We start from the raw sequence: 52,260 nt of genomic DNA, 5'->3' as shown, positions 1-52,260 counted from the left end.
GGCCTACGACCCCGAACCCGAGCGCATGCCGCTCATCGCCCGCGTCCTGCTCGGCGATCTGGCCGTGGCGGTCATCGCGCTGGTCGTGCTGTTCGTCATAGAGGTCCAGCGCTTCGGCGACGCCAGCCTCGGCCTGCGCCGCCGGGCCTGGCAGGAGGACCTGGTCGTGCTGTTCGTCGTGACGGCCGTCTTCGCTGTGATCACGTACCTGCTGATCCGGGCCCGGCACACCCGCGTGTTCCTCGTGCAGGCGGTCGTGACGGCACTCGTGCTGGCCGCCGCCGTCACCTCGGCCACCACCGGCGATCCGAAGCCCTCGCCCGCCGATGCCCCGATCACCAGCACTCCGGGACATCCCGGATAGCTGATCGGCCTGGATAGCTCACTGGCGGCGGAGTGACTACTCCGCCGCCTTCGCGTTCGGCACGACCCGCGCCAGCAGATCCCGCAACGTCTCCCGCTCCGCGCCGCTGAGCCCGGCCAACGGCTCCGCCGCGAACGTCAGCCCGCCCCACACCGCGTCGAACGAGGCCCGGCCGACTTCGGTGGCTGTGATTCTCTTCACCCGCCGGTCCTCCGGATCCGGTTCGCGCGTCACCAGCCCGCGCGCCTCCATCCGGTCCACCAGACCGGTGATGTTCGACGGCTCGCACTTCAGGTGCTCGGCCAGGAACCGCATCGGCTTCGGCCCGGACATGAGGTTGGCCAGCACGAACGCCTGCATGCGGGTCAGATCGTGGCGGGCCGCGGCCTCGTCGTAGTTGTCGTAGAAGGCCTGGGACGCCGCCCAGAACAGCTCCAGCACCTGGGCGGTCACGGGGTCGCGGCGGTTATCCAGAACGGCGTGGTGTTCGGAGCTGGTCACGGAGCAACCGTATGCGGGCGCCGTCCCGCGCTCAACATCCGGCCCGGCCGTGGTTAAATACTTCATGACGTTAACTGTAGACCAGTGAAACTATGGAGCGCACCATGTCCCACCAGGCGCGGCGATCGCGGGGAGTACTGCCCGCGCTCGTGTTGTCCGTACTGGCTTTCTCCCTCGTCCAGACCTCCGTGGTCCCGATCCTGCCGACGCTGCAGAAGAACCTGAATGTGGCCGGCAGCGGCATCACCTGGCTGATGACCGCCAACCTGCTCTCCGCCGCGGTGCTCACCCCGCTGCTGGCGCGCATCGGCGACCTGCGCGGCCGCAAGCCGATGCTGGTGGTGGCGATCGGTGGCGTGCTCGTCGGCGGCGTGCTGGGCGGGATCGGCGGGTCCTTCGGGATGCTGCTGATAGCCCGCATCGTCGCCGGCACGGGCGGTGCGATCCTGCCGCTGGCGGTGGCCGTGGTGCGCGACGAACTGCCGCGCCGGAAGGTCACCGGCGGCGTGGCGATGGTCTCCGCGGCGCTCGGCGTCGGCTCGGGCCTGGGCCTGGTCGCCACCGGCGTGGTGATGGAGCACTTCAGCTACGAGTCGGTGTTCTGGATGGGCGCGGTCCTGGCGGCCGTCGCCTTCGCCCTGGTGCTGTGGCTGGTCCCGCACGACCCGATCAAGGCCGAGGGCAAGGCCGACCCGCTGGGCGCGCTGCTGCTGGCCGGCTGGCTCTCGGCGCTGCTGATCGCGGTCAGCCAGGGCAACGACTGGGGCTGGGGCTCCACCCGCACACTCGGCCTGTTCGTGGTCGCCGCGGTGGTCCTGGTGCTGTGGGTGGTGGTCGAGCGCCGGGTGGCATCGCCGCTGGTGGACATCGCGATGCTGGCCAAGCCGGCCGTCGCGGTCACCAACACCGCCGGCGTCCTGGTCGGTTTCGCGATGTACGGGTCGTTCCTGCTGATGAGCGACTTCACGCAGACCCCGAAGGCGGTCGGCTACGGTTTCGGCGCCTCGGTCCTGGCCTCCGGCTGGATGCTCTTCCCGTCCGCGGTCGGCTCCTTCGCCGCCGCCCCGGTCGGCGCCGCGCTGATCAAGCGCGGCGGCCCGCGCCTGCCCCTGGTGCTCGGCGGCGCGTTCACGGCCGTGGGCCTGGGTCTGCTGATCTTCGCGCACAGCTCGTCGTGGCACGTCGTGGTCGCCTCCGGCGTGATGGGCGTCGGCGTGGGCATGGCCTACGCGGCGATGCCGGCGTACATCAACGCCTCGGTGCCGGTGCAGCAGTCGGGGATCGCCAACGGCATGAACGCGGTGCTAAGGACGGTCGGCGGCGCCGTCGGCACGGCGGTGATCGGCGCGGTGCTGACCGGCAACATGAAGCAGGTCGCGCCGGGCGTGAAGCTGCCGGCGATCGACGCCTACACCCACGCGTTCCTGATCGCCTCGGTGCTGGCGCTGGTGGCCGCGGTGGTGCCGTTCCTGGTGAAGGCGCCTCGGATGTCGGCGATGACGACGCCGGACACGAACGATGCGGCGGAGGGTATGGAGCCGAAGGCTATGGCGGGGGCGAACGCCTGACGGTCAGAGTGATTGCCTGAATGACATCAAAGGGCTGAGGAGCCGCGGTCGGTATGAATCCGATTGCGGCTCCTCAGTCTTCCCTGCTTACTCGCACCGCTTCCGCTTCCGCTTCCGCTTCCGCCGCTACTCCCACTGGAAAGACCACAGGGTCCCGCCGCTCTGGAACAGGACACCGGGGCAGTAACCGGTCTGCTCCAGCGCCACGGCCTTGATTCCTTCGGGCGTGGCCGGCGGTCGTGGCACGTGCAGCTCGATCCGATCGCCGGTGAGCGTCATCAGTTCCGCACCGAACCGGCGGCGCCAGTCGGCCAGGACCGCGGTGTGTTCGATCCCTGATGTTCCTAGCGCGCCGTCCCAGTCGAGCAGACCGGGGACCTCCACGCCGCCGTACTCGGCCGGGACCAGGCCGATGGTCGTGGCCCGGACCGCGGACGAGACCTGGTCGGCGCGAGGCGATGGGAATGGGGCCTTGTCAGCGGAACCGCGGGCATCCGTGGTCGCGAGGGTCTCAGCAGTCGCGAAGAACTCGGCAATCGCGAAAATCTCAGCGGCGCCGCGATGCCGTTCCTTCTCCTGCACCGGGCGTGGCAGCTTGTCCAGGATCGTCGGCGTCCGTGGATCGACGAGGAACGGCCACAGCCCGGTCGAGGCGTGCGCCGCGCGCAGCGTCCGCCACGCGTCCGGCGCCGTCCCCGCCTCCACGCTCACCGCCAGCACCTCGGTGCCGTCCGCGAGAGTGCCTTTCACCACCGCCGTGTCCATCAGGTCCATGATGGGCACGATAGAGCGTCTGTCCCACGGGCCGTACCGGTGGGGTCGGTGGGGTCGTCACCCCACCTCACCTGACCTCAGCTCACCACGGCACGACGCCGTCGGCGTCGAACAGCCCGCCGCGGGGCCCGTCGTCGGGCAGCGTCGCCAACTGGATGGCGGCCTTCGCGCCTTCCTCGGGGGTGCTGGTGCCCTGGAATCCGTTCAGGTCGGTGGCCACGTAGCCGGGGCAGGCCAGGTTGATCAGGACGTTGGTGTCGGCCAGTTCCTTGGCGTACTGGATGGTGACGGCGTTCAGATACGTCTTCGTCGGCGTGTATCCGCCGCTGATCCCGCCCCGGTTGAGGTCGGGGTTGGTCTGGAAGGTGAGGGAGGCGACGTGGCTGGACTGGTTGACGATGCGCGGGTGCGCCGAACGGCGCAGCAACGGCAGCAGCGCGTTGGTGACCCGGATGACGCCGATCACGTTGATGTCCACCAGCCGCAGCACGACCTCCGGGTCCAGCGCGGTCGGGTTGTCCGGCCAGCCTTCCGCGCTGCCGGCGTTGTTGACCAACACGTCGAGGCGTCCGGCCCGCTGCTCGATCAGCCGTGCCGCGGCCCGCACGCTGGCCTCGTCGGTCACGTCCAGGGGCACCCCGAACGCGTCCACGCCGGCGGCGCGCAGCTTCGCCACGGCCTCTTCCCGCCGCTGCTCGTCCCTGGCCCCGACGCCGACGCTCCAGCCCAGCGCGCCCAGGCCGGCCGCGATCTCGTACCCGATGCCCTTGTTCGCGCCTGTGACCAGCGCGATCGTCTTCTCACCTGTGCTCTGCTCGCTCATGATGGCAAGTCTGGTCGCCGGTGGTGGCGCAGACCAACAGCAACCGGGCACCGCAGCGATGTCGGAACGGCATCGTTCGACGTCGATGGGCGTTACCGTGGAGTCATGGAGACCCGCGAGTTGCAGTACTTCGTCGCCGTCGCTGAGGAGCTGCACTTCTCGAAGGCCGCCGAGCGCCTGCAGATCGCACAGCCCGCGCTTTCCCGGACGATAGCCCAGCTCGAACGGCGGCTCGGGGTCACGTTGCTGGAACGGACCAGCCGCAAGGTCACGCTCACCAACGCCGGGGCCGTGCTCTTGGCCGAGGCGCGCTCGATCCTGGCCGCGGTGGCCACGGCGGAGCGCCGCACTCGGGAGACGGGGCGAGAGCGTTCGCGGATCATCCTCGCGGTCAAGACCGGGACGGCCGGCGACTTGCTGGCGAAGGTGCTCGACGCTTATCGGGCCGAGCCGGGCGCCGCCGACGTCGAGCTGCTGCTCTGCGAGGCGCATCAGCACCAGAGGTTGCTGTTGAGCGGCAAGGCCGACGTCGCGCTGCTGCACCTGCCCTTCGACCCCGCTGAAGGACTCGAGACCGAGGCGCTGTTCACTGAGCAGCAGGTGGCCATCTTGCCGAGGTCGCACCCGCTGGCCGGGCGCGCGCGGATCCGGGCGGTCGAGCTGACCGCGCTGCCGGATCCGCCGATGGCGCGGTGGTGCAGGCCGGACGGGAGCTACCCGGAAGGACCGGGGCCTGAGGTGCACAGCCTGACGCAGGTCTACCAGTTGGTGGCGCTGGGGCGGGCGATGGTGATCGTGCCCGAGTCCGCCGCCGTGGATCTGCGGCGGGACTTGGTGGCGGTGCCGGTGTCGGACGCGGCGCCGGTGACGACGGTCATCGCTTGGCCGGACGGGAGCCGGGGGCGGGCGGTGGCGGATCTGGTGCGGGTGGCTACGCGGTTGTGAGGGTGTTGTTCCGGCTGCGGGTGCGGGTGCGGGTGTGGGTGTCGTAGTCGGCGGCATCGGTGCGGGCCGGGGTGATGCTCGTGGCCTTGGGAGACGGCCCTAGAGTTCTCAAGCCGCAGTCCCTACTCTGCGCGCCATGACCGGACGCTGGAACACCTCCGTGGCCGAGCTCCTCATCGCTCGCGCCGGCGACCAGGCCACGGCGCTGATGTGGGTTGTCGATGATGGCCATGGTGGCGATGGCACCGTGCAGCGGATCTCCTGGGACGAGCACGTCCAGCGCAGCGCGGCACGGGCCGCATGGCTGGCCGAGCGGTTGCCGGCGGCGGGGGAGGGGCCGCGGCATGTCGGGGTGCTGATGGAGAACGTGCCGGAGTTCTCGTTCCTGCTCGGGGCGGCGGCGCTGGGCCGGTTCACGCTGGTCGGGCTGAATCCGACGCGCGGCGCCGCAGAAGTGGTGCGGGATGCGCGGCACACCGACTGCGCGCTGATCGTCACCGAGACGCGCTTCCTGGACATGGTCGGTGATTGCGGCGTTCCGGTGGTGGACATCGACGCGGCCGAAAACTGGATCGGCGCGCCGCGTAAGGGTTTCAGCGCTTGTCTTGAACTCCAGGATGAGGGCTGGGATAGAAGCCGGGATGAAGACTCGGACGACGGCCGGGACGAAGACCGGGAGGACGGCCGGGACGAAGACCGAGCGGAGGACCGGGAGGACATCTCCGAGCTCCCGTTCATGCTCATCCTGACCTCCGGCACGACCTCCGCCCCGAAGGCCGTGGTCTGCACCCAGGGCAAGCTCGCGAGTCAAGGCTCCACGCTCGCCCGGCAGCGTGGCCTCACCGACGCCGATGTGCTCTACTGCGCGATGCCGCTGTTCCACAGCAATGCTGTCATCGCCAGTTGGATCCCGGCTGTGGCGACCGGCGCCACGCTCGCGCTGCGCCGCCGGTTCTCGGCGTCGGGTTTCCTGCCGGACGTCCGCCGGTTCGGCGCCACGTACGCGAACTACGTCGGCAAGCCGCTGGCCTACATCCTGGCCACCCCTGAGCAGCCCGATGACGCCGCCAATCCCCTGAGGCAGGTCTTCGGCAACGAGGCGGCGCCGGCGGACGTCGAGCGGTTCGGGAAGCGCTTCGGGTGTCTGGTGACCGAGGCCTTCGGTTCGACAGAGGGCGGGATCTCCTTCTACCGCCTGCCGTCCACGCCCGCCGGCGCGCTCGGCGTGCCGGTCGGGGACGTGCGGATCGTCGATCCGGACAGCGGGGCGCAGTGTCCGGTCGGCGAGGTCGGGGAGATGGTGAACTTCGCCGGCGCCGGGGCGTTCGAGGGTTACTACAAGCACCACGAGGCTGATGCGGCCAAGCTGCGGGACGGGCGGTTCTGGTCCGGTGATCTGGGATACCGGGACGCCGACGGCAACTTCTTCTTCGCCGGCCGGTCCGCGGACTGGATCCGGGTCGGCGGGGAGAACTTCGCCTCCGGGCCGATCGCGCGGGCCGTCGAGGAGTGGCAGGGGGCGGTCGCGGCGGCGGCGTACGGGGTGCCGGATGTCGCGGCGGGGGACCAGGTGATGGTCGCCGTGGAACTGACCGACGAATTCGTCGAGAAATTCGACCCTATTGCGTTCGGTGCTTATTTGGGGTCCCGTTCGGACTTCGTAAAATTGTGGTGGCCCCGATATGTGCGCCTTGTCGCCTCGATGCCGAGGACGGCCACGAACAAGGTGGTGGTCCGCGGGTTGGTCGAACAGGCCTGGTACACGGCGGATCCGGTGTTCGTCCGAACCCCTTCGGGCTATCGTCCGATGACCGGGGACGACCGTGCCGAGCTGGCCCGGGAGTTCGCCCGTCATGGCCGGAGGCCGCCCCGCGGATGGTAGATCATTGTTACTCTGCTTCCTTTCGGGCCCGGGGAATAGCGGAGGAGCAGGTGATTCGCGCTCATGAGCGCTGAAGGCAGCACCAAGGCGGTTATGGCGGCGCTCGCCGCCAACATGGGGATCGCCGTCTCGAAGTTCGTGGCCTATACCTTCACCGGCTCGGCGTCGATGCTCGCCGAGGGCGTGCACTCGGTCGCCGACTCCGGCAACCAGGTGCTGCTGCTGATCGGCGGTAAGCAGGCGCGCAAGAAGGCCGACACCGAGCACCCGTTCGGCTACGGCCGCGAGCGGTTCGTGTACGCGTTCATCGTCTCCGTGGTGCTGTTCAGCGTCGGCGGCTTGTTCGCGCTGTACGAGGGCTGGCACAAGGTCATGCACCCGGAGAAGGTCGACAGCTGGTACTGGGCCGTCGGGGTGCTGCTGTTCGCGATCGTGATGGAGGGCATGTCCTTCCGCACGGCCGTGCGCGAGTCCAACCACCTGCGCGAGGGCAGCAGCTGGTTCGGCTTCATCCGCCGCGCCACCACGCCGGAGCTGCCGGTGGTGCTTCTGGAGGACTCCGGCGCGCTGCTGGGCCTGTGCTTCGCGCTGTTCGGCGTCGGCATGGCGGTGGCCACCGGCAACGGCCGCTGGGACGGCGTCGGCACCCTGGCGATCGGCGTGCTGCTGGTCTGCATCGCGGTCCTGCTGGCCGTGGAGATGAAGAGCCTGCTGGTCGGCGAGGGCGCGGGCAAGCACGACGTGGCCGCCATCCGCGCCGCCGCGGTCGACGGGGACACCGTCACCGACGTCATCCACCTGCGCACGATGTACCTGGGGCCGGAGGAGCTGCTGGTCGCGATGAAGATCGCGGTGCAGCACGACGACAGCGCGTCGGAGGTGGCCGAGGCCATCGACGCCGCCGAGGCGCGGATCCGCGAGGCGGTGCCGGAGGCGCGGATGATTTATCTGGAGCCTGATGTGCGGCGGCCCGGGCCGCTGCCGGCGCCTACGACTGGGTGAGCTGGGACTAGGTGAGCTGGGACTGGGTGAGCTGGGACTAGGAGACGGCTCCTGAGTTATAGCTCGGGGCATGGCCGGCCGTGGTGGCCGGTCTCGCGTCACCGGCGAGGCGGGCGCGGCGGTCGCTGCTTGAACCGGCGTCCGCCCGCCCGCAAGAGGGGCTCTAAACCGCCGCCCCTAAACCGCTGCGACCGAAAGCCACCGTCCCCTAAACCGCCGACAAAGCCGCAACGCCCCGGTCGTACCCCACCAACAACCGTCCGTCCCGCAGCGCCGCCAGGGCCTGCACCTGCGCCGGGAACGTCAGCTCCGGACCGGTCTGGCGGCCGCCGGCCAGGTCCCACACCCGCACCGTCTGGTCCCAGCTGCCCGACATCGCGACCGGTCGGCCGGCCAGCACTGTCGTGGTCACCGTCTCCACTCCCGCGCCGTGGCCGGTGAGGGGTTCGCCGAGGGGTCGGCCGGCGGTGAGGTCCCATACCCGCAGGGTGCTGTCGTCGCTGCTGGTCACCGCGATGGGGCGGCCGTCCAGGTGAGTGGTGGCCACCGCCCAGATCGCGTCGGTGTGGCCGGTCAGCGGGGCGCCGAGCTGGCGGTGGCTCGTCAGGTCCCAGATGCGGACCGTGGCGTCGTGGCCGGCGGTCACGGCGACCGGGCGGCCGTCCAGCACCGTCGTGCTGACCGCGCAGACCGCGTCGGTGTGGCCGACCAGGGGTGGGCCGATCGGGGCGCGGGTGGTCAGGTCCCAGACCCGGACCGAGGGGTCGGCCAGGCCCAGGGCGCTGCCGGTGCCGGTGACGGCGACCGGCCGGCCCTGGACGGCCGTGGTGGCTATCGCCTCCACCTTGTCCTCGAAGCCGGTGAGCGGCTCGCCGGACGGCTTGCCGGCGGCCAGGTCCCAGACCCGGACCGTCATGTCGGTGCCGCTGGTCAGGGCGACCGGGCGGCCGTCCAGGGTGGTGGTCGCCAGGGCCGTGCCCCAGTGGCCGGCGACCGGCTCGCCGAGGGCGTCCCCGGTGGCGGCGTCCCACATCCGCACCGCCTGGTCCGACCCCCCGCTGAGCACGACGAGGCGGCCGTCCACCTCGGCCGTCGCCATGGCCACGACCCAGTCCCAGTGCCCTGAGGGCGACTCGCCGTCGGTGGACCAGTCCGTCCGCCACCCCGTCGGCGCGTCGAGAAGATCATGAAGCATGTGCGCACGCTATCGGGGCCGGGGGGCCGGACTGCCCGACTTTACTCAAACAGAAGTATCAAATTACGTACTTTTACGCAGGCCGGCGAGATCGGCGCCGTCGCGACTGGACTGGAGACCTTCAGCGCGGTGCGGCGTCGGCCTATTCGGCCGGGTCCTGCCCGGTGAGCAGTTCGAGCAGGCCCTCGGGGGTGTCGTCGCCGAAGATGAGCTGGTGGTTCCTGGCGGATTCGGCGGCGAATTCCGCGCTGCGGGGGAACAGGGCCCGCTCGTATTCGGCGAGTGCGGCTTCGGTGTCGTCGGGGTGGGCGGCGATGGCCCGGGCGAGTTCGGAGCCGTCGAACATGGCGAGGTTGGCGCCTTCTCCGGCGAACGGCGACATCAGGTGGGCGGCGTCGCCGAGCAGGGTGACGCCCGCGACGCGGTCCCAGCGGTGGCCGATCGGCAGCGCGTTGATGGTGCGGGGGACGGGGGCGGTGTCGCTCTCGGTGATGAGCGCGGTGAGCTCCGGTGCCCAGCCGTCGAACTCCGCCGCGACGCGGGCGGTCGTGGCGGCGGCGTCGGTGAAGTCGATCCCGGTGCTCCAGTCCTGGGGCTTGGCGAGCGCGACGTAGGTGTGCAGGACGCCTGCGGGCTCTCGGTGTCCGAGGATTCCCTTGCCGGGCGCGACGGCGAACAGCGCGCCGTGGCCGAGTGCCTTGGCCGCGGCGGGGTGCCGCTTGTCGGCGTCGTGCAGGTAGGTCTCGATGAACGTGATGCCGACGTACTCCGGGGTGGCGTCGGACAGCAGCGGCCTGATTCTCGACCAGGCGCCGTCGGCGCCGACGAGGAGGTCGGTGGTCACGGCCGGCCCGTCGGCGAAGGTCACCTCGTGTCGGCCAGCGCCCAGGGGCCGCACGCCGGTGACCTTGCGGTTCCATTGGATCGTCTCGGCGGGCAGGGAGTCGAGCAGGATCCGGCGCAGGTCTGGGCGCAGTACCTCGGGGCGGCCGCCGGTGCCGTCGTCGGGCTCGTCGAGCAGTACCGTGCCGTGCTGGTCCAGGACGTGCGTGGCCTCGCCGCCGGCGTGGATGATCGCGTGGAACTCGTCGGTGAGGCCCGCGGCCTGCAGGGCGAGTTGGCCGTTGTACTCGTGGATGTCGAGCTGGCCGCCCTGCGTGCGGGCCGCCGCCGAGGGCTCGGCCTCGTAGATCGTGGCGGGGATGCCGTGCACGTGCAGGACGCGGGCCAGGGTCAGGCCGCCGAGCCCGGCGCCGATGATCGTGACGTGGGTGGTCATGGTGGTTCCTCTCGGGTCGGGGCCGCCCGGCCGGTGGCCGGCTGGCGCGTCATCTCTGGTACAGCGTACCAGTCGTTTTGGTACGGCGTACCAACCGTGTCACGATGGGGTATGGCGAAAACGACGCGGAGTTCGGAGCGGAGTTCGCAGCGGCGGGTGGACGCGCTCACCCGCGAGCGGATCGTCGAGGCGGCGATCGACCTGCTGGACTCCCAGGGGGAGGGCGGACTTACCTTCCGTGCGTTGGCTGCGCGGCTGGAGACCGGGCACGGCGCCATCCAATGGCACATAGCGAACAAGAACGAGCTGCTCCAGGCCGCGGCCGACGCGGTCATCTCCAGTGCCGTGACCGGCGTGGCCGATGGTGTGACGCCGCCGGAGAGGATCCGCGGCATCGCCCTGGCGGTGTTCGACGCGATCGACGCACATCCCTGGGTGGGCACCGAGCTTTCCCGCGAGCCGTGGCAGCCGGCGGTGCTGCGGATCTTCGAGGGCGTCGGCGGACAGCTCCACGCGCTCGGCGTCCCTCAAGGGGCCCGGTTCGACGCCGCGTCCACGCTCTTGAACTTCATCCTCGGTCTGGCCGGACAGTACGCCGCAGGTGCCCGCCTCATCGGGCACGCGACGGATCGGCAGGCCTTCCTCGCGGACCTCGCCGCACGGTGGTCGGACCTGGACCCCGCGCGGTACCCGTTCGCGCATCAGGTGGCGCCGCAGCTGCGCGACCACGATGACCGCGAGCAGTTCCTGGCCGGCGTCGATCTCATCCTCGCCGGCATGACGGCGCCTGGTTACCCTGGCGGCGGCGTCCCATGTCCGATCCGCCCGGCGGAGGGCACGACGAAGACGCCGGACGCCTCGGCGGTCAACACCCCGTCGGCATAGCAGCGCCCCCAGCCGTGGATCTTGCGGCCTTCGCGGTGCGAGAACCCGGCCTCGTACGTGATCTTCGTGTACAGCGGCGTGGCCCGGCGCAGCGTGATCGTCAGGGTCCCCGTATAGCCGAACGCCCCCGACGCTCCCTGCGCGCAGCCCAGGAGCTCGTCGAAGCACGCTGCCACCCACGCGCCGTGCACCCGCCCGGCCGGTCCCTCGTACGGCGCGGTGAAGTACGCCTCGCCGCGGATCACGTCGCCGTCGGCCCACATCCGTACCGGCGGCGCCAGCGGGTTGCCGCGGCCGTTGATGGTCGAGCGTTCCACCAGAAGGGTGTCGTGGCGGCGGGCCAGACTGGTGTCGACGCCGTCGACCTCGGCGCGGGGGATGCGGGGCAGCTCGCCGATGCGGTGGGCCAGTGCCTCGGCCTCGGCGGCCAGGGCCATGAACTCCGCGGCGCGGTCGGTGTCGGTCGCGCCGGACAGTCCGGCGTCCTCCCAGGCCGGCGCCCCGTCCCGGCGAGGACCGTAGTCGGCGTCCCCGGTGTCCAGCTGGAACGTCGCGTCCACCAACCGCCGCACCTGCTCCACCAGTCGGTGCTTGGCGATCCGCGCCGCCGACAGATTCGCCTCGTCCTCGTCCAGCCAGGCGCGCCTGACGTCGCCTTTCGGTGCCGCTTCGGTCATGCGAGGTGTCTCCCCGTCGTCGGTGGGCAGTGGCCATTGCATCCGACAGTAACGTGTTCTAGTTTGCCGACAACAGTGATGTTCGATCAGCGGAATCCGACCAGCCCGCACCACCGAAGGGACCGGCGCCCATGCCCATCGACCCCGACAAGGCCCTGGCCGCCCCGGCCACCAGCGTCGAGCTGGCCTGGAGCCCCAAGGACGTCCAGCTCTACCACCTGGGCCTGGGCGCGGGCGTCCCGGCGACCGACCCGGCGGAGCTGGCCTACGTCTACGAGAAGGACCTGTCGGTCCTGCCGACGTTCGCGGTGGTGGCCGGCGGCGCGCTCGGCTTCTCGCTGTTCGAGAACCCGGGCATCGACATCCAGTTGGTCAACATCCTGCACGGCGGCCAGTCGATCACCGTGCACCGCGCCATCCCGGCCACCGGCCAGGCCACGGCGACCGCGCGCGTCACCGACATCTGGGACAAGGGCAAGGCCGCGGTGATCCGGACCGAGAGCGTGATCGCCGACGCCGACGGGCCGATCTGGACCAACCACTCACAGATCTTCGTGCGCGGCGAGGGCGGGTTCGGCGGCGAGCGCGGGCCCTCGGCCGTGGACAGCACCCCCGACCGCGAGCCCGATCACGTAGTAGAGGTCAAGACGCTGGAACAGCTGGCGCTCATCTACCGGCTCTCCGGCGACTGGAACCCGCTGCACGCCGACCCGGAGTTCGCGGCGATGGCCGGCTTCGACCGCCCGATCCTGCACGGTCTGTGCTCCTACGGCATCACCTGCAAGGCCGTGGTGGACACGGTCCTCGGCGGTGACGTCACCCGGGTGACGGAGTACTCGACACGCTTCGCAGGGGTCTTCTTCCCCGGCGAGACGATGCGGGTGAAGATGTGGGACGACGGCGCCGGGCGGGTGGACGTGGTCTCCACCTCGGCCGAACGTGACGATGCCGTGGTGCTGGCGAACACCGTGCTGACCTACAAGGTCTAGTCCCACCTCCAGAGGTCGGGACAGGCCGAAAAAGCTAGACAGACAAAGACAGGGATCCCCTCATGCGCGCAGCAGTCCTGTTCGACACCGGCAACCCGACCCTGGAAGTCCGCGACGACGTCACGCTCGCCGATCCGGGCCCGGGCGAGGTGCGGATCCGCATCCACGCCACCGGCGTGTGCCACTCGGACCTGTCGGCGATGACCGGAGTGCTGCCGCAGCCGATCCCCTTCGTCCCGGGCCACGAGGGCGCGGGCGAGGTGGTCGCGGTCGGCGAGGGCGTCGACAAGGTGGCGGTCGGGGACCACGTCATCGTGTGCTGGAACCCGCCGTGCGGCGACTGCTCCCACTGCCGCGGCGGCCAGGGCAACCTGTGCGTGAACATCTTCTTCGGCATGACGATGACGCCGCACTTCAAGGTCGACGGTGCCGACGTCTACGGCTTCGCCGGCAACGGCACCTTCGCCGAGGAGATGGTGGTGCCGTGGCAGTGTGCTGTGAAGATCCCGGACGATGTGCCGTATGAGATCGCCGCGCTGATCGGCTGCGGCGTCACCACCGGTGTCGGCGCGGTCGTCAACACCGCACAGGTGCAGCCGGGCTCCTCGGTCGCGGTGATCGGCGCCGGCGGCGTCGGGATCAGCGTGATCCAGGGCGCGCGGATCGCCGGGGCGGCCGAGATCGTCGCCATCGACCCGGTGGAGAGCAAGCACGAGGCCGCGCTCCGCTTCGGCGCCACCAGGGCCGTCAAGCCCGAGGACGCCGACGCGGCCAAGGCCGAGGTGACCGGTAAAGCAGGGTTCGACTACGTCTTCGAGGTGGTCGGCCGCTCGGCGTTGGTGAAGCAGGCCTACGGCCTGACCCGCCGGGGCGGCACCGTCACGGTCGTCGGCGCGGGCAAGAACGACGACAGCGTCGACTTCAACATGTTCCAGCTCTTCTTCGACAACAAGAAGATCCTCGGCTCCTACTACGGCGGCGCCGACCCGCGCCAGGAGTACGGCCGGCTGATCGCGCTGTGGCGGGCCGGGCGGCTGGACCTGGAGGGCATGATCACCGCGCGGCTCAAGCTCGACGACATCAACCAAGCCCTGGAACTGCTGCGCACCGGCGCGGCGATCCGGACGATCATCGAGGTCTGATCTGACATGGAGAGAAATCAGCCATCCCTGACCGGCCGCGCCGCGATCGTCACCGGCGCGGGCCGCGGACTCGGCCGCGCCGAAGCGCTGGAACTGGCCCGGCACGGCGCCGCGGTCGTGGTGAACGACTTCGACCCGGCCGGCGCCGAACAGAGCGCCGCCGACATCGTGAAAGACGGCGGCCAGGCCGTCGCCTCCAGCGGCGACGTCTCAGACTTCTTGTATGCGGAGTCGCTGACGAAGCTGGCGATCGACACCTTCGGCGCGCTGGACATCCTGGTCAACAACGCCGGGATCCTGCGCGACCGCATGGTGTTCTCCATGACCGAGCAGGAGTGGGACGACGTGCTGCGGGTGCACGCCAAGGGCCACTTCGCGCTGACCCGGCACGCCACGGCGCACTGGCGCGAGCAGTCGAAGGCGTCGGGCGGACCGGTCTACGGACGCATCGTCAACACCTCCTCGGAGGCGTTCCTCGCCGGGGCCGCCGGGCAGGCCAACTACGCGGCGGCCAAGGCGGCGATCGTCGGGCTGACCACGGCCACGGCCAACGGCTGCGCGCGTTACGGCGTGCGGGCCAACGCGATCTGCCCCCGCGCGCGGACGAAGATGACCGAGGACGTGTTCGCCGGCTTCGAGGCGCCGGCCGAGGGCATGGACCCGCTGGCCGTCGAGCACGTCGCCCCGCTGGTCGCCTACCTCGTCTCCCCGGCCGCTGACAAGGTGAACGGACAGGTCTTCGTCGTGCACGGCGGCATGGTGATTCTGATGCGGCGCCCGGTGGTCGAGGAACGCTGGGACTCTGAGCAGGAGACATTCACCGTCGCCGAGCTCGAAACGGCCCTCGGACCCTACTTCGACGCCAAGATCCCCCATGAAAATTTCAGCGCCACGGACGTGTTGTCGATGCGTCGGCCGTGACCTTTATCCTGACCCCCTAGGCCAATATCACTTGGGGGTTCGGGCAATGGCCGAGACAGACACGCTGTGGTTCAGCAACAACCACCGCGACTTCTCCAACCAGTACGGCAACGATGCCGGATTCGAGTTCGAGTTCTACTGCCAGCGTTGTAACGACACCTGGCGCAGCGGCTTCGAGCCGTACAAGGCCGCGCGCGCCGCGGGCTGGATCCGGCGCGCCGCCAACATGGCGCACGGGGCCACGTCCTCGATCGGCTGGGACGTCGCCAACGGCGTCGACGGGCTGGTCGAGAGCGGCTGGCACAAGGCGCGCGACGCGTCGTTCAAGGAGGCGATCGTCTCCGCCGAGAAGCACTTCAACCGCTGCGGACGCTGCTCGTCCTACGTCTGCGTGCGCTGCTACAGCCCCGAGCGCGGGCTGTGCACGAACTGCGCGCCGGACCTCGCCGCCGAAGTCGAGTCCGCACGCACCCACGGCCTGGTCGACGCCGCCACGATGCGCGCCCGCGACGTCGGCGCCACGATGGCCGCCGAGGTGGACGTGACCACGCAGAAGCAGCTGGTCTGCCTGGCCTGCGGGCACGAGACGCACGGCGCGAAGTTCTGCCCGGAGTGCGGCGCGAAGCAGAGCCCCGAGGACCGGGCGTGCGGCGGTTGCGGGTCGACGGTGCCGGCCGGGTCGAAGTTCTGCCCGGAGTGCGGGCACGTGCAGTAGTAGGCGGTACCGGTAGCAGTGCCGGTAGCGGTAGTGGTTGGTAGTAGCGGTTGGTGGCGGCGCTGAGCGGAGGACTCGGTGCCGTCACACGCTACGAAGGCGCGTCGGCCGAGACGATCGGGAAGTTCGGCAGACCCTGTGGGGGTCGGTCTCAGGGCTTCACAATCGTCTTCCCCCGAGCCCCGCCCCCGGCGACCCGAGCCACCGCTCCCGCCGCCTCCGCCAGCGGCACCTCCGCCTCCACGAACACCCGCAGCGATCCGCCGTCCACCTCCTTGGCCAGCGCCGTCAGCAGTTCGGCGGACGGCCGCACGACGAACGCCAGCTCCTCGACCCCCGATTGCACCTTGCCGTGCTCGCGCGTCGCGCCGCGAGTGCTGACCGCCACGCCGCCGTCGTGGACCATGCTCTTGTTGGCCTCGAAGGCTTCCGGGTCGGCCGAGACCAGGTCCACGAGTACGTCCACGCCCTGCGGATACTGCTCGTCCCGGACCTGGCGGGCGACGTCCTGGGTCGTGGCGTCGACGGTCACCGCCGCGCCGAACAGGCCCAGGCGCACGCGTTCGTCGCCGCGGGTCACGGCGAGTACACGGGCGTCGCGGGCCGCGGCCAGCTGGGTGAGGAAGGTGCCGACGCCGCCGGCGGCGCCGATCAGCAGCAGGCTCTCGCCGCCGCGGACCTCGGCGGCGTCCAGGATGCCCAGGGCGGTCATGCCGGCGGTGGGCAGGGCGGCCGCGGTCTTGAGTTCCACGGCGTCCGGGGCCGCGACCACCGGGCCGGTCTCGTCGACGACCACGTACTCGGCGTAGGTGCCGGCGGCGCGGCCGAAGACCGGGTCGCCGGGGGAGTAGCGGGTGACGCCGGAGCCGACGTTCTCGACCCGGCCGGCGAAGTCGACGCCCAGGATCAGCGGCAGCGGCGGGCGGCCGAAGGCGCCGGCGGCGATGGCCAGGTCCACCGGGTTCACGCCGGCGGCCTCGACGCGGACCAGCACCTGTCCCGGGCCGGCGGCGGGCTTGGGCAGGTCCAGTAGTTCGGGCGTGGCCCCGTAGTCCTTCACACCGACCGCGCGCATCTGTGCCTCCCAGGTCCTTCGCCGCGTCACACCCTTGAGACGAATCTGCGGCCGGAGGCGCCCGGGCGCGAGCCGGGTCGGTCAAACGGGGACGGCCGGCGCGGGCCGGTAGCCTACTGGGCATGCCACAGTCCGACGCCGCGCCCGCCGCAGCCGCTCCCGCGCCGACCCTGCGCGACGTCGTCGCGATCCTGGAGCGGGTCTACGACCCCACCTGGGCCGAGCCGTGGGACGCGGTCGGGCTGGTCTGCGGCGACCCGGACGCGCCGGTCCGCACCGTCGGCTTCGCCGTCGACCCGGTCGCGGCCGTGATCGAGGAGGCCCTGGACCGCGGCGCCGACCTGCTGGTCACCCACCACCCGCTGTTCCTGCGCGGCGTCCACGGCGTCCCGGCGACCACCTTCAAGGGCCGCCTGGTCCACCAGCTGATCCGCGGCGGCACCGCGCTGTTCACCGCGCACACCAACGCCGATTCCGCCGACCCCGGCGTGTCGGACGCCCTGGCCCGGGCGCTGGACCTGCACGACCTGCGGCCCCTGGAAGCCCGGGCCGGCAACCCGGAACTGGGCATCGGCCGGGTCGGTGAGCTGGCCGAGGCCGAGCCGCTGGCCCGGTTCGCCGCGCGGGTCGCCGCCGCGCTGCCGGCGACCGCCGGCGGGCTGCGGATCGCCGGGCACGCCGAGACGCCGGTGCGGCGGGTCGCGGTCTGCGGCGGGGCCGGCGACACGTTCTTCGACGCCGTGCGGGCCAGCGGCGCCGACGTCTACGTCACCGCCGACCTGCGCCACCACCCGGCCTCCGAGGCCGTGGAGGCCGGCGGCCCGGCGCTGATCGACGTGGCGCACTGGGCCAGCGAGTGGCCCTGGCTGGAGCACGCGGCTGAAACGCTGCGTTCCGCGGTCGCCGCGGCCGGGACTCCCACCGCCACCGGTACTAACATCGAGACATACGTCTCCACACTGATCACCGATCCCTGGGACGCGCAGCTGCCTTCGCGCTGAGCGAGCCGACCCGGCAGCCCCGCGGGTCAGCAGCCCGGGACAGATTCACCCGGACATGTACAGATCAAGAAAAACAAGTCAAGAGAGAGGCACTGCCCTGAACGCGAACCCCGCCGACCAACTCCGCCTGCTGGACCTGCAAGGTCTGGACACCCGGCTGGCGCAGCTGGAGCACAAGCGCCGCACCCTGCCGGAGCTGGCCGAGGCCGAGAAGGTGGACCAGCGCCTGGCGGACCTGCGCGACGTCCTGATCGCCGCCCAGACCGCCGAGGGCGACGTGGCGCGCGAGCAGAAGAAGGCCGAGGCCGACGTCGAGCAGGTGGTGAACCGCGCCGCCCGGGACCGGCAGATGCTGCAGTCCGGCCGCGGCTCGGCCAAGGACCTGGAGAACATCCAGCACGAGCTGGAGACCCTGGCCAAGCGCCAGTCCGATCTGGAGGACGTGGTCCTGGAGGTTATGGAGCGGCGCGAGACCGCGCAGAACCGGGTCACCGAGATGACGGTCCAGCGCGACGAGGCGCAGACCCGGCGCGACGAGGTGGCCGCCGCCATCGCCAAGGCCACCGGGGAGGTCGACCGGGACGTCGCCGCGGTCACCGCCGAGCGCGGCACCATCGCCGGCGTCCTGCCCGAGGACCTGCTGGCGCTCTATGAGCGGATCCGCGCGGCCGAGTTCGGCGTCGGCGCCGCGGCCCTGCGCCGCCGCCGGTGCGAGGGCTGCCAGCTGGAGCTGGACATCAGCGAGGTCAACGGGATAAAGGCGAAGCCGGCCGACGAGGTCGTGCGGCACGAGGCGTGCGGTCGCATCCTGGTGCGCGTCCCGGACTCCGGGCTGTAGTCCGGCGATGGCGCGCGCGGAGGGTTCGGGCGGTTCAGGTGGTTCGGGCGGCTCGACCGGCGGCGATGTCGGCGGCGTCGGCGGGGTCGGAACCGACTCGCGGTCCCAGCCGAGCTGGTCCCCGGCCCCCGACCTCGGCCCGCCGACCACCCTCGTGCTGCTCCGGCACGGGGCCACCGCGCTCACCGCCGAGCGGCGCTTCTCCGGTGTCGGCGACCCGGAGCTGTCCGCAGTCGGCCTCGGCCAGGTCGACGCCGTGGCCCGGCGGCTGGCAGCGCAAGGCGGTATCGACGCCGGCCACGCCGGCCACGCGATCGACGCCGTCGTCGCCTCGCCGTTGCAGCGCACCGTGCAGACCGCGCAAGCCGTCGCCGACGCCGTCGGCCTGCCGGTCGAGCTCGACCCCGGCTTCCGCGAGACCGACTTCGGGCTCTGGGACGGCCACAGCTTCGCCGAGGTGCGCGAACGCTGGCCCGCCGAGCACCGGGCCTGGCTGGCGTCCACGGCCGTCGCCCCGCCCGGCGGGGAGTCCTTCGACGCCGTGACCGAGCGGGTCCTGGCGGCGCGCGCCGCCCTGCTGGAGCGGTACGCGCGCCGCACCGTCCTGGTCGTCTCGCACGTGACCCCTATCAAAACCCTGATCCGGGACGCGCTCGGCGCCCCGCTGGAAGCCCTGTACGCCATGGAACTCTCAGCGGCCTCGCTGTCCGTCCTCGCCTGCTACGCGGACGGGCGCGGCAGCATGCGCCTGTTCAACGACACCGCGCATCTGACCGGTTGAGGACAGGCCGAACGGATCTTCCGGGGCCTGCTTCACGGGGCGGTGATCGTGGATAGACTCCGGCCTCATGGAACGGATGGGCCCGCGGCGCGCGGGACACGAGAACGGGGATGAAACCGGCGCCGGGCGGACCGGTGCCGTCCGGGTCGCCGTGATAGCCGTGGCCGCGGTCGCCGCCCTGGCCGGCTGCTCGGTGACGGTGCAGCCGAAGAACGCTGCCGCGTCCCGCCCGCTGTCCTCCTCCCCGACGCCCTCGGCCGCGTCCAGCACGACCCCCAGCGCCAGCGCCACCGCGCCTTCCACGTCGGCCACGCCGACCCCGACGCCCTCCGACGTCGACCACACCGTGTGCGGCGACGTCCGCGACGCGCTGTCGACGCTGCAGGAGAAGCTGCCGGAGCACAAGGACTCCGCCTCGCGCACCGCACAGGACTACCGCAACGCCGGATACGCCCTGCGCACGCAGGCCAAGGACACGAAGAACTCGGATCTGAAGTCGGCGCTGGAGAAGGTCTCCGCGGACTACCTGACGGTCGGTTCCGACGCCGCCAACCACGACTCCACCGAGGCCGATCTGGCCAAGGTCACCGACGCCTCGAAGCCGCTGAGCACGTTGTGCGGTGGCGGCGGCAGCTCGTCGACGAGCAGCTCGACCACCAGCGGTGCCACGACCAGCAGCTCTTCCTCAGGCAACTGAGCCTCAGAGGAAAACGAGGCTCAGGCAACTGAGCCTTCAGCTCACCGAGTCCACCACGACATCGATCGTCCAGGCCGTCCCGGGCCTGGACGGCGCCGCGGTCTCGGTCCGCAGCCCCAGGTCCTGCAACGCCTCGGCGAGTTCCTTGGGGGTGTCGACCACCACGTCGCCGACCAGCAGCGCCCGGGCCAGCCGGCCCTTCGTCGCCTTGTTGAAGTGGCTCACGACACTGCGTTTCGGCACGCCGTCCACGATCCGCTCGTGCAGTACCCGCACGGTCGCGGTGCGCTCGGCGGCCGAGGCCGGGGCCTTCCACATCCCGGCATACATCGACGACCGCAGATCCACCACCAGCCCGGACGCCACCGCCGGGGCCAGCGCCGGGGTCAGCGCGGTCCGCCACAGCTTGGCCACCGGGCCGGCCTTGGGCAGCGTCACGCCGCCGGAGCAGCGGTAGGCGGGGATCGCGTCGGTCGGCCGCACCACGCCCCACAGGCCGGAGAACGTCAGTACCCGGGCTTCGGCGCGCTCGAAGGCCGCCGGGTCGTCGCGCCGCAGGCCCGGCAGGTCCAGGGCGTCGTAGAGCACGCCGGTGTAGCGGTCGGCGGCCGGCAACGTCGGCGCGGTCGCCAGTTGCTTGTCCGCCTCCAACTCCGCTGCCTGGTTCGGCGAGAGCCCCAGCACTTCCAGCGCCGTCGCCTGGCGGCCCCTGGCCACCCGGGCCAGCTCGGCCATCAGGGCTTTGCGGGTCTTGGCCAGCTGCGGGAGGGCCAGCGCGGCCAGGTCGACCGCCGGGCCGTCACCGGCCGGGGCCTTGCCTTCGGAGGGCGGGAGCAGGATCAGCACGGCGATCATTCTCCCGCATCCGGACCGCTCCGGGGTCTGCTGCCCGGCGGTTCCCCCGAACCGGTTTCCCCAGACCTTCCCCAGACCTTCCCCAGGTCTTCCCCCAGACCTTCCACGGATCTGTGCGCCGGGCTTGCCGAACGACAGTTACCGATATATCGTTGAGCTATCGAAGAACAACACCGGAAGTCGTTCCATCGAAGGGGAGATCGTGATGAACGAGGACCAGCGGCCGATCGCCGACTGTCGGGGATGGCGGCGCACCGAGCGCCGGACGCGGGCGGCCAAGGAGATCGAACAGGAGATCCGGCGGCGCGAGCGGCAGCGGGAGCGGCGGTTCAGCAGCCGCGGGGACGGTTTCGACCGGGACCGCCTGCGCTGCCTGCCGGTGCTGCCGCTGGCTGCGCCACCGGATGGTCCGTCATATCGTTGAGAGGCGACGACAGTCGCCGATAGTGGGAGTGGAGGCCGCGATGGCCGAGGAGCAGGACGACCAGCAGATCCGGGACGACCGGAACGATGGCGACGACATCAGCGACGACGTCAACGACAGCGTCAGCGGCAACAACGGCGACGACAACAGCGATAGCAACGGCGGCGACGACATCAGCCCCGAGCAGAAGCTGCGCGCGAAGCTCGAGGCGCTGGAGGCCAGGAACCACAAGCTCGAACAGGCCCTGGGCCAGCGCGAGCGGGACCGCAAGCAGCAGATCCAAGACGAGATCCGCGATCAGGCGGTCCGCGAGCACACCGAGGAGCGGGCCCGGCACCGCGAGGAGCGGGACGGCCGCCGCGGTGAGCGCGACGATCGCCGGGGCCCCCGGCGCGGCAGTGGCGGTCGCGGCGGCTTCAGCTGGACTTCGCCCGGCGCCCCGCCGCTGCCGCCCATGCCCCCGATGCCGCCGGGCGGTCCGCTGCCGCCGATCTCCGGCGCCGGCGGCACGTTCACCCCGTTCGACATCCTCGGCGGCCTCGGCGCGATGTTCGGCGGACCGGGCGCGCCGGGCGCACCGGGACCGCACAGCCGCGGCCGGCGGCACGGCGGCCGCAGCCGGGCCGGGCGCGGCGACGTGCGCATCACCGTGCTCATCCTGCTCGACGAGGGGCCGGCCAACGGCTACCAGCTGATGCAGGAGATCGAGCAGCGCACCAAGGGGGCGTGGAAGCCCAGCTCCGGGTCCGTCTATCCGGCGCTTCAGCAGTTGGAGGACGAGGGGATCGTCCAGACCACCGAGGGGGAGGGGCGCAAGATGTTCGCGCTCACCGATGAGGGGCGCACCTACGTGCGCGAGCACCGCGCCGAGTGGACCGCGCCGTGGGAGGGCGTCGAGGAGGAAGAGGGCCCCTCCGAGGAGGCCACCCGGATCCGCGACGTCATCGCCCAGCTGGCGATGGCCTACATGCAGGTCATCCAGGTCGGGACCGAAACCCAGCGGGCCGAGGCCTCGCGGGTGCTGGTCGGGGCCCGGCAGGCGCTGTACCGGATCCTGGCCGGGGACTTGTCAGAGGACTGACGTCCAGGTTTGTCCAGACCGCGGGCGATCACCGTCACGGCCGCGTCCGCGCCTCCGACGCGGCCGTGATGATGATCGCAGGACGCGTGCACCGGCCCACCGGCACCCCATAAGGTGCTGGCATGCCGCAAAGAGTGCTCACCGTCGAGGCCGCCGTCCCGGCCGCCGACCTGCGCGCGGGCTTTGACGCCGTCCGTGCCGAACTCCAGTTGCCCGGGCCCTATTCGCAGCAGGCCATGGCCGAGGCCGAGGCGGCGGCCAAGGCGCCGCGGATGCCGGCGGCCGACGCCACCGACCTGCCGCTGGTCACCCTGGACCCGGCGGAGTCGATGGACCTGGACCAGGCCATGCACCTGGAGAAGCGCGAGGGCGGCGGCTACCGGGTGCACTACGCGATCGCCGACATCGCGGCGTTCGTCGAACCCGGCGGCGTGCTCGATCTGGAGACGCACCGGCGCGGCGAGACGTACTACATGCCGGATATGCGCGTGCCGCTGCACCCGGAGATCCTGTCCGAGGGCGCGGCCTCGTTGCTGCCGGACCAGGACCGCCCGGCGCTGCTGTGGCAGATCGATCTGGACTCCAGCGGCGACACCACCGGCGTCGAGGTGCGGCGGGCCCGGGTGCGCAGCCGGGCCAAGCTGAACTACCAGGACACCCAGGCCGCGCTCGACAACGGAACGGCCGACCCGGTCCTGCGACTGCTGCGCGAGATCGGCACGCTGCGCCAGGACCGCGAGGCCGAGCGGGGCGGGATAAGCCTGAGCGTGCCGGCGCAGGTGGTGGTCGCGGACGGCGACAGCTGGTCGCTGGAGTACCGCACACCGCTGCCGGTGGAGAACTGGAACGCGCAGATCTCGTTGCTGACCGGCATGGCCGCCGCCGAGCTGATGGTCTACGGCGAGATCGGGCTGCTGCGGACCATGCCCGACCCGCCGGAGTTCGCCTACCACCGGCTGCACCGGGTCGCCCGCGCGCTGAGGATCCGCTGGCCGGACGGCGTCAGCTACAGCGAGCTGATCCGCAAGCTGGACCCGGCGATCCCGGCGCACGCGGCGTTCCTGCAGGAGACCACGACGCTGATGCGCGGCGCCGGGTACACGGCCTTCGACGGCGGCGTGCCCGAGCGGCCCGGCCACTCGGCGCTGGCCACGACCTACGCGCACGTCACCGCGCCCTTGCGGCGCCTGGCGGATCGGTACGCGGGCGAGGTGTGTGTGGCGCTGTGCGGAGGGGCTGAGGTGCCGGACTGGGCACGCTCGGAGCTGCCGAGGCTGCCGGCGGTGATGGAGGGCGCGGACCGGCGCGGGTCGGCGGTCGACCGGGAGTGCGTGGACCTGGTCGAGACGATGCTGCTGAAGGACCAGGTCGGCCAGGAGTTCGACGCGGTGGTCATCGACCTGAACGAGCGGATCGACTGGGACCACAACGGCAAGCCGGACGTCGGGATCGTGCAGCTGACCCAGCCGGCGGTGCGGGCCCGGTGCGACGGCCACGATCTGCCGCTGGGGCAGCAGATCGAGGTGCGGTTGGCCGAGGCGAACGTGACGACGCGGCGGATACTGTTCGAGGCCACGGATCCGCGGTACACGGTGCGGGATCGGCCGGTGAAGAACAACAACGGCGGTGGCGCCGGCAACGTCGGCGGTGCCAGCAACGTCGGCGGTGCCAACAACAGTGGCAGCGGTAACAACGGCGGCGGCGGCAACAACGGTTCCGCTGCCGCGACATCCGAGAACGCTGATAAGGGGTGACCAGCGATGGCTGCTGAGGCGGAACGAGTCCTGCGGTACCGCGAGGCCTCCGAAGCGGTCGAGGCGACCGGGTGGCGCTACCTGCTCGGGACGCTCCGCACCGCGGTCGCGGTGACGTCGCTGGCGCAGGCGAGCGAGGTCGTGGCCAAGGCCGTCGAGGCCTGCGCCTCCGAAGCCGATCGCCACCTGTGGTTCGACGTGCGGGCCGGCCGGGTCGTGCTGGTGCTCCAGTCCCTGGACGCGGCCGCGGTGACGAACGTCGACGTGGAGTTGGCCGGCCGGGTCTGGCTGGCGGTACGCGAGGTCGGGCTGGAGACGTCGCCGGACGTCGGCGGCGAGGACTCCCGGGCCGTGCAGCTGGTGGAGATCGGGGTGGACGCGCTGGACATCCCGGCGGTGCGGCCGTTCTGGAAGGCGGTGTTCGCCTACGCGGACGAGGTCCTGCCCGCCGGCCCGACCGACGCGCTGGTCGACCCGCAGCGTCAGGGCCCTGCGATCTGGTTCCAGCAGATGGACGCGCCGCGCCCGCAGCGCAACCGCGTCCACTTCGACATCTGCGTCCCGCACGACGAGGCGCAGCGCCGGATCTCGGCGGGCCTGGCCGCCGGCGGGCGGCTGACGTACGACGCGGAGGCGCCGGCGTTCTGGGTGCTCGCCGATCCCGAGGGGAACGAGGTGTGCATCACGACGTGGCAGGGACGGCAGCCTGATTAGGCCGGAGCAGGGCTCGGCGCACGGGCCCGGGACCTGACGCACGGAGTTCGCCAGCAGGCGTACGTGGTTCGAGGCCAGGCGCGTCGAGCGGGCCGGCGGGGATCTGGGGGATCTGATTGGCGGGGCCCGGACCGGTGGGTCCCGGACCGACGGGGCCCAGACCGACGGGGCCCAGACCGGCGAATGCGCCCCGGGCTCCGGCAATGGGCTTGCCCGGCCGGTGCGTGCGCCACCAGAATCCGATCATGACTTCTCTCATCCACCACGTGACCGTTGACTGCGCCGACCCCTACAAGTTGGCGTCATTCTGGGCCCAGGTGTTCGACACCACCGTGCATCCCGAGGACCAGCCCGGCGACGGCGAGGTCGGGCTGATCGGCTCGCAGCTGCTGTTCATCCAGGTTCCCGAGTCGAAGTCCGTCAAGAACCGCGTGCACATCGACCTCCAGCCGCAGGACCGGACCCGCGACGAGGAGGTCGAGCGGCTGCTCGCGATCGGCGCCGCCCTCGTGGCCGACTTCCGCAAGTCCGACGGCACCGGCTGGGCGGTCCTGACCGACCCGGAGGGCAACGAGTTCTGCGTGGAGCGCAGCCGCGGCGAGCGCGAGCCGAGTTAGAACCCTGAGAATCCCCGTGGTCAACCCCCGATCCGGGGCCGGGCCGTCCCAAATATGCCGCCAGGTCGTGACCTTCGTCGCGGTTGGTAAGTAAGGTAACGCCCCGTTGCGACGTATCACGGGAGGGACGGGGCGCGATGGCCGACCACATCAAGATAAACACCTCGACGCTGCACGACATCGGGACCCAGCTGGGCCGGTTGCGCGACGAGTTCAAGCACTCGACGGACCTCACCGGCCACTACACCGGCTCCATGGGGTCCGGCGACGTCGCCGACGCGATGCACAACTTCGCCTCGGACTGGTCGAAGAAGCGCGACCAGCTGACCCAGGGCCTGGACACCCTGGCCACGACCGCGACCCAGGCGGCCGACCATTGGGACGGCATGGACAAGAGCTTGGCGGACGTGCTGACGAAGGCGGATAAAAACGGCGGGGGTAAGTAGCCATGGGGCACATCGACGCCAAGAGCTTCGACTGGCAGGGCGCCGTCCTCACCCAGGGCAATCTGATCCCGGGGGAGCCCTCCGACGTCGCCCGGCTCGGCAAGCAGCTGCGGGGCATCGCCGACGAGATCAACAAGCAGGCCGCGAACCTGCGGAACCTGGTCGACGGCGAGGGCTGGGACTCCGACTCCGGCCGCGCGTTCGCCGGCAAGGTCGGCGACACCGCCAGCCTCCTGCAGAAGGCTTTCGGCCGCTACGACGAGGCGGCCAAGGCCCTGGGCACCAACGTCCGCGCCTCCGGCCCGCACGACGAGGTCTCCTGGCCCTCGGGCACCGAGTGGGCCTCCACCCTGGAGCTGGCCCAGGTCAAGGCGCAGGACGCGCTGAACCGCGGCAAGACCGCCGACACGGACTCGCAGACCGCGCAGAAGCAGATCAACGCGGCCAAACAAGCCAATCACGGCCAGCCGGACACCAGCCCGGCCGCCACGAAGCTGGCCGACCAGCAGACCGCCTCCGACGGCGACCTGCAGAACGCCGCGAACGACCTGAACCACGCCATCGACATCCGCGACTCCGAAGGCAAGGCGGTCGCCGGCCAGATCAACGACTACATCAACACCGACGGGCTGAAGAACCCCAAGCACCACTGGTGGGACGTCGACTGGAAGGACCTGGTCGCCGACATCGGGCACATCGCCGGGGCGATCGCCGGCTTCGCCGGAATCCTGGCGCTGGCGCTGGCGTGGGTACCGATCCTCGGCGAGGTGCTGGGGGCGATCGCCTTGATCGCCGGTGCGATCGCGTTGGTGTGCGACACGATTTCCGCGCTGGACGGCAAGGGCAACTGGTTCGACGTCGCTATAGACGTTGTGGGGTTGCTGTCTTGCGGTGCGGGCCGCGCGATCGGCAGCATGGCGAAGGCCGCAGACACCATCAAGGTCTTCGATACGGCCTTCGAGGCCACCGGGGATCTCAGCAAGTCGCTCAAGTTCGCCGACACCGGCCTGAAGGACCTGTTCGAGCTCAAGTCTGCCGGCGGGATTCTCAAGGTCGGGGTCACCGACTTCCTCAAGGGCATGACCACCGGTCCGCTCACCGACTTGGGCAAGGAGTGGGGTGAGGCCGGCGAAGCTCTCAAGGCAGGAAAGAACATCTTTCAAGTAGCCCGTGGCGGATGGAACGGCCTGGCCGGCTTCGGACCGAACCTGGTCAAGGACTCCCACTGGGGCTTCCAACTGGCCGGGTGGGGCAACGCGACGTTCCCGTTGGGGCTCGGTCTGGCGAATCTGCAGATCCCGACCAATTTCGGGTGGGAGCCCGGCTTCTTGGGGCCGAACCTGTTCAAGAGCCACAACTTCCTGGGGTCCAACGACTCCGGCGGGTTCTGGGACCACCAGTTTCCGGGGCTGTCGAACGTGAACATCCCGGCGGTCGACATCGCCGCTCCCGGGCTCGCCGAAGGTCTCGACGCGCTAGCCAATCTCTGACCTGCATCATCGCACCTCATAGGATCGCAGCATGGACGCACCGCTGACGCCGCAAGAACTCCTCCGCCTTCTGGACAGCATGTCGTTCTTCCAGAAGCGGGCGATTGGCAAAGCCGGCTACCCGTGGCCCCCGCTGGCCGCGCTGGCCGCGCTGGCCGTGAACCCGAACGGCTCGGCCATGGCCGAAGCGGTGTTGGCCTGTCACACCGACCTCCTCGGGCGTGAGCCGCGCCCCGGGGAGGCGGAGCTAGCGCAGGCCGCGCGAGACCACATGGCTTCGCTGACCTATGCGCCGGACGAGCGGAGGCTGTCGGACCGGAACCTCTCAAGCGGACGTGGCAAGCGTGTCGGTACGCCTGAAGACCTCGCGGAGATCGACAGGCTCATGCAGGCGAGGAAAGAACGCGAACGGGCAGAGAAAGAAGCCGAGCGCGCCGCCCGCCGTCGCAAGTAAGCAGCCGTGACCGCCTGTGCGACGGTCTTCACACAGAAAGCCGACCAGTGACCGAGGACACCGCCTTACCCGTCCAGGACCAGCAGCTCCCGCCGCCCCGCGATTACCGCATCGCCACGCCTGAGGGCTGGGAACGCATCGTCCTGAACCCGGAGGCCTGGGATGCCTCGATCGCGCGCATCGTCGACAAGCAGTTCAAGGGCGTCGACAATGCTCCGCATCTCAAGGCCCAGATGCGCGAGAGTCTTGCGGCCCAGGCGCGGCAGGCGCTCGCCGCCGGCGGTCTGGAGCTGTACCTGTCGCTGATGCAGGCCGCCTCCGTGCCGCTGCCGGGGAGCCTGTTGGTCACGCTGATCCCGCCGCGTCCGGGCCGGACGCCGCCGCCGTTGGACGACCTGGCCACGGCGTTCGCGGCCGACGGCGACGACGTGCGGATGGTCGACTTCCCCGCCGGTCCGGCGCTGCGCCGGCGGTGGAGTGAGGCGGCCGACGCGCAGCAGCAGCTGGGGAACACCCGGCCGGTCGAGCATCTGGACTTCCACCTCGCCGTCCCGTACTCGGAGGCCTTCCTGGTGCTGTCCTTCTCCACGCCGATGGTCGAGCTCGCCGAGGCCCTGGACGGCCTGTTCGAGTCGATCGCCTCGACGCTGCGGTGGCTGCGATGAGCACCCTGGCCGGGGCCAAGCTCGGGCTCCCCGTTCCCGACGAGGCCATTCAGCTCCCGCTCGGCGAATCGGGCGATCTCGCCGCCTGGGCCGAGTCCGCCGCGCGGGCCCGGCTGGGATACGAGGCTTCGCCGCAGGACGTCGCCGAGTTCGCCGACGTCCTGCTGACCGCCGGCACAGACTCCGAGCAGCGCGGCGCCACGCTGGCCTTCTGGTACTCGCCGTTCCCGACCGGCGGGGAGGTCGCGCGGATCGAGGTGCGCGACTACGTCCCCAGCGAACGCCAGCCTGACGTGCCCGAGCTCGCCACGGTCGTCGACTGGTTCGCCTCGCCGCTGGCGGGGGCGATGGAGGAACCCGAGGTCGTCTACGGTGAGACACCCCTGGGTCCGGCCGCGCGCCTGAAGATGCGCGTGCTGTCCGACGGGAACACCGAGGGCGCCATGACCGTCCTGAACAACTCGGTCTACATCATCCGGCCGCGTGAGCGGGAGTGCGTGCTCGTGCTGAACGTGACGTGGGCGTCGGGGGCGTTCACCGCCCAGCTGGACACGCTCGCCGACCAACTCGCGCAGGGACTGCGGATCCTTTGATCGGCGTATACTGATCGCGCGGCGAGTCGGCGAGGCGATCGCGGCATCGGGTGACCGGTGTCGAGGAAAGTCCGGACTCCATAGGACAGGGTGGTTGGCAACACCAACCCGGGGTGACCCGCGGGACAGTGCCACAGAGAACAGACCGCCCGCCGTGAGGCGGGTAAGGGTGAAACGGTGAGGTAAGAGCTCACCAGCGCCCGGGGTGACCCGGGCGGCTAGGTAAACCCCACCCGGAGCAAGGTCAAGAGGGCCCGGGCGACCGGGCCTGCGCAGGCGTTCGAGGGCGGTCCGCCCGAGCCTGCGGGTAGACCGCACGAGGCGCGCGGCAACGCGCGTCCTAGATGGATGGTCGCCACTGTGCCTTCGGGCGCAGGACAGAATCCGGCTTAGGACCGGCTCGCCGCATGTCCTGCGTCGCCACGGTGATCTTGTCGATTTCTTGTCAGGAGAAATGATCGCGGCGGATCGCGCGTCCCCTGGTGTTCGTGAAGACCAGATGGAACGTCTTCCGCGGTCCATTCCGGTGGTCCCATGGCAGGGTGATCGCAGTGGTCCCGTAGGCCTCGATGCGGTCGGCCAGAGCAGCGGTCGAGGTGTCCATCAGGTCCGGGGTTCTGATCTTGCCTCGCTTCGGCAATGCGAAGTGCGGCCCATCGGTGTAGCGGATCTGCAAGCAGACATCGAGGGCGTGGAGGCCATGCGCGAGCACTACGTCCGTACGGTACGGCTATGGCTGGCTACTCTCGAAGCGCGCTGGCCCCAGGCGGTCGAATTGGTCGGTGTCGAGACCGCCCGGGTGTGGCTCCTCTATCTGGCCGGCGCCGCGCTCGCTTTTGAGCAGGGGCGCATGGGTGTCGACCAGATTCTGGCTGTCCGATCGGCTGGAATGGAACGGTGAACCAGACAAGTCTCCTAGGTACGTCGCCCCGGCCGGTGGTGGCGCTGTTCACCCGTGACCTGCGGGTCCACGACAACCCGGTCCTCACCGCCGCGGCAGAGTCCGGAGCCGGTCATACCGTGCCGTTGTTCGTGCTCGACGACAGTATTCTGCCGCGGATCAGCGGACCTCGGCGGCGGTTCTTACAGGAGTCGCTGGCCGACCTGGACGCCGGGCTGCGCCGCCTCGGGGGCCGGCTGGTGCTGCGAACCGGCGACGTGGTCGCCGAGGTGTGCCGCGTGGCTGTCGAGACGGGAGCAACGGAGGTGCACCTGGCGAGGGATGTCACGGGTTACGCGCAGGCGCGGCAACGGCGACTCGCGTCGGCGCTACAGGCCCAGGGCGCGGTCCTTCACTTGCACGACCAAATCCACACCATCCAGCCGCCCGGCGAACTACGGCCTGCTGACCGTGACTACTACTCGGTCTTCACTCCGTACTGGCGGCGTTGGGCCGAGGCGCCGTTGCGTGCCGCGGCCGTCACGCCGCGACTGACCGTGCCTGACATCGCCGGGCTGCCGCTGCCAGACCCCGGTCCGGTCCGGGCGGGCGTGTTGCGCGGGGGCGAGACCGTCGGTCGGCAGCGGGCCCGGCAGTGGCTGGAGCACACCGTGGAGCGCTACGAAGAAATCCACGATGACCTCGCTGCCGACGCCACCTCGAAACTGTCGCCATACCTGCACTTCGGCTGCCTGTCCGCGACCGGACTCGCGGCGCGTGCGGGCCGTGATCATCCAGGTCCGGGCCCGCTGGCGTTCCTGCGGCAGCTGTGCTGGCGCGACTTCCACCACCAGGTCCTCGCGGCGCGTCCCGACGCGGTCCACACAGACCTGCGGCCGCGCGGTGAGTGGGCCGAAGACCCGGAAGCACTTGCCAGTTGGGCCGAGGGCAGAACCGGCATCCCCATCGTGGACGCCGGGATGCGGCAGCTGGCGGCCGAGGGCTGGATGCACAACCGGGCCCGGCTGATCACCGCCGGCTTCCTGGGCAAGACGCTGGGGATCGACTGGCGGCTCGGCGCCGCACACTTCGCGCTCCACCTGCTCGACGCCGACGTCGCCAACAACGTCCTGAACTGGCAGTGGGTGGCCGGAACCGGCATGGACACCCGTCCGAACCGCGTGCTGAACCCACTGCGCCAAGCTGCGCGCTACGACCCCACTGGGGAGTACGTGCGCCGTTACGTCCCCGAACTCGCCGACCTTACGGACCCGGCGCACATCCATCAGCCGTGGCGCCTGGGACCGGTCTCGCTGCGTCAGCGCGGCTACACCGCGCCGATCGTCGAAGTCAGCGGAGGACGAGTCGGCGGGCGGACCGTCGCGTCGGCCGAAGCGCTGTTCTGAGCGTGGCGGACCGCCGATGCGTCGGCGGTGTCGGTCACACCGCCCCTGTGCCCGATCCAATCTCGATCTCGACACCGACGGCTCAGAATGCGCCGCCGTCCCTGGAAACGGACCATGGAACCGTGAACCCCACTGTGTTGGTGACTGGAGCGACCGGCTACATCGGTGGACGGCTGGTTCCCGAGTTGCTGACGGCAGGGTTCAAGGTGCGGTGCCTGGCGCGTGATCCGGACCGCCTGCGCGATCACGGCTGGACCGATCGTGTGGAGCGGGTGCGGGGCGATGTGCTGGCGGCGCAGACGCTCCGGCCGGCGTTGGCCGGTGTCGACGTCGCGTTCTATCTGGTGCATTCCCTGACGACCGGCGCCGGTTTCGAGCAGACGGAGGACGAGGCGGCGCGCAATTTCGCGACCGCGGCGAAGGACGCGGGGGTCTCGCGGATCGTCTACCTCGGGGGTATGGCGCCGCAGGACACGCCGGTGGCCGACCTCTCCCCGCATCTGCGTTCCCGGGTCCGGGTGGGGCAGGTGTTTCGGGCTTGCGGCATCCCGACGGTCGAACTGCGGGCCGCGGTCGTCATCGGATCCGGATCGGCGTCGTTCGAGATGCTGCGCTACCTGACCGAGCGGCTGCCGGTCATGGTGACGCCGCGTTGGGTCGGCACCCGGATCCAGCCGATCGCGGTTCGCGATGTACTGCGGTATCTCGTCGGTGCCGCCGTGGCGCCCGATCCCGCGGTCGGCATCGGCGGCGTCTTCGACATCGGCGGGCCCGACGTGCTGACCTACCGCGAGATGATGCTGCGGTACGCCCGGTTGGCCGACCTGCCGAGGCGGCTGATCGTCGCGGTCCCGGTGCTGACGCCGGGGCTGTCCAGCCAGTGGGTCGGCGCGGTCACCCCGGTCCCGGCGTCCATCGCCCGGCCGCTGGTGGAGTCGTTGCGTCATGAGGTCGTCTGCGGCGACCGCCGGATCACGGAGCTGGTCCCCGATCCGCCCGAAGGGCTGCTCGGCTTCGACGGGGCGGTGCGGCTGGCCCGCACCCGGGTGCGGGAAGCTGCCGTGACGACCCGCTGGTCCTCGGCGTCGATGCCCGGCGCACCGAGCGATCCGCTGCCCACCGACCCGGCGTGGGCCGGCGGCAGCCTCTACCGCGATCTCCGCGAGGCCGAGGTCGACATCCCGGCGGAGCGGGTGTGGCGCGTCGTGGAATCCATCGGCGGTGAGACCGGGTGGTACTCGTTTCCGCTGGCGTGGGCGATCCGGGGGTGGCTGGACCGCATGGTCGGCGGGATCGGGCTGCGCCGCGGTCGGCGTGACCCGGAGACCCTGCGTCTGGGCGACACGCTCGACTTCTGGCGGGTCGAGGCACTGGAGCCCGGACACCTCCTGCGCCTGCGCGCTGAAATGAAGCTGCCCGGTCTGGCCTGGCTGGAGATGCGCGTCGAACCGACGGCTGGAGGCCGGACCCGCTACCGGCAGCGGGCACTGTTCTTCCCCCACGGGTTGTTCGGCCATCTGTACTGGTGGTCTGTCGCTCCCTTCCACGCCGTCGTCTTCGGCGGTATGGTCCGCAACCTGCTGCGGCGGGCGGCGCAGGAAGACCCCGGCGGGGCGTCATGATGACGATCAGCAGCGCGCCGTCCGGCACCTGCCCGATCGCCGCCGCCCCGAGCGCGGCCACCACCATCAGCAGGTCGACGTCCAAGGTCTTCTCGCGCAGTGCCTGCAACCCGGCCCGGCCCGGCTCCCCGCTGTCGGCGGCGAGCACCAGAGCGGACAGCGGCCCCAGGCCCAGGCCGACGCGCCGAGCAGTTGTCGGGTATTGCGGCGTCGATCGTCACCGCACTCGAAATCCGCGTGTCCGGTGTCCGGCGCCTCGGGGAGGTGCTCACAGCGTTTCGAGAGCCGTTGTGAGCGACGTCTCGACTTCGTCAGCCAGGGTCTCGAAGCCGCGGCGCAGCAGGGGTCCGGCGAGTCGGAGCAGGCCGTTGAACGTGATCTCCGCGTTGTAGGTGATCGTGGTCGTGGCTTCGTCGGTGGAGAATCGCAGGTCGTCGGTCGCGGTGGCTTGCTTGTTGTGGCCGACGAAGGTGAGTCTGGCCGGCTCCAGTCGTTCCAGGCGATAGTCCAACTCGGTGATCCGGCCGTTGAAATCTGACACGTTCCGCCAGGTGGAGCCGACGACGATGGGCCCCTGATCGGTCCGCATGCAGCTCATCGTGCCTGGATCCCACTGCACCGCGTTCCCGAAGTCGGCAAGGTAGGCGACCACGGTGTGCTGAGGGCGGTCGACTCTGATGGTGCGCTGGACTTTCACGGCGGAGCCCTTCGTTTCGGTGCCAAGAGGCGATGATCGTCTCCTGGTATCTAGAGACGAGGTGGGCATGGATGAGCGTCCGGATCCGATCCAGATCTCTGCCCGGCCATCAGGATGATCGCGCGGGATCAGATGCAGGCGTACGGCGTCTGGATGCACGCTGAGGACGTTGGTGCGGTGAGCGTGATGCAGATCTCTGTATGCGTGACGCAGATCTCTGTATAAAGCCGCCGCGGAAGTGGGTCAAACGCAGTTTTTGCAGATCCATTCGCGGCGATTATGGCGGGCCAGGAGGCTTCGGTGTTGGACCAGAAAGCACCTGGTGCAGGTGAACTCGTCGCTTTGGGGCGGCAGGACTCGAACGGTCAGCTGTTCGTTCGAAAGGTCCGCTCCGGGCAGCTCCAGTGATTCGTTGTCACTTTCGTCCAGTTCAGCCACCTGGACGACGGCTTTGGTGCGGGTGGCTTTCAGCTCCTCGATGCTGTCCTCGGCGAGGTCCTCGTCGGTCTTGCGCGGGGCGTCATAGTCCGTAGCCATGGTTCCTCCAAAGATTTTGGCGTACGCGTCCACTGGAACGCGGTACGACGAGATAATATTTCAGCTATCCGCAATCCCGCTATTTGTGGCGGTGCCCGAGTCGCGGCATCCCTGATGAGCCCCGCCGAAATTGCTTGCGCGGCCCATGGTGTCCAGTCCGCGGAATTGCAAACAATTCAGCTGGCTCATAGCCGCCGGCGCGGCGGTCGGCCGCCGTGACAGCTGCGGCGTCCAGTACTGCGGCGATGGCCGGCAAGCGAGAACCGGCGGTCAGGCTCGCCGCAGCAGGGTGACTGCGAGCCGCCGCACGCGTGCGAGCCTGGGGACAGAACGCGAAGCGGTGGAGGCCGCGTGCCCGTTGCCGGTATCGGCGTCGATCAGAGCTGCGATCCGATCGCGACTGTCGGTCCTTGTCTGGGCGAGGCGAGCGGCGTCTCCACGTGGGACGAAACCCTGCTGATGCGCAGGACCTTCCCGACGCGGATGAGGGCTTCGTCCAGCAGAGCGGCTGCGTCCTGCTTGGACAACTCCAGCGTGCGTGCCAGCGTTCTGAGCGGTAGCCGGGCGTAGCAGCCCAGCAGGATCGCATCGCGCTGCCGTTCGGGCAGGGCCAGCAGCGTCTGATGCACGTGCCGGCACTGGCGCTCAGAAGCGGCTAGCGGTTTCACCGCCGGTGGCTGCGGACCTGTGGTGGCCCGAACGGCTGTGGTGGCCCGAACGGTTCGGCGGACCGCAATGCGCATCGCCCATGCTGTCGCCGCCTCCGGATCCGACGGGCAACTCGGGGCGGCGCGCCACACACCTTCGAACGCCTGCACGGCGGCGGCTTCGGCAAGTTCGTGGCCGCAGGTCACGGCTTCGGCCATCGCCCAGACTCGCGGGGCCAGGATGGCGTAGACCGCTGCGAAGGCGTTGCTATCGCCTGCTGCGACCTGCTGGAGCACCTCGACGAGTCGGCACTCTTCCTTCTCCGGCGAAGGTGTGGCCCGCGGCGCGGCGCGGCTTGTGAGCAAGGACATCGGGATCTCCCTCGGATGTGGCGCTCGGCGGGTGGCGCACGTCTCGTCAGGGTCTGGGACGAGCCGATATAAGGCTGCTGCTACCAACCGTTGCGGAGAGCGGCACATGCGCGACGGCTGCGGCTCGACCCGGGCGGTATCCCGTACCTGATGGTGAATACGCCCGTTCGGCGCGGGACCCTGCCTGCACGGTTGGCGGACGAACACCCCTGCCCGGACTCGGCCAGGTAGCTGGACTCCGGTGGAGGTTCGACCGGCTTCGATCTCGCGCAATTCAGGAGCGTCACGCCGGAGAGATCGAGACAGGTTCCGCAGCTGCGGATGTACATGAACCGTTGTACCGACACCGGGAGTTCGGTGGCGGTGGCGAGGTCGCCGCGCACAGCGGCGACAGTGCGGTCCAGGCACCGCCGGGGCAGGTAGACGTCCATGACTCCGGGCCTTTGGCAAGGCGCGACCGCGCATCAGCAGCAGGGCCGGAGGCGAGCGGCCTGGGCGAAGACGTAGCGGCGCCGGTTCAGTGCGCCGGGGTCCGGGACGCTCGGGGGCTACAAATAAGGCTACACCCCGCCGATACGACATGGGCGATCATCCCGGCATGCCGGATTCGTGCCTCACTGCGACGCGGTTGTTCGGGAGCGGGCTGGGCTCACCGTGAACCCGATCATCGGCCGTGGACCGGGGAGTCGAATCGCTCCTTCGCCAGAGCCCTGATACAAGCAGCCTGACGAGATCGCGGACGGTTGTTAAGCGGACGCTTCTGGGTCGATGACGCGGCTGAGCCAGTCCCCAAGTAGTGCGCGCTCGTGGGGGGTGAACATCACGAGGTCGGGCAGCGCGGCGTGCAGGGTGAGCGCTGCGGTGGCCGGAACGGCGGGCGCGGCGGTGTGCTCGCCGGCCAAGACGGTCGCGCATGCCCCCTCCCAGGCCAGATCTGCGAGGGATTCGTCTCGCGCGTCCGCGGGCTGGTCGATGAGGGTGAACACGACGCCTGTGCCGGCTGCGCGGAGGCGTGATCGCTGTACCCGGCGACGGGCCGGTGTCGTGGACCGCGCGCGAGGACGCTGCGGAAGCAGCCGCCGTCATCCTCGCCTCCAACGGCGTATACGACGGCCCAACGACGCTGACCGCGAGCGCCGCACCGACGTTCCAGGAGATCGCCGCGGTCGCCTCAGAGCTGACCGGTCGCACCATCGAGTTTGTGGCCATGGACGAGGACGAGTGGGTCGCCGCCCAGATCGACCGCGGCGAGCCGGAGTTCAGAGTGCGCTTCCTGCTCGGGTTCTACCAAGCAGCGCAGCGGGGGTGCTTCGCCGGCGTCGACTCTCTGCTTGGCAAGCTCCTTGGCCGGGAACCGCGAACAGCGCGCGACTTCCTCTCCCAGACTTCCGCCGGATAGGCGGCTTCGCGTGGCGAGGGTGTCGCCCTGATCGCCAGCGCGTGGGCCATCTGTTTGGGAGGACACGGCTTTGCCAGTGAAGCCGAAGGCCGTGGTCCGAATGCTGCTCAGCGCGGTGCGCGAGTGATGTATTGCTCTGATGCAATCGGCTGCGCTGCGCGGGGCCACCTATGGAGTACAGGCTGCGTTAGTGCTCTGGCGTGGACCGGTCTAATCCGGGCGATCTGGAAGTGCGGCGGTGCTCGGCATCATCGGCGCCGTCGTGTCGTGCCCGGCCCGCCTCACGCTCAAGCCCGGCGGTGAAGCCAGTTCTCCTATCCGCTACTTGACGATGAGCGTGCCGTGCATGAACTGGTGGATCGTGCAGATGTAGGAGTACGTGCCGGGCGTCGTAGGGGCGGTGAACGTCGCTGTCTTGCCGGGCGCGATGTCTCCGGTGTCGAACGCCTTGCCGGTGGTGGCGGTCAGGGTGTGGGTGGTGGAGTCGTTGTTGACCACGGTGACCGTCTGGCCGGGTGCCACGCTCAGGTCCGTGGGGCTGAAGGCGAAGTTGGCGATGACGATCTGCGAAGCGCTGACCGGGGTGCCGGCGGTGCCGGAACCAGAGCTGGAACTTGGTGTGGAGGGAGTGCTGGTCGGCGCGGCGGCCGGGTGAGAGCTGGTTCCGGAGCACGCCGTCATTGTCAGCGCGGTCGCTGCCGCCAGAAGTGTCGCGGCGGCGGTCTTGCCGGGGAAACGGAGCACGGCGGCATCCTCACTGGTGGATCGGGGCCGGAGCCCGGATTCGGCGTACAGCGTGGCGGTGGTGCGCCATCCGACATTTCGGACGGCGCACCACCGTTGTACCGCCGGTCCATGTCAGAGGCGCGGCGGCGGCTCGTTCAGACCGTCAATAGGGTGGGGCTGGCGGCCAAGCTCGTGCCCAGGAAGTCGTCCGGCACCGGGTACTGGCCGATGACGAAGTTCAGGATGGCGGCGTGCATGGCCTCCACCGGGGCGATGCTGGCCGCGGTCGCGATGCCGCCGGGGCTGGTGACGTTGGCGGCTGCGAACAGGTAGGTCTGTGCCGCCTGGTCCTCCAGCCGCAGCGCGAGTTTGGCCACCCCGCCGACGTCGGTGACCGCGCCCAGGGCGGACAGGGTCGCCGCCTGGTTGGACAGCGGCACACCGGTGATCGCGGGCACTTTGGCGCCGGTCAGTACTGCGTTCCAGGCCTTGGCGTGGTCGGCGTGCTGGCTCATCGCGGTGGTGGCGAATGTGCCGACCGCCGGCGGGACTGTGCCGAGCTTTCCGGCCTTCGCCGCCGCGAGTGCCGCGGTGTAGGCGCCCACGGCCTGGTTCTCCAGTGCGGTGGCCAGCGCGACCACCTTCAGGTCTCCGGTGTAGACGCCGGCGCCGGACGATGACGTCGACGGCGACGGCGTCGTGTTGGAGGTGCCGCTGGAGGCGGCGCCGGTGGTACTGCCCGGAGCCGCGGACGCCTTTGTCGATTTGCTGCTGGAGCAGGCCGCGAGCGCCAGGGCGGCGGCGGCACCGCCGGCCCCGATGAGGAAGCGGCGGCGTGAGGCGACGCGCTGCTGCTCCTCTTGCGCCTGGGTCACGGCGCCGGAGTCGCGCAGTTGCTCGCTCAGGTCGTCGGCGGCGGCGTACATGGACGGCAGGTACTCGTGGTGTGCCTGGTCCAGGTCCCGGGTCATGCGGGACAACTCGCCCTCGCTGATCGGCAGCTCCCAGCCACCGTTGACGGTGCTCACTGCACGGCCCCTTCGCTGATCGGCGAGGCGTTCTTGGTCGGGTAGAACGAGTCGGGGAATCCGACGCTGCCGGCGGCGGAAGGCAGCTTCGCGGCGTCGGTCGGGATGGCGATCAGCTCCGGGGCGCCGCCGGCCAGCAGCGCCTGCACGGCCAGCAGCGTGGCGCGGTGCTGGGCTTCGACCGGGGCCACCGAGCCGAACAGCTTGCGCAGCGCCGGGGTGCTGACCTGCGCGACGTTGGCGGTGTAGGTCTCGGCCGCGACGTCCTCCAGCGTGATGGCCAGCTTGACCACGTCGGCCGGGGTCTTGATCGAGGGCAGCATCTGCTGCACCACGGCGGCGTACTTCGGATTGGCCGCGGTCTGCGCCTTGCCGCCGGCCTGGGTGGCCGCGGCGTTGAACGCCTGCGCGTGCGCGGTGTGCTGGGTCGTGGTCTTGGCGATGAACGCCGCCACCGTCGCGTTGCCGCCCTTGATGAACGGCAACCCGGCCGCGGTGGTGTAGACCGTGACCGCCAGGTTCTCGATCGACGCGGCGGTCTGCAGCGCCATGATGTCGTCGCCGGCACCGGCCGCGCCGGCCCGGGCCGCGCCCAGCAGGACGGCGCCACCGGCGGCACCGGCCAGCACCGAGCCCCGACGCCACCTGCGGCGCCGCGGCTCGGCTTCGGGTTCGGGTTCGGGTTCGGCCTGCGCGTACTCGGCCAACGCCTCACGGGTGATACGAACCGCGTCGCTGTTCAAGTCCTGCGACTGCTCGGTCAACTCCTCCAGCAGCCGGGTATCGATGAGCTCTTCAGCCATCATGCCCCATCTCTGTCGCGCGCCCGAACGGAAACGGACGTCTGGCGGCCATTCGCTGCCGTGGCCCACGCGGATTGGTCGATGGCGAGGATTCATCCATTCGGATTACGGCGCCGCTGCCGCGCGGGTGATACGGCTCGATCAGCTCGGCGGCCGGATAGCGGCGGTGGTCGAGCAGGCTGGTGAGCAGCCGCCAGGGTTCGGTGCGGACTGTGCCGTCGGCCAGTCAGGCTGTGACGGGCTTCTTGCCCGGTCCGGCTGTGCATCAGCGCCGGAGGCAGATGCGGGCCGACAGGCGGTTCGCCGTAGTGGTACTTGTTGGGCAAACAGTGCGTTGATGTGAATCACCGGAGGGGCTGAGAGCCCACGATGGGTTCTCAGCCCCTCCGCGCGATCGTCTTAGCAATAGGGCTCGATGGCCCCGACATTGTCTGCCCAGCGTGCCGGAATCCAGCCGCGGCCGTCCGAGAGCCGGTACCAGCGCGGATTGCCGCCGATGACCGTCGAGTTCACCTTGCAGGCGATGTTGACGATCTGCCCGCCCGGCAACGATCCGACAACCCGGTAGCCCATTCCCGGACCTGAGCGGATCGGAAGCGAGCTGGGCAGGATCCGCACACGGTAGGCCCAAACCCGGCCATGATTGCCGCCGGCGGGTCCGACGGCTCCCCGGTCGCCCTTGGGTCCGGCGGGTCCCGCCGGCCCGGTCGGCCCGGTGGGTCCCGCCGGACCGGGAGGCCCTGCCTCGGCCGTACCATTCGCGCCCGTCGTTCCGGTCGCGCCCTTGTCGCCGGTCGGTCCGGTCGAGCCCTTGTCACCGACCGGGCCCGTGGCTCCCGTCGCCCCGGCTGTTCCGACCGGACCGGTCGCACCTTGGTCTCCAGCAGCGCCCGTCGGCCCGGTCGCGCCCTGGTCTCCAGCCGCGCCGACGGGTCCGGTCGGGCCCTGGTTGCCGACAGCGCCCTGCGCTCCGGTCGGGCCGGTCGGGCCTTGGTCGCCGAGGGCACCGGTCGCGCCGGTCGCACCCTTATCCCCGAGGGCACCGGTAGCTCCCGTAGCGCCGGTCGGACCCTGGTCGCCGACAGCTCCAGCCGCGCCGGTCGCACCCTTGTCACCGGTAGCGCCGGTAGCGCCCGTGGCACCGATCGCGCCGGTTGCGCCCTTATCGCCGGTAGTGCCGGTAGCTCCCGTGGCGCCGGTCGGACCCTGGTCGCCGACAGCTCCAGCCGCGCCGGTAGCTCCGGTGGCGCCGGTCGGACCGGTCGGGCCCTGATCCCCGACAGCCCCAGTCGCTCCGGTTGCGCCCTTATCGCCGGTAGCTCCCGTGGCGCCGGTTGCGCCGGTAGCTCCTGCGGCGCCGGTCGGACCGGTCGGACCGGTCAGGCCTTGATCCCCGACAGCGCCGGTCGCGCCAGTTGCGCCAGTTGCGCCCTTATCGCCGAGGGCACCGGTAGCTCCTGTGGCACCGGTAGCACCGGTCGCGCCCTTGTCACCAGTAGCGCCGGTCGGACCGGTGGCCCCGGTTGGGCCGGTCGGGCCGACCGGCCCGGTCGCACCGCCCGGCAGCACGAAGGTCACGCCACTGGTGTCTGCTGACACCGGGCCGTTGTTGCTCGGGTCCGGGTCCAGGGTGTCGCTGGTGACGGATGCCGCGTTCACCGGAACGTTCGCGGCCGTGGACGACAGTGTCCCGGTGATGGCGATACGCGGGGCCTGCTGCGCCGCAAGCATCGGGAACTTGCAGGACACTGCCGTCGCGCCGCTGGGCGTGGCGGTGGACGTGCACGTTCCGTTGAGGCCCGTGTTGTTCAGGACCTGTGCCGTCGGGTTCAACACCGATGCCGGGACCAGATCGGTGACCACGGTGTTGACCGCCGCGTCGGGGCCGTTGTCCGTGGCGGTGATCTGCCAGGCGACCGAGCCGCCTCGGGAGATCTGCTTGGTGGTCATCACTTTCTGGATCGACATGTCGGCCGTGAGCTGTGTGATCGTCGGGGTCACCGGCGGTCTCGGGCCGCCCGGATCGGGGACCGTCGTCGTCGTGTCAGACCGCGACGATGCCGTGTTCCCCTGGTCGGAGCCGGTACCGGTGTAGGCCGGGTCCAGTTTGGCGGTGAACGTCCAGGACTTGGACGTGTTCGCGGCCAGCGACGGCTGCGGCCCGCAGCCCACGGTCGCGCCGTTGCCGCTCCCGGACGTGACCGCGCATCCGTCTGTCGAGGACACGAACGAGATCCTCGACGGCAGCACGTCCGTCGCCCTGGCGTTGAGCGCGACCGACGGCCCGTTGTCGGTCGTGGTGATCGTGTACTGGAACGTCTGCCCGGCCTTGATCGGGGTCGACGACACCGTCTTGGTGGTCGTCAGCTTCGCATCCGCCGCCGTCACCGTCTCCGGCGCGGTGTTGGTGGCCGTGCTCACCGTGGCTCCTGCCGAGGTGGTGGCCACGGTGCCGGACACGGAGGCGTTGTTGTAGGTACCGACCGCCTTGGTCGCGTCCACCGCTGCCGAGAACGTCAGCGTCGCGGTGCCGCCGGCAGCGATCCTGGACGGCGTCGCCCAGGTCAGGCTGTCCCCGCCGGTTGCCGTCGCCACCGTCGGGTCGGTGGTCGTCAGGCCCGACGACGACCCGGGTACGTAGCGGAACCCGGCTGGCAGCGTGTCGGCCAGCGTCGCCATGTCGATCGCGAACGGCGCCGTGTTCTGCGCCGTGATCGTGTACGCCACCGTGGTGCCCGCCGGTGTCGTCGTGGGTGTCACGGTCTTGGACAGCACCACGTCACCGCTGTTGACGTCGACGAACTGGGTGGTGGAGTCGATCCGGGTCGAGGAGTTCGCGGCGAAGGTCATGTCCCACGCCAGGGCGGCGCCGTTGTCCTGCTGGGTGGTGACGTCCGCGATCGTGTTCTGCGGACCGGCCGTCGAGGAGATGATGCCGCGAAGGTCGCTCGGCTTGCCTTCCACATAAGTACTGCCGGCCGTGCCCGGGATGAGCCGGATCGCCTGGCCGGCTTGGCCCGCGGGAAGCTTTGTGCAGGCCACCGCGGTCCCGGCCGGGACCGCGGTGGCGGCGCCGAACCCGGAGTCGAGCCCGTTGAGCAGGCAGTCCCCGTAGCGCACCACCCGGCCGGAGACCGCCGTGGTGCCGGTGTTGTTCACGGTGACCGACGTGCGGTAGAACCAGTCACCGTTCACATAGCTGTCGACCTGCGTCAGCCTGATCTGCGTGTTGGGGACCTGTACCACGGTCGTCAGGGTCCAGGGGTCGGCGGCCGTGCCCGAGCCGGCGCTGGTCGGACCGCTGACAGCCGTGAAGCTGGAGCCCGGGGAGTAGCTGGCGAAGAACTTGCCCCCGGTCATGAACGCGGTCCCGCAGTTCGCCGGGAAAGACGTCGCGGAGAACCACTGGCTGGTGCCCTTGACCTGGACCTGGCATCCGAGCTGTTCGTTCGTGGTGATCCGCGTCAGCGGAGAGCCCGAGTTCACATCGACCGCCGCCAGGTGCACTCCGCCCAACCGGGGACGCGGCGCGCCGCCGGTCCGGCCCGCAGCCCGACCTCCCTGGAGTACCGGATCCGGACCGCCTGCCGCGGCCGGCGCCTGCTCGGCCCGCGGAACCGCCGGCGCCACCGGGCTCCCGTTCGCGATCAGTGCCGTGAGGGCCGGAGCGGTATCGGCATAGCTTGGAGCAGCATTCACATAGAGCATGGCGGCGAGCGTTCCTACAGCGTAGGTCGCGAGCGGCACTCTTCGGCGCATTCGAATCCCCTAGCAATCAAGAGGTTGAGCCAGAGGCTTTGGCGCCCTGACCCCCCATGATCGCCGTCGCGTGAATACGGCCGACCGCCTTCGCGAACGAGTCGCGCCGAGTTCACTTGTTCGGCGCAGCCATACAATGCCATGTAAGGCATGTGCAGATGCTTCACCTGGAGGCGCCGTCGGTCGAGCCGGCGTCGCTGATGACCCAGGTGTCGATCAGACCACGCATCGAGGCCAGGCAACGCTCGATCACACCGGCCTCGTTCTTCACGATCATGCACAGGCAGACCGTCGGACGCACCGCCGCCCCGCGGCGTCTTCGGCCCGGCTAGACGGCATGTTCCTGGAAGCATGCCATTTACTCCCGAGGCCAAGTGCTGGCGCCTCCCCGCCGTCGCAGGGCAACACCAGTCGGCCGGGACGGGTCTCGCGAACCGTCCCGGCCGGTCGTCAACGAAAGTCAGTCCGGCCGGCGCCACATGGGGCAGTAAGTGTGGTCCCGTGGTTCAGCAGGCCACGACGACACTGGCAGGCAAAGGGCTCAGGCACCCAGGATCGTCAGGTCGAAAATGCCCGGATTGCTGAACACCGTTCTCCAGTCCTGTCCCAGAAAGTTGCTCCTGGTGATGATGAGCCTGTTGGAGCCGCTAGAGGAGGTGTTCCACTCGCTGCTAATCGGAACGGATTCTCATGCAATAGAGTCACTGAGGGCGTAGCGGCGGTTGGCCCGGGTCTGGTCGCGGTAGGCCGCGGGCAGGTCGGGCAGAGCCAGCAGCCGGTCGCAGGCATCCAGGCTGGCTCGGTGATCGCCGGTCCAGTAGGCGGTGATGGAGTACTCGAACAGAATGCCCCAGCGGTAGACCCAGGGCTGCACGAACAGCCAGTCGGCGGGGGCCGGTTGGTCCAGGGCCGCGGCGGCGAAGGCGTGGGCGGCGTGGTGCTCGCCGCGCAGCCGTAGCCGGGAGGCGAGTTCGTAGCTGGCTTCCAAGCGGGCCGGGCGGTGTTCCCAGGCTCGGATCAGTGCGTGTAGGGCGCCGGGCCAGTCGCCGGTGTCGGCTTTGAGGATGCCGGTTTGCAGGTGTGCGTAGTAGACCTCTTCGTCCCAGCCGCCCATGGCGGCCCGCTGCTGGTAGTACTCGATGGCCTCATCGGTGCGGCCCATGTCGCGCATGGTCTGGGCGAGGTAAAACACGGTGCGGGTGTTGCCGGGGTCGCGTTCCAGATCTGCGGTGAGCAGTCGGGCGTCGCGTTCGAACTTGTCGTGCCGGGAGCCACCGTCGGCGAAGTGCCGGACGGACAGTGTGTCGAGGTTGGCGGTCGGGCCTTCGCCGTCGGCGGTGAGGTATTCGTGGGTGACGCCGACGTAGCGCCACGGCAGGTCGGCTTTGACCAGGCGTTTGTTGCGGTATTCCAGGTCGCCGTCGTGGCGGATCATGTAGGAGTCCGCAGTCAGTCCGGGCAGCGGGCTGTGCCGGTCGATGACCATGTCGGCGTCCAGCAGCAACAGGTAGTCGGCCTTGCCCCGGGCGTGCCCGATGTTGAGGGTGCGGTTGTGGCCGAAGTCGGTCCACGGCTCCTCGTGCAGTTCGCCGGGGATGCCGGCCAGGGCGGTGCGGATCAGGTCCTGGGTGCCGTCGGTGGAGCCGGTGTCACTGATGACCCAGGTGTCGATCAGGCCGCGGGCCGAGGCCAAGGCGCGTTCGATGACTCGCGACTCGTTCTTCACGATCATGCACAGGCAGATCGACGGGCGTGTCACGGCCGCACCGACGGCCATGCCGGTCCCCTGCGCTTCGACCGTGTCCGGTCGGCTCACGGGGCTCCCGGTGTCAATCATGTCGTTCATGCCGTTTCTCCCCTGGTATCGGGTCCCGGCCGGTGGCGTCTGAGTGCCCTGCGTCCCGGAATGCGCTTTCGACGTCCATCGGGTGGTGTGGCTGCCGGCCATGGGGAACAGGGGGAGCGCCGCCCAGTGGGCGGGGTTCCTGGGGTGCCGCTCCGGGAGGGCGGCCGAAGCGGCGGCCGTCGCCTGGCTCCTATCCGGTCGGCAAGCAAATACCGTCTGCGGCGGCCCCACGGGCCCAGTCGGCCCCGTCGCGCCGGTGGCGCCGTTCGCTTCGGCGGGACCCGTGGCTCCGGTCGCGTCCTTCGCTCCGGCCGTGCCGTTGTTTCCCGCAGGTCCGGTGTCGCCCTTCGGGGCCCTGAGTTCCAGCGGTTCCGGTAGGACCAGTGGGGCCGACTGGACCGGTGTCTCCCTTGAGTGCTGCTACCTGAGCGGGATCGGGCGATCTTCGCCGAGCCCTGCGACGGGCCGGCCCGCAGGACCAGACCGCTGCCGGCGGTCACCGTCCCGGTCCCCTTCACCTGCGCCATCGCCGGACCCGCACTCAACGCCAGGCCCGCCGCCACAGATCCCACTACGACAACGCGGGTCATATGCCCCTGGGTCTTCGACACGCCCACACTTCCTCGACCATGACGAGGCTCAGCCGCAGCGGCGATCCGGAGGCATGCCAGACGCACCCGTCGCCCCACGGCACGGACACGACCAGTCAGCCGCACCCGCCCCCAGACCAGCCCACCCGACACGCGGCTTCAACGCCGAAGATCACCCATAGGGTCCAAGGCGCGGCGCGGACCAGAGCGCCACGGATGCGTTCTGCGTCCTGCGTCTCGCCGTCTCGCCGTCTCGTGCCACGTGCCACGTGTTACGTGCCACGCAATCTCCTTTTCAGCAGCTGCCGGTCGAACAGGCCAGCGCAGCGGTACCCGGCCAGGAACCTGACGTTCTCCAACACAGCTGGCACCGGTTCGCCGACGCGCCGGCTTGACGTCGACCACCACTGAGCCGGCATCGGTTAGCTGGGCTGCCGCGCCTCCGACGTCGGGGGTGCCTACGCGGCAGACCCGGGTGGTGAAGACTGCCCGCATGGATTTCTTCTGCTATCACCGCGACCGTGCCGCCTCGCTGGACCTGCGCATGGAACTCCTGGAAGACCACTGGTCCTACATGGACCGGTTCGCGCAGGAGATGATCGCGCGCGGGCCGACGTTCGTGGGGGAGGACGAGGTCCCGACCGGGAGCGTGCACGTTCTCACCTTGCCCGACACTGCCACGGCGCGCGCCTTCGTCTTCGACGAGCCCGGTTACCAGGCGGGTGTCTACCGGGATGTGATGTTGCGGCGGTGGCGGAACGACCTCGGGCGCACCATGTGGGAGTTCCCCGGCGGGGCGCCTGAGGGCGACGGGTATCTCGTGCTGGGGCTGGGGGAGGCGCGGCCGGTCGAGGAGGTTCCCGCGGCGCCGGACATCAAGGGTCTGATCACCTTCGGCCCGCTGTTGTCGGACGACGGCGGGCGGTGGCTCGGCACGATCGCCATGGTGCGCGCCCAGAGTTCCGAACAAGCGCGGGATGCGTTGCCTGGTAACGATTACGCCGAGGTCGAAGTCCATCAGTGGCGCTTCGGCGGCCGGTCCTGACCGTCGCCGCGCGGCACCACCAGCCCGGATTCGTACGCCGCGACCACCGCCTGTGTCCGGTCACGCAGCCCGAGCTTGGTCAGGATCCGGCTGACGTGGGTCTTCACGGTCTCGTCGGTGACGACCAGCTCGGCCGCGATCTCCGGGTTCGACAGCCCGCGGGCGAGCAGGAGCAGGACCTCGGTTTCGCGCGGGGTGAGGGCGATCAGGCCCTGACCCGGCAGACCAGGCTGCCTGGCGATGCCGGGGAGCGCCGCGGCGCCCGGTTGCCCTGCGAGGCCAGCCAGCCCAGCGGCGCCCGGCTGCCCTGCGATGCCCGATTGCCCTGTGACGCCCGATTGCCCTGCGATGCCAGCTTGCCCTGCGGTGCCAGGCTGATGCGCGGAAGCCACTGACCGCCGCGCATCACCGGTGGTCGGGCTCGCGGCGGGGTTCCCGCCTGCGGGCCGCAACCGGGCGAACTCGCTGATCAGCCGCCGCGTCACCCCCGGCGCCAGCAGCGCCTCGCCGGCCGCCACCACCCGCACCGCCTCGAAGAGCCGCTCGGCGGTGGCGTCCTTCAACAGGAAGCCGCTGGCCCCGGCGGACAACGCGTCGTAGACGTAGCTGTCGAGATCGAAGGTCGTGAGAATCAGGATCCTGGGTCCTCCGCCACCGCGCGCCTCGGCGTCCGCGACCACCTGGCGTGTCGCCTCGATGCCGTCCGTGCCGGGCATGCGCACGTCCATCAGCACCACGTCCGGCCCGACTTCGGAGCACAGCCGCACCGTCTCCGCGCCGTCGGCGGCGGTCCCCACGACCTCGAAATCCGCCTGCGTCGCCAGCAACGCGGCGAACCCCGTCCGCACCACGAGGTGGTCATCGGCGATCACGATCCGGATCGGCGGTGTAGGCGGCGTGGGCGGCGTGGGCGGCGCGGTTGGAACAGGCGACGTCACAGCGCACCCCCGTCGGATCCGTCCGCCGAACCGGCCGGCAGCTCCGCCTCGACCAAGAACCCGCCGGTCGGCGAAGGCCCCGCCGCAAGCCTCCCACCGACCGCCGCAGCCCGCTCCCGCATCCCCGCCACCCCGTGTCCGGCCGTCCCCGCCATACCTATATCAGTGACCTGACCTGCCTGATCCGCATCCCGAGCCGGCCCCGGTCCGCTGTCCCGGATCCGCAGGAACAGCGCCTCGGCCGTGAACCGCAGCTCCACATCCACCGGCGCCCCCCGAGCATGCCGCCGCGCATTCGTCAGCGCCTCCTGCGTGATCCGGTACGCCGCCAACTCCACCCCCGGATCCAACGCGGCCGGCGTCCCGGACACGATCAGCCGCGTCGTCGCGCCCGACGTACCGCGCGCGGCGTCCACCAACGTCAGCAACTGGTCCAGACCCGGCTGCGGATGCCGCTCCTCGCTCATGTCCGCCGGACCCGCGTCCTCCCGCAGCACCCCCAGCAACCGCCGCATCTCGGTCAGCCCGGCGCGCGCCGTGTCGCCGATCGCCAGCAGCCGCTCGGCTCCGGCGGGCGGCATGCCGGGCGTGGCCAGGCGTGCGGTCTCGGCCTGCACCGCGATCATCGAGATGTGGTGCGCCACGACGTCGTGCAGTTCGCGCGCGATGCGGGCCCGCTCGCCGCGTGCGGTGTGTTCGACCAGCGAGCGGGCCACTGCCTCCCGCGCCGCCTGGTGGATGCGGGCCTCGGCGCGCGCATGAGCCGCGTTGCCGGCGAAGACCGCTGCCGGGGCCAGGGCGGTCAGCAGGACTGCGACGACTCCCGCGTCCGAATTGCGCGACTCGCACAGCGCGATCACCGGGAACGGCAGCGACAGCACCACAGCCGCGATTCGCAGCCACTGCTGTTGTCGTGCCTCCGCGCCGCCCAGCCGATACATCGCCAGGACCACAGCCGCCGCCGACGCCACCGGCAATGTGCCGGTGATCGTCAGCGCCAGCACCGTGGCCGCGACCACCGCGGTCGCCGCGCCGAACGCGCCGAGGAAGCCCAGCGGCGTCGTCGCGCACAACGCCAGGAACGCCGATGTCAGCAGCACCCCCGACGAGCCGGTCCGATGCACCGCCCCGCGGATCACCGTCTCAAGGAGCGCCGCGCCGGCCAGCCACGGCATCGCGCCGTGAACTGTCTGTCCGCCCTGTCCGGCGCCGCGTTCCTGAAGCACGGTGCCTATTCTGATCGACCCCGCGCCCCGCGCACCTCCCCCAAGGCAGTGACAGTCGTCCCCCACGCGGGGGACGCCCTAGACCGCTCCTGCGCGGGACGATTCCCACACCACCGGCTTCCTAGCCTTCAGGACATGACAGCCATGACAACCGGCACCACCGATCCACCGCCCGCCATAGCGGTCCAAGCTCTGCGCAAGCGCTTCGGCGCGACCGCGGCCCTCGACGGTATGTCCTTCGACGTCGCCGCCGGGAAGGTCACCGGTTTCGTCGGGCCGAACGGGGCCGGCAAGAGCACGACGATGCGCGTCATCCTCGGGCTGGACACGCCGGACGAGGGCCGGGCGCTGATCGGCGGCGTCCCCTACAGCAAGCTGCGCCGCCCGCTCGGCCACATCGGCGCGCTGCTCGACGCCGCCGCGCTCCAGCCCGGCCGCAGTGCCCGCAACCACCTGCTGTGGCTGGCGCACTCGCAGGGCCTGGGCGCCAAGCGGGTCGATGAGGTGGTCGCGGCCTCGGGCCTGGCCAGCGCGATCAAGCGCAAGGCCGGCGGCTACTCCCTCGGGATGCGCCAGCGGCTCGGCATCGCCGCCGCCATGCTCGGGGACCCGCCGGTGGTGATGCTTGACGAGCCGTTCAACGGCCTGGATCCCGAGGGCATCTTCTGGATCCGCGGCTATCTGAAGGCACTGGCCGCCGAAGGCCGCGCGGTGCTGGTGTCCAGCCACCTGATGAGCGAGCTGGAAGGCTGCGCGGACCACCTGGTCGTGGTCGGGCGCGGGAGGGTGATCGCGGACACCGGCGTGGCCGAGCTGATCGCACGCTCCTCGGGCGGTCGGGTGGTGCTGCGGACGGGGGCGCGCGCCGAGGCCACGACCGCGCTGGCCGAGGCCGGCGGGACGGTCGCGGTGACCGGGCCGGACACGTTGACCGTGGACGGCCTGAGTTCCGAGGCTGCTGTCAGGATCCTGAATGCCAACGGGGTCCCGTTCGCCGAGTTGTCCGCGCATCGGGCCTCGTTGGAAGAGGCCTATATGGACCTCACCCGGGACTCGGTGGAGTTCCGGGCCGCGACGACTCAGACATCGACCCCGACATCGACCCCGACATCGACCTCCGGGGAGGTGGCCTGATGTCCGGCCGTGACGGCTTCGGCCGACTCGTCCACGCCGAGTGGACCAAGCTGCGCACCGTGCGCGGCTGGGTGATCGGGCTGGTGGTGGCCGCGTTCCTGACGGTCGGCTTCGGGATGCTCGGCCCGATGGGCAGCCAGATCGCCTGCGACCACGTCAACGACGCTCCGACCCACTCCTGCCACATGAGCGGTCCGCCGAAGGACGCGACCGGCCAGGAGGTGGACGACCAGTCCACGTTCGTGCACCGCACGCTGACCGGGGACGGCAGCATCACCGCGCGCCTGACCGCGTTCGACGGGCTGTACTCGCCGGACGGCGGCGGCCCCGCCGATGCGACCAGCCCGACCGCCGGGATGACCTCCGGCCTGCAGCCGTGGTCGAAGGCCGGGATCCTGGTCAAGGACGGCACGGCTACCGGCTCCGCGTACGCCGCGGTGCTGGCCACCGGGACCCACGGCGTGCGGATGCAGTACGACTACACGCACGACACCGCCGGCCCGAACGTCGCCGTCACCTCCGGTGCGCCCCGCTGGCTGCGCCTGACCCGCGCCGGTGACACGCTGACCGGCTACGAGTCCGCCGACGGCGCCACCTGGACCGAGATCGGCACCGCGGACCTGGCGAACCTGCCGCAGAGCGTGCAGGTCGGGGTGTTCGCCACGTCGCCGGACTTCGCCGTCGTCAAGAGCTCCTTCGGCGGCAGCTCCACCAACACCGGCCCGAGCCTGGCCACCGGCACCTTCGACCAGATCGCGGTGACCGGGCAGACCGCAGGGGACTGGACGGTCCCAGCGATCGGCAGCGCCGCCGCCGCGGATGGCGGGCCGGGCGCATTGCAGGGGCCTGAGGCGGTAGCGGGTGCGGTGCCGAGCGGCACCGGCGGCTTCACCGTCACCGGCACCGGCGACATCGCGCCCTCGGCCCCGGGCGAGGGGGCGGGCAAGACGCCGGAGAGCTCCCTGGCCGGCACCTTCGGCGGGCTGATCGCGGTGATCGTGGTCGCCGCGCTCACCATGACCTCCGAGTATCGCCGAGGCCTGATCCGCACCTCGCTGGCGGCCAGCCCGCGACGCGGCCGGCTGCTGGCGGCCAAGGCGGTGGTGCTGGGCGGGGTGTCGTTCGTGGTCGGGCTGGTGGCCGCGGCGATCGCGGTGCCGGCGGTGACGGCGGTGGAGCACAGCAAGAGGTTGTACGTGTACTACGCCTCGACCCAGACCGAGATCCGCATGGTGGTCGGCACGGCCGCGCTGCTGGCCGTCTCGGCGGTGTTCGCGCTGGCCGTCGCCACCATCGTGCGGCGCGGCGCGGCGGCCGTGGCGGCGGTCATCGTCGCGATCATCCTGCCCTACATCCTGGCCGTCGCCTCGGTCCTGCCGGCCGGCGCCGCGCAATGGCTGGCGCGGGTCACGCCCGCCGCCGCGTTCGCGGTGCAGCAGACGGTGACGGCTTGGCCGCAGGTCTCGGCGTCCTACACACCGACGAACGGCTACTTCCCGCTCTCGCCGTGGGCCGGACTGGGAGTGCTGTGTCTGTACGCGGCCGTCGCCTACGCCGTCGCGCACCGGCTGCTGCACCGGAGGGACGCGTGAGCGGCGCCGGGGCTTCTAGCAGCGCCGGGACTAGTAGTGGCGGCGGGAGGAGCGGCGGCGCGAGCAGCGGCGGGAGCGTGTTCGCCGACGCCCTGCACGCCGAGTGGACCAAGCTGCGCACCGTCCCCGGCACCGCATGGCTCCTGGCCGCGGCCGTGATGCTGACCCTCGCCCTGAGCGCGACCTCCTCGGCCACCGTGACCTGCGACGGAACCCACTGCGGCGAGGACCCCGCCCGGGTCGGCCTGCTCGGCGTCCTGGCCGGGCAGGCGGTGGTCGCGGTGCTGGCCGTGCTGGCCCTGGGGGAGGAGTACGGCACCGGGATGATCCGCCTGACGTTCGCCGCGATGCCCCGGCGCGAGGCGGTGCTGGCGGCCAAGGCCACCGTGGTCGCGGCCGTGACCGCCGCCGCCGGGCTGCTCGCGGTACTCGCCTCGGCACTCGTCGCGCTGACGCTGCTGCCCGGCAACGGCTTCACAGCGGCCAACGGCTACCCCCACCTCGCGGGCGGCGCGACCCTGCGCGCCGCCCTCGGCTCAGTGCTCTACCTGGTCCTGATCGCCCTGCTCGCGGTCGGCGTCACGGCCCTGCTCCGGGACTCGGCCGCCGCGGTCGGGACGGTACTCGGGCTGCTGTACCTGTTCCCGATCCTCGCCCAGGTCATCTCGAACCCGGACTGGCACCGGCACGCGATGCAGCTCTCGCCGATGCAGGCCGGACTGGACGTCCAGACCACGATCGACCTGGCCGCCCAGCCCCTGTCGCCCTGGCAGGGGCTCGGGGTGCTGGCGGTGTGGGCGTTCGGGCTGCTCGGGGTCGGCGGGGTGGTGATGCGGGTGCGGGACGCTTAGGGGGTTGGTTGGTTG

At 70.6% G+C, this 52,260-nt stretch carries 52 protein-coding genes and 1 other RNA gene; 33 read left to right on the top strand and 20 right to left on the bottom strand.

The window, feature by feature from the left end:
• The coding region (locus tag KGQ19_RS17805) for a hypothetical protein (protein WP_212010299.1) at window positions 1-364 on the top strand (364 nt) is incomplete at its 5' end.
• Between the two features lie 36 nt (window positions 365-400).
• Here the strand turns inward: KGQ19_RS17805 and KGQ19_RS51095 are convergent.
• Window positions 401-931, bottom strand: a complete 531-nt coding sequence (locus KGQ19_RS51095; protein WP_212010298.1) for a MarR family winged helix-turn-helix transcriptional regulator — start codon at window positions 929-931, stop codon at window positions 401-403.
• 38 nt (window positions 932-969) lie between these two features.
• Between KGQ19_RS51095 and KGQ19_RS17795 the strand changes: the two genes are divergently transcribed.
• Window positions 970-2,433 carry an MFS transporter gene (locus KGQ19_RS17795; RefSeq protein WP_212010297.1) on the top strand — a complete coding sequence of 488 codons (1,464 nt, stop codon included), beginning with the start codon at window positions 970-972 and terminating at the stop codon, window positions 2,431-2,433.
• A gap of 126 nt (window positions 2,434-2,559) precedes the next feature.
• Here the strand turns inward: KGQ19_RS17795 and KGQ19_RS17790 are convergent, their stop codons facing one another.
• Together KGQ19_RS17790 and KGQ19_RS17785 are read right to left on the bottom strand one after the other, a co-directional pair.
• The gene (locus KGQ19_RS17790; protein WP_212010296.1) at window positions 2,560-3,207 is read right to left on the bottom strand and encodes a DUF4253 domain-containing protein; all 648 of its coding nucleotides are present in this window, start codon (window positions 3,205-3,207) and stop codon (window positions 2,560-2,562) included.
• Between the two features lie 82 nt (window positions 3,208-3,289).
• Window positions 3,290-4,030, bottom strand: coding sequence for an SDR family oxidoreductase (locus KGQ19_RS17785; protein ID WP_212010295.1), 741 nt, complete (start codon window positions 4,028-4,030; stop codon window positions 3,290-3,292).
• Window positions 4,031-4,135: 105 nt separating this feature from the next.
• Between KGQ19_RS17785 and KGQ19_RS17780 the strand changes: the two genes are divergently transcribed.
• Window positions 4,136-4,975 (top strand): LysR family transcriptional regulator, encoded by an 840-nt coding sequence (locus KGQ19_RS17780; RefSeq protein WP_212010294.1) that lies wholly within the window; start codon window positions 4,136-4,138, stop codon window positions 4,973-4,975.
• Here KGQ19_RS17780 and KGQ19_RS51090 read toward each other — a convergent pair.
• Window positions 4,962-5,087: a hypothetical protein gene (locus tag KGQ19_RS51090; protein ID WP_268907865.1), complete on the bottom strand. Its 126-nt coding sequence runs from the start codon at window positions 5,085-5,087 to the stop codon at window positions 4,962-4,964. The two genes, KGQ19_RS17780 and KGQ19_RS51090, sit on opposite strands and share 14 nt — an antisense overlap.
• Before the next feature lie 24 nt (window positions 5,088-5,111).
• Here KGQ19_RS51090 and KGQ19_RS17775 point away from each other — a divergent pair, with 24 nt between their 5' ends.
• Complete coding sequence (locus tag KGQ19_RS17775) at window positions 5,112-6,857, top strand: AMP-binding protein (RefSeq protein ID WP_212010293.1); 1,746 nt, start codon at window positions 5,112-5,114, stop codon at window positions 6,855-6,857.
• 63 nt (window positions 6,858-6,920) lie between these two features.
• Window positions 6,921-7,859, top strand: coding sequence for a cation diffusion facilitator family transporter (locus tag KGQ19_RS17770; RefSeq protein ID WP_212010292.1), 939 nt, complete (start codon window positions 6,921-6,923; stop codon window positions 7,857-7,859).
• A 208-nt stretch (window positions 7,860-8,067) separates the two neighbouring features.
• Here KGQ19_RS17770 and KGQ19_RS17765 read toward each other — a convergent pair whose 3' ends face one another.
• On the bottom strand, window positions 8,068-9,054 hold the full coding sequence (locus KGQ19_RS17765) for a WD40 repeat domain-containing protein (RefSeq protein ID WP_212010291.1): 987 nt from the start codon (window positions 9,052-9,054) through the stop codon (window positions 8,068-8,070).
• Between the two features lie 142 nt (window positions 9,055-9,196).
• The gene (locus KGQ19_RS17760; RefSeq protein ID WP_212010290.1) at window positions 9,197-10,333 is read right to left on the bottom strand and encodes an FAD-dependent oxidoreductase; all 1,137 of its coding nucleotides are present in this window, start codon (window positions 10,331-10,333) and stop codon (window positions 9,197-9,199) included.
• A 111-nt stretch (window positions 10,334-10,444) separates the two neighbouring features.
• Between KGQ19_RS17760 and KGQ19_RS17755 the strand changes: the two genes are divergently transcribed.
• A complete protein-coding gene (locus tag KGQ19_RS17755; protein WP_212010289.1) occupies window positions 10,445-11,218 on the top strand; it encodes a TetR/AcrR family transcriptional regulator in 774 nt (257 codons plus the stop codon).
• Here KGQ19_RS17755 and KGQ19_RS17750 read toward each other — a convergent pair.
• Window positions 11,125-11,895, bottom strand: coding sequence for a hotdog family protein (locus KGQ19_RS17750; RefSeq protein WP_212010288.1), 771 nt, complete (start codon window positions 11,893-11,895; stop codon window positions 11,125-11,127). The two genes, KGQ19_RS17755 and KGQ19_RS17750, sit on opposite strands and share 94 nt — an antisense overlap.
• A gap of 131 nt (window positions 11,896-12,026) precedes the next feature.
• On the opposite strand from KGQ19_RS17750, the gene chsH3 reads away from it, so the two are divergent.
• From chsH3 to KGQ19_RS17730, 4 genes are all read left to right on the top strand, one after another.
• Entirely contained in the window at window positions 12,027-12,884 is an 858-nt protein-coding gene (gene chsH3 / locus KGQ19_RS17745) for an enoyl-CoA hydratase ChsH3 (RefSeq protein ID WP_212010287.1), read from the top strand.
• Window positions 12,885-12,946: 62 nt separating this feature from the next.
• On the top strand, window positions 12,947-14,026 hold the full coding sequence (locus tag KGQ19_RS17740) for a Zn-dependent alcohol dehydrogenase (RefSeq protein ID WP_212010286.1): 1,080 nt from the start codon (window positions 12,947-12,949) through the stop codon (window positions 14,024-14,026).
• A 6-nt stretch (window positions 14,027-14,032) separates the two neighbouring features.
• Window positions 14,033-14,947, top strand: a complete 915-nt coding sequence (locus tag KGQ19_RS17735; protein ID WP_212010285.1) for a 3-oxoacyl-ACP reductase — start codon at window positions 14,033-14,035, stop codon at window positions 14,945-14,947.
• Window positions 14,948-14,993: 46 nt separating this feature from the next.
• Entirely contained in the window at window positions 14,994-15,662 is a 669-nt protein-coding gene (locus KGQ19_RS17730; protein WP_212010284.1) for a zinc ribbon domain-containing protein, read from the top strand.
• Between the two features lie 151 nt (window positions 15,663-15,813).
• Here KGQ19_RS17730 and KGQ19_RS17725 read toward each other — a convergent pair whose 3' ends face one another.
• Complete coding sequence (locus KGQ19_RS17725) at window positions 15,814-16,737, bottom strand: NADP-dependent oxidoreductase (protein WP_212010283.1); 924 nt, start codon at window positions 16,735-16,737, stop codon at window positions 15,814-15,816.
• Window positions 16,738-16,859: 122 nt separating this feature from the next.
• On the opposite strand from KGQ19_RS17725, the gene KGQ19_RS17720 reads away from it, so the two are divergent.
• From KGQ19_RS17720 to KGQ19_RS17705, 4 genes are all read left to right on the top strand, one after another.
• Window positions 16,860-17,738: a Nif3-like dinuclear metal center hexameric protein gene (locus KGQ19_RS17720; RefSeq protein WP_212010282.1), complete on the top strand. Its 879-nt coding sequence runs from the start codon at window positions 16,860-16,862 to the stop codon at window positions 17,736-17,738.
• Window positions 17,739-17,793: 55 nt separating this feature from the next.
• Window positions 17,794-18,576, top strand: coding sequence for a zinc ribbon domain-containing protein (locus KGQ19_RS17715; RefSeq protein ID WP_212010281.1), 783 nt, complete (start codon window positions 17,794-17,796; stop codon window positions 18,574-18,576).
• 7 nt (window positions 18,577-18,583) lie between these two features.
• Complete coding sequence (locus tag KGQ19_RS17710; RefSeq protein WP_230418824.1) at window positions 18,584-19,357, top strand: histidine phosphatase family protein; 774 nt, start codon at window positions 18,584-18,586, stop codon at window positions 19,355-19,357.
• A 67-nt stretch (window positions 19,358-19,424) separates the two neighbouring features.
• Window positions 19,425-20,054: a hypothetical protein gene (locus KGQ19_RS17705; protein ID WP_212010280.1), complete on the top strand. Its 630-nt coding sequence runs from the start codon at window positions 19,425-19,427 to the stop codon at window positions 20,052-20,054.
• A 36-nt stretch (window positions 20,055-20,090) separates the two neighbouring features.
• Here KGQ19_RS17705 and yaaA read toward each other — a convergent pair whose 3' ends face one another.
• On the bottom strand, window positions 20,091-20,900 hold the full coding sequence (gene yaaA, locus KGQ19_RS17700) for a peroxide stress protein YaaA (protein WP_368862118.1): 810 nt from the start codon (window positions 20,898-20,900) through the stop codon (window positions 20,091-20,093).
• A gap of 133 nt (window positions 20,901-21,033) precedes the next feature.
• Here yaaA and KGQ19_RS17695 point away from each other — a divergent pair, with 133 nt between their 5' ends.
• The 14 genes from KGQ19_RS17695 to KGQ19_RS17630 all read left to right on the top strand — a co-directional run bounded on the left by KGQ19_RS17695 (window position 21,034) and on the right by KGQ19_RS17630 (window position 33,055).
• Window positions 21,034-21,333 carry a hypothetical protein gene (locus tag KGQ19_RS17695; RefSeq protein WP_212010278.1) on the top strand — a complete coding sequence of 100 codons (300 nt, stop codon included), beginning with the start codon at window positions 21,034-21,036 and terminating at the stop codon, window positions 21,331-21,333.
• Window positions 21,334-21,373: 40 nt separating this feature from the next.
• Window positions 21,374-22,414, top strand: a complete 1,041-nt coding sequence (locus KGQ19_RS17690; protein WP_212010277.1) for a PadR family transcriptional regulator — start codon at window positions 21,374-21,376, stop codon at window positions 22,412-22,414.
• 122 nt (window positions 22,415-22,536) lie between these two features.
• The gene (locus tag KGQ19_RS17685; protein WP_230418823.1) at window positions 22,537-24,168 is read left to right on the top strand and encodes an RNB domain-containing ribonuclease; all 1,632 of its coding nucleotides are present in this window, start codon (window positions 22,537-22,539) and stop codon (window positions 24,166-24,168) included.
• Window positions 24,169-24,174: 6 nt separating this feature from the next.
• Window positions 24,175-24,882 (top strand): 4a-hydroxytetrahydrobiopterin dehydratase family protein, encoded by a 708-nt coding sequence (locus tag KGQ19_RS17680; protein ID WP_212010276.1) that lies wholly within the window; start codon window positions 24,175-24,177, stop codon window positions 24,880-24,882.
• A 245-nt stretch (window positions 24,883-25,127) separates the two neighbouring features.
• Window positions 25,128-25,499, top strand: a complete 372-nt coding sequence (locus KGQ19_RS17675; RefSeq protein WP_212010275.1) for a VOC family protein — start codon at window positions 25,128-25,130, stop codon at window positions 25,497-25,499.
• Window positions 25,500-25,636: 137 nt separating this feature from the next.
• Window positions 25,637-25,945: a hypothetical protein gene (locus KGQ19_RS17670; protein ID WP_212010274.1), complete on the top strand. Its 309-nt coding sequence runs from the start codon at window positions 25,637-25,639 to the stop codon at window positions 25,943-25,945.
• 2 nt (window positions 25,946-25,947) lie between these two features.
• A complete protein-coding gene (locus tag KGQ19_RS17665; protein WP_212010273.1) occupies window positions 25,948-27,435 on the top strand; it encodes a putative T7SS-secreted protein in 1,488 nt (495 codons plus the stop codon).
• A 31-nt stretch (window positions 27,436-27,466) separates the two neighbouring features.
• Window positions 27,467-27,889, top strand: coding sequence for a hypothetical protein (locus KGQ19_RS17660; protein WP_212010272.1), 423 nt, complete (start codon window positions 27,467-27,469; stop codon window positions 27,887-27,889).
• Between the two features lie 47 nt (window positions 27,890-27,936).
• Window positions 27,937-28,554: a hypothetical protein gene (locus KGQ19_RS17655; protein ID WP_212010271.1), complete on the top strand. Its 618-nt coding sequence runs from the start codon at window positions 27,937-27,939 to the stop codon at window positions 28,552-28,554.
• Window positions 28,551-29,147, top strand: coding sequence for a hypothetical protein (locus KGQ19_RS17650; protein WP_212010270.1), 597 nt, complete (start codon window positions 28,551-28,553; stop codon window positions 29,145-29,147). The genes KGQ19_RS17655 and KGQ19_RS17650 overlap by 4 nt, the downstream gene beginning before the upstream one ends.
• Before the next feature lie 22 nt (window positions 29,148-29,169).
• An RNA gene (gene rnpB, locus KGQ19_RS17645) (RNase P RNA component class A) lies at window positions 29,170-29,554 on the top strand.
• 47 nt (window positions 29,555-29,601) lie between these two features.
• The gene (locus tag KGQ19_RS53440; protein ID WP_212010269.1) at window positions 29,602-30,048 is read left to right on the top strand and encodes a class I SAM-dependent methyltransferase; all 447 of its coding nucleotides are present in this window, start codon (window positions 29,602-29,604) and stop codon (window positions 30,046-30,048) included.
• Window positions 30,045-31,433, top strand: a complete 1,389-nt coding sequence (locus tag KGQ19_RS17635) for a cryptochrome/photolyase family protein (protein ID WP_307856440.1) — start codon at window positions 30,045-30,047, stop codon at window positions 31,431-31,433. The genes KGQ19_RS53440 and KGQ19_RS17635 overlap by 4 nt, the downstream gene beginning before the upstream one ends.
• A gap of 122 nt (window positions 31,434-31,555) precedes the next feature.
• Complete coding sequence (locus KGQ19_RS17630; protein ID WP_212010268.1) at window positions 31,556-33,055, top strand: SDR family oxidoreductase; 1,500 nt, start codon at window positions 31,556-31,558, stop codon at window positions 33,053-33,055.
• Window positions 33,056-33,323: 268 nt separating this feature from the next.
• Here KGQ19_RS17630 and KGQ19_RS17625 read toward each other — a convergent pair whose 3' ends face one another.
• The 4 genes from KGQ19_RS17625 to KGQ19_RS17610 all read right to left on the bottom strand — a co-directional run bounded on the left by KGQ19_RS17625 (window position 33,324) and on the right by KGQ19_RS17610 (window position 36,294).
• Window positions 33,324-33,752, bottom strand: coding sequence for an SRPBCC family protein (locus tag KGQ19_RS17625; protein ID WP_212010267.1), 429 nt, complete (start codon window positions 33,750-33,752; stop codon window positions 33,324-33,326).
• A 243-nt stretch (window positions 33,753-33,995) separates the two neighbouring features.
• Complete coding sequence (locus KGQ19_RS17620; protein WP_212010304.1) at window positions 33,996-34,289, bottom strand: DUF4193 domain-containing protein; 294 nt, start codon at window positions 34,287-34,289, stop codon at window positions 33,996-33,998.
• Between the two features lie 377 nt (window positions 34,290-34,666).
• On the bottom strand, window positions 34,667-35,308 hold the full coding sequence (locus tag KGQ19_RS17615) for an RNA polymerase sigma factor (RefSeq protein WP_212010266.1): 642 nt from the start codon (window positions 35,306-35,308) through the stop codon (window positions 34,667-34,669).
• A gap of 746 nt (window positions 35,309-36,054) precedes the next feature.
• Window positions 36,055-36,294: a hypothetical protein gene (locus KGQ19_RS17610; RefSeq protein ID WP_212010265.1), complete on the bottom strand. Its 240-nt coding sequence runs from the start codon at window positions 36,292-36,294 to the stop codon at window positions 36,055-36,057.
• A 26-nt stretch (window positions 36,295-36,320) separates the two neighbouring features.
• Here KGQ19_RS17610 and KGQ19_RS17605 point away from each other — a divergent pair, with 26 nt between their 5' ends.
• Window positions 36,321-36,707, top strand: coding sequence for a Rossmann-fold NAD(P)-binding domain-containing protein (locus KGQ19_RS17605; RefSeq protein ID WP_212010264.1), 387 nt, complete (start codon window positions 36,321-36,323; stop codon window positions 36,705-36,707).
• A gap of 321 nt (window positions 36,708-37,028) precedes the next feature.
• Here KGQ19_RS17605 and KGQ19_RS17600 read toward each other — a convergent pair whose 3' ends face one another.
• The 5 genes from KGQ19_RS17600 to KGQ19_RS17580 form a co-directional block, all read right to left on the bottom strand.
• The gene (locus KGQ19_RS17600) at window positions 37,029-37,451 is read right to left on the bottom strand and encodes a cupredoxin domain-containing protein (RefSeq protein ID WP_212010263.1); all 423 of its coding nucleotides are present in this window, start codon (window positions 37,449-37,451) and stop codon (window positions 37,029-37,031) included.
• Between the two features lie 137 nt (window positions 37,452-37,588).
• Window positions 37,589-38,461 carry a ferritin-like domain-containing protein gene (locus KGQ19_RS17595; protein WP_212010262.1) on the bottom strand — a complete coding sequence of 291 codons (873 nt, stop codon included), beginning with the start codon at window positions 38,459-38,461 and terminating at the stop codon, window positions 37,589-37,591.
• The gene (locus KGQ19_RS17590; protein ID WP_230418820.1) at window positions 38,458-39,267 is read right to left on the bottom strand and encodes a ferritin-like domain-containing protein; all 810 of its coding nucleotides are present in this window, start codon (window positions 39,265-39,267) and stop codon (window positions 38,458-38,460) included. Before KGQ19_RS17590 ends, KGQ19_RS17595 begins: the two co-directional genes overlap by 4 nt.
• A gap of 396 nt (window positions 39,268-39,663) precedes the next feature.
• Window positions 39,664-43,023, bottom strand: a complete 3,360-nt coding sequence (locus KGQ19_RS17585) for an SH3 domain-containing protein (RefSeq protein ID WP_212010261.1) — start codon at window positions 43,021-43,023, stop codon at window positions 39,664-39,666.
• A gap of 688 nt (window positions 43,024-43,711) precedes the next feature.
• The gene (locus tag KGQ19_RS17580) at window positions 43,712-44,869 is read right to left on the bottom strand and encodes a glycosyltransferase (RefSeq protein ID WP_212010260.1); all 1,158 of its coding nucleotides are present in this window, start codon (window positions 44,867-44,869) and stop codon (window positions 43,712-43,714) included.
• Window positions 44,870-45,952: 1,083 nt separating this feature from the next.
• On the opposite strand from KGQ19_RS17580, the gene KGQ19_RS17575 reads away from it, so the two are divergent.
• A complete protein-coding gene (locus KGQ19_RS17575; protein ID WP_212010259.1) occupies window positions 45,953-46,504 on the top strand; it encodes a YciI family protein in 552 nt (183 codons plus the stop codon).
• On the opposite strand, the gene KGQ19_RS49695 is transcribed toward KGQ19_RS17575, so the two are convergent.
• Together KGQ19_RS49695 and KGQ19_RS49690 are read right to left on the bottom strand one after the other, a co-directional pair.
• Complete coding sequence (locus KGQ19_RS49695; RefSeq protein WP_307856439.1) at window positions 46,477-47,376, bottom strand: response regulator; 900 nt, start codon at window positions 47,374-47,376, stop codon at window positions 46,477-46,479. The genes KGQ19_RS17575 and KGQ19_RS49695 overlap by 28 nt on opposite strands.
• Window positions 47,377-47,438: 62 nt before the next feature.
• Window positions 47,439-48,668 (bottom strand): sensor histidine kinase, encoded by a 1,230-nt coding sequence (locus tag KGQ19_RS49690; protein ID WP_212010258.1) that lies wholly within the window; start codon window positions 48,666-48,668, stop codon window positions 47,439-47,441.
• A 144-nt stretch (window positions 48,669-48,812) separates the two neighbouring features.
• Here KGQ19_RS49690 and KGQ19_RS17560 point away from each other — a divergent pair, with 144 nt between their 5' ends.
• The 3 genes from KGQ19_RS17560 to KGQ19_RS17550 are packed head-to-tail and all read left to right on the top strand — an operon-like array spanning window position 48,813 to window position 52,245.
• Complete coding sequence (locus KGQ19_RS17560; protein ID WP_212010301.1) at window positions 48,813-49,802, top strand: ABC transporter ATP-binding protein; 990 nt, start codon at window positions 48,813-48,815, stop codon at window positions 49,800-49,802.
• Window positions 49,802-51,394 (top strand): ABC transporter permease subunit, encoded by a 1,593-nt coding sequence (locus tag KGQ19_RS17555; protein ID WP_212010257.1) that lies wholly within the window; start codon window positions 49,802-49,804, stop codon window positions 51,392-51,394. The genes KGQ19_RS17560 and KGQ19_RS17555 overlap by 1 nt, the downstream gene beginning before the upstream one ends.
• Window positions 51,391-52,245, top strand: a complete 855-nt coding sequence (locus tag KGQ19_RS17550; RefSeq protein ID WP_212239138.1) for an ABC transporter permease — start codon at window positions 51,391-51,393, stop codon at window positions 52,243-52,245. Before KGQ19_RS17555 ends, KGQ19_RS17550 begins: the two co-directional genes overlap by 4 nt.
• The last annotated feature ends 15 nt before the right edge of the window (window positions 52,246-52,260 follow it).

The sequence above is a fragment of the Catenulispora pinistramenti genome, from assembly GCF_018274385.1.
GTDB lineage: Bacteria > Actinomycetota > Actinomycetes > Streptomycetales > Catenulisporaceae > Catenulispora > Catenulispora pinistramenti.
Note: the sequence above shows the minus strand (reverse complement) of the source record. Positions and strands in the feature narration are given on the sequence as shown.

What these genes read in the sequence shown, in the direction of transcription:
- KGQ19_RS17725 (WP_212010283.1), bottom strand. Translation starts at nt 16,737, where the DNA reads ATGCGCGCGGTCGGTGTGAAGGACTACGGGGCCACGCCCGAACTACTG.
- KGQ19_RS17730 (WP_212010284.1), top strand. Translation starts at nt 14,994, where the DNA reads ATGGCCGAGACAGACACGCTGTGGTTCAGCAACAACCACCGCGACTTC.
- KGQ19_RS17620 (WP_212010304.1), bottom strand. Translation starts at nt 34,289, where the DNA reads ATGGCTACGGACTATGACGCCCCGCGCAAGACCGACGAGGACCTCGCC.
- KGQ19_RS17795 (WP_212010297.1), top strand. Translation starts at nt 970, where the DNA reads ATGTCCCACCAGGCGCGGCGATCGCGGGGAGTACTGCCCGCGCTCGTG.
- KGQ19_RS17775 (WP_212010293.1), top strand. Translation starts at nt 5,112, where the DNA reads ATGACCGGACGCTGGAACACCTCCGTGGCCGAGCTCCTCATCGCTCGC.
- KGQ19_RS17590 (WP_230418820.1), bottom strand. Translation starts at nt 39,267, where the DNA reads ATGATGGCTGAAGAGCTCATCGATACCCGGCTGCTGGAGGAGTTGACC.
- KGQ19_RS17715 (WP_212010281.1), top strand. Translation starts at nt 17,794, where the DNA reads ATGTACAGATCAAGAAAAACAAGTCAAGAGAGAGGCACTGCCCTGAAC.
- KGQ19_RS17690 (WP_212010277.1), top strand. Translation starts at nt 21,374, where the DNA reads ATGGCCGAGGAGCAGGACGACCAGCAGATCCGGGACGACCGGAACGAT.
- KGQ19_RS17760 (WP_212010290.1), bottom strand. Translation starts at nt 10,333, where the DNA reads ATGACCACCCACGTCACGATCATCGGCGCCGGGCTCGGCGGCCTGACC.
- KGQ19_RS17560 (WP_212010301.1), top strand. Translation starts at nt 48,813, where the DNA reads ATGACAACCGGCACCACCGATCCACCGCCCGCCATAGCGGTCCAAGCT.
- KGQ19_RS17650 (WP_212010270.1), top strand. Translation starts at nt 28,551, where the DNA reads ATGAGCACCCTGGCCGGGGCCAAGCTCGGGCTCCCCGTTCCCGACGAG.
- KGQ19_RS17790 (WP_212010296.1), bottom strand. Translation starts at nt 3,207, where the DNA reads ATGGACCTGATGGACACGGCGGTGGTGAAAGGCACTCTCGCGGACGGC.
- KGQ19_RS17785 (WP_212010295.1), bottom strand. Translation starts at nt 4,030, where the DNA reads ATGAGCGAGCAGAGCACAGGTGAGAAGACGATCGCGCTGGTCACAGGC.
- KGQ19_RS17680 (WP_212010276.1), top strand. Translation starts at nt 24,175, where the DNA reads ATGGCTGCTGAGGCGGAACGAGTCCTGCGGTACCGCGAGGCCTCCGAA.
- KGQ19_RS17765 (WP_212010291.1), bottom strand. Translation starts at nt 9,054, where the DNA reads ATGCTTCATGATCTTCTCGACGCGCCGACGGGGTGGCGGACGGACTGG.
- KGQ19_RS17670 (WP_212010274.1), top strand. Translation starts at nt 25,637, where the DNA reads ATGGCCGACCACATCAAGATAAACACCTCGACGCTGCACGACATCGGG.
- chsH3 (WP_212010287.1), top strand. Translation starts at nt 12,027, where the DNA reads ATGCCCATCGACCCCGACAAGGCCCTGGCCGCCCCGGCCACCAGCGTC.
- KGQ19_RS51095 (WP_212010298.1), bottom strand. Translation starts at nt 931, where the DNA reads ATGAAGTATTTAACCACGGCCGGGCCGGATGTTGAGCGCGGGACGGCG.
- KGQ19_RS17575 (WP_212010259.1), top strand. Translation starts at nt 45,953, where the DNA reads ATGGATTTCTTCTGCTATCACCGCGACCGTGCCGCCTCGCTGGACCTG.
- KGQ19_RS17665 (WP_212010273.1), top strand. Translation starts at nt 25,948, where the DNA reads ATGGGGCACATCGACGCCAAGAGCTTCGACTGGCAGGGCGCCGTCCTC.
- KGQ19_RS17660 (WP_212010272.1), top strand. Translation starts at nt 27,467, where the DNA reads ATGGACGCACCGCTGACGCCGCAAGAACTCCTCCGCCTTCTGGACAGC.
- KGQ19_RS53440 (WP_212010269.1), top strand. Translation starts at nt 29,602, where the DNA reads ATGATCGCGGCGGATCGCGCGTCCCCTGGTGTTCGTGAAGACCAGATG.
- KGQ19_RS17755 (WP_212010289.1), top strand. Translation starts at nt 10,445, where the DNA reads ATGGCGAAAACGACGCGGAGTTCGGAGCGGAGTTCGCAGCGGCGGGTG.
- KGQ19_RS17615 (WP_212010266.1), bottom strand. Translation starts at nt 35,308, where the DNA reads ATGTCCTTGCTCACAAGCCGCGCCGCGCCGCGGGCCACACCTTCGCCG.
- KGQ19_RS17750 (WP_212010288.1), bottom strand. Translation starts at nt 11,895, where the DNA reads ATGACCGAAGCGGCACCGAAAGGCGACGTCAGGCGCGCCTGGCTGGAC.
- KGQ19_RS17720 (WP_212010282.1), top strand. Translation starts at nt 16,860, where the DNA reads ATGCCACAGTCCGACGCCGCGCCCGCCGCAGCCGCTCCCGCGCCGACC.
- KGQ19_RS17685 (WP_230418823.1), top strand. Translation starts at nt 22,537, where the DNA reads ATGCCGCAAAGAGTGCTCACCGTCGAGGCCGCCGTCCCGGCCGCCGAC.
- KGQ19_RS17585 (WP_212010261.1), bottom strand. Translation starts at nt 43,023, where the DNA reads ATGCGCCGAAGAGTGCCGCTCGCGACCTACGCTGTAGGAACGCTCGCC.
- KGQ19_RS17780 (WP_212010294.1), top strand. Translation starts at nt 4,136, where the DNA reads ATGGAGACCCGCGAGTTGCAGTACTTCGTCGCCGTCGCTGAGGAGCTG.
- KGQ19_RS17580 (WP_212010260.1), bottom strand. Translation starts at nt 44,869, where the DNA reads ATGAACGACATGATTGACACCGGGAGCCCCGTGAGCCGACCGGACACG.
- KGQ19_RS17705 (WP_212010280.1), top strand. Translation starts at nt 19,425, where the DNA reads ATGGAACGGATGGGCCCGCGGCGCGCGGGACACGAGAACGGGGATGAA.
- KGQ19_RS17675 (WP_212010275.1), top strand. Translation starts at nt 25,128, where the DNA reads ATGACTTCTCTCATCCACCACGTGACCGTTGACTGCGCCGACCCCTAC.
- KGQ19_RS17710 (WP_230418824.1), top strand. Translation starts at nt 18,584, where the DNA reads ATGGCGCGCGCGGAGGGTTCGGGCGGTTCAGGTGGTTCGGGCGGCTCG.
- KGQ19_RS17770 (WP_212010292.1), top strand. Translation starts at nt 6,921, where the DNA reads ATGAGCGCTGAAGGCAGCACCAAGGCGGTTATGGCGGCGCTCGCCGCC.
- KGQ19_RS17740 (WP_212010286.1), top strand. Translation starts at nt 12,947, where the DNA reads ATGCGCGCAGCAGTCCTGTTCGACACCGGCAACCCGACCCTGGAAGTC.
- KGQ19_RS17735 (WP_212010285.1), top strand. Translation starts at nt 14,033, where the DNA reads ATGGAGAGAAATCAGCCATCCCTGACCGGCCGCGCCGCGATCGTCACC.
- KGQ19_RS17555 (WP_212010257.1), top strand. Translation starts at nt 49,802, where the DNA reads ATGTCCGGCCGTGACGGCTTCGGCCGACTCGTCCACGCCGAGTGGACC.